The sequence below is a fragment of the Paenibacillus filicis genome (genome assembly GCF_038070315.1).
Classification (GTDB): Bacteria; Bacillota; Bacilli; order Paenibacillales; family NBRC-103111; genus Paenibacillus_G; species Paenibacillus_G filicis.
The window spans coordinates 226,941-282,501 of record NZ_JBBPCC010000006.1 but is presented as its reverse complement, the minus strand read 5'-3'; the positions used below and the strand labels follow the sequence as shown (position 1 = coordinate 282,501).

Here is a 55,561-nt window from a genome sequence, read left to right as displayed (position 1 = left end):
ATACCAGATGATATCGACTATCGCTTCAATCCAATACGTACGCCGAGTGATAAAGAGATTGCTGAACTATCGGACAAAAAGACGTCAGCAATAGTTAACCTCTATACAGCTGGGGTCATAAGTCAAAAAACGTCCTTAAAAGAACTCAAGGCCATGTCTGAGACAACCGGCATGTTTACAAGCATCACAGATGAAGACATCGAACAGGCGGACGAAAGCACTGACCCGGGCGATATGCTGCCAGAAGGAGATATAGACTATGGCAGATTTATGGGAGCCGAAAAGGCGGATCGAACAGCGCTACAAAAAGTCGATTATACAGGTGATGAAGCACCTGGACGGTTTGCTAGATGGTTTAGAAGATTCCGCCGAGGTTACTAGGGTCATCCGGCGCTTCGCTGAGAGCAAGATGTTTGCGTCATACGCTCGGGCGTCGGCTACCAAGATGGTCACTAGCCTCTTTACCGATGCAGGCCGTACGTGGCGGCAGGCGGCACGGAAGAACAGCCAAGGAAGGCGAATATACGAGGCGCTGCAGCGTGAACTTAACGGCCGTCTCGGGCTAGACGTGCGGATGCAGATCGAACGCAATGCGGCGCTGATCAAGTCTTTGCCGTTGGATGCGGCAAAACAAGTTAATGAGAAGATCCTGAGTGATACCTTAAAGGGCATCAGGGCCAGCAGCGTAGCAGAGCAGATACGTAAGATGTTTCCGGGTGTGGCGGCTACTAAAGCCTCTCTCATTGCGCGCACAGAGACTAGCAAGACGGCTACGGCGCTTACTGAGGCTCGTTGCCAGGCTCTTGGGCTTGATTGGTATGTATGGCGGACCTCAGAAGATCAGAGGGTTAGGGACTCGCACAACCTTATGTCGATCGTTCTCTGTAGGTGGAGTGACCCGCCGAACCCAGAAGCATTGGACGGTGAGTCGCGCACCTTCGGACATTATCACCCTGGCGGTATATTCAATTGTCGCTGCTATGCTGAGCCTGTAATCGATCTTGATTTGATCACATGGCCCGCTAAGGTGTACTACGGAGGGCGACTTCAGCGGATGAGTCGGAAGCAGTTTGAACAAATCGCGTGAGGTGGACGATGAAGAAGCAAATTGTCATCACATACGACATTATCACCGGAGATGTTGAGGTCGAAAACCAAGACGAACTAACTCACTTTGAAATTGCTGCAATGCTCGCATATGCCAATATGTTACTTACTCAAGACTGGATACAGCGAAAGGATGAGTAGAAATGGCAAAGTTAACCCAAACGTTCGGTGACGTAAGTATAGTTTATGAAGGTACAGTTGATGAAATTAAAGCATTGAGTGAGGAGAAAGAAGGCGAAAGAATTACAACATCCTTTAACCCCTCAAGCAATGGTATTGAAGTAAATAACAGGTTATTTAAGGAAATGAAGACGGAAGCTCAATACGGTATTTTTTTCAATATAACGACAACGAGCACAGGTGAAATTCAATGGTACAATTCTGAAGAAGAGCGAAACATCGATGTTAATAGATTGCTTACCGCCGGGTTTATTGCATTAAGAGATGCAACAATACCGGGGAAATATTCTAAGACAGTATCCCCTGTTGCATTTAGTTTGGTTAATGGTAGCTTTTGTTTTTGGAAGAGGAGGTAGCAGTGTGGGAGCAGATTGGGATGCATTTGAAGAACGAGTAAAGTCGGAATTGGTACGTTGGCGAACGGCGTTAGTGGCGCATCCTGGTTTTGATGGTCGTTGTATCGGCGCCTTCTATGCGGCAATCAGTGAAGATGAAGCAGTCTTGAGGCGAATTAATAGAGTAAACGAGGAACAGAAGTCCACATAATGGGCTTTTTTTATTCCCTGAAAGGAGGTGAACAGAACACAGATGAAGGCCTTTTACGGATCAAGGTTTAGCCCTAACATGACGGCAACTCCAGAGGGGTTTCTGATTGCCCATAACGTGCCTATCGCCCGTACAGGCTGGTACGAATACCTGGGCGAAGAGGTCGGCGTTCCGGATAAGGTCGGTCAGATCGTGAATGTCTACCGAAGCCCCGAGGTAGTGTTTAGCCCGGCGGCAATGGCTAGTTTCGAGGGTAAGGTAGTTACCGACGATCATCCTCCCGAACAGGTTACGCCGGAGAATGCCACACGGTATACCCGGGGGGCGGTGCAAAACGTTAGGCAAGGTACCGGGGAAGATGGCGACCTCCTTCTGGCTGATCTGGTCATATACGATCAGTCGTTGATAGACGATATCCAATCGGGCAAGCGTGAAGTATCATGCGGGTACGATTGTACCTATGAACCCTATGGGGACGGGTACCAACAAAAGCAAATCTGCGGAAACCATGTCGCTGTTGTAAAAAGCGGACGAGCTGGTGACCGCGTTGCGATAAAGGATTCAAAATCTAAACAGGATGGTGAGTTAGCAATGGGAAAAATTGTACTACCTAAGAAAAACAAATCTCGTATGACGGATTTTTTATCGGCAATCGGCCTCAAAGCAATCGCAACCGATGCTGAACCAGAACAAATCATGGACGCCGTTGAGGGTCTGATTGAGGAGCGCAGGGCAGATGACTCCGAAGAAGAACCGGCAGCAGAGGCTACAAAGGATCAAGATCCGGCAATCGCTCAGTTATCTGAGCAAGTAGCCAAACTCGCGGAAGTGGTAAACGGCCTACTTGCCCAGAAGGACAATGTACCGCCAAGCCCAGAAAAAGCGATTGATGACGAAATCGCACGACTGGAAGCTGCTGAGGACGACGAGGAAGAAAGCCACACAATCCCGGTCGAGCAGTTTGACGAGGAAGGCCCAGTGACGGACCCTGAGGACCGCCCACAACCAGCACTGGACAATGCATACAAGATTGATGCGCTGAAGGCTATGAAGCCAATCATTGCTGCTATCTCGGACCCGGTAGAGCGCAAGCGAGCTGCTGACGCTGCACTTGCCAGCATCAAAACAAAGCCGAAGAAAAACGCCTATGCAGCCATTGATAAGGCGGCCCGTAAGAAAGCTGCCGATGCAGCTAAAGCCAAGGACAGCGGAGAAGAGAAGGATTATTCCTACCTTGGACCACAGATCGCTGCACAACACAACCCACACTATAAGGCTAAAGCCTAAGGAGGTCGTTATACATGCCAGGAAGCGTAATTGGGAAAGAACTTAACTTGGGCTATGAGGGTAACGTAGCCCGTAGCGTAGATGCAATCATTACGAATCGATTCGTTAAACCGTCGGATGCAACGGCAATCCAATTCGGTGATGCGGTTGTGCTCAACTCGGACAATACGTACTCCCGGTTCGGGGCAGGCGGTACGTTTGCTGCTTTTGCAGGGGTTGCGGTCCGTGAGGTCAAGCAGGCACTGGACTACACCAGTAATCAAGGGGAGTATCGCCCGGGTCAACCTTGCGATGTTATCGAGCGCGGTACGGTCACTGTAGCCTGCAACGTTGGCACGCCAACAGCTGGCGGCGCTGTATACCTCCGTGTTGCTGTTAATGCGGCTATCCCTAATGGGGTCGTTGGAAAGTTTGAGGCAGCAGCAGACGGCACAAACACTGTGCAAATCACAAGCGCACAATGGAAAACTGGCAAGCTTGATGCGAACCGAGTGGCCGAATTGACGCTGCTTACTCGCAACAAAGCCTAAGGAGGGAAACAATCGATGACATACACAGCACAGGGTAATACGTTTACACCGCAAGGGCTCGGGGCGCCGCGTCCAATGAATGATGCAGCAATTGGATCAGGCATGGCATTTCTCGAAGGGGAGCTTGAAAAACGTGACCCCCGCCTGCTGGAGCCGCTGCAATCCGTCACATGGGCCCGGGATATCGTAGCTAAAACAGGCGGCGGTTGGGTTGACTACACATCCAACACGTTTGTTGACTATGCTACATCCGGAGGAGCAACAGGCGGTAGCGGCATTATCGGCGGGGCAACCAACGATATCCCTGTAATGCAGGCTAACCTTAACAAAGATATCTACAAGGTGTTCACATTTTCGAACATCCTGAAGGTGCCGTTTGTAGATCAGGCGAAACTGAAGAACATCGGTCGTAGCCTGGACGATATCCTCGACAAAGGTATTCGTGCGAATTATAACAAATCGATCGACAATGTCGCTTATAACGGCATCCCCGGCATCAATGTACCAGGACTAGTAAACAATCCTAATCTGGTAGCTACAGCGGCTCCTAATGGGGTTGGTGGTTCGCCTAATTGGAAGAACAAGACGCCAGACGAGATCCTTGATGACGTCAATGCAATCATCAATGCAACTTGGGCTGCTTCCGAATACGATCTCACAGGCATGGCAAACCATATCTTGATTCCACCTGTTCAATATACCTACCTGACAGGTCGTAAGGTTTCCGAGGCCGGTACAGATTCCATCCTGAAATTCCTGCTGGAGAACAATATCGGCAAGAACCAAGGCATCGACTTGTTCATCGCGCCTTCTCGCTGGTGCACCGGCGCAGGTACAGGTGGCACAGACCGTATGGTCGCGTATGTCAATTCTGATGATCGGGTTAACTTTGACCTTACTGTTCCACTGAGCCGCGTTATGACGCAACCATCGGTAACGGAGATGGCATATATGACCGCTTATGCAGCTCAAATCGGCCAAGTAAAGTTCCTGTACACGCAATGCGCGCGGTACATGGACGGAATCTAAGGAGGACAACTCATGCGAATCTTTGCGACGAAAACATATCAGTTTGACCATCCTACAGGTGCCGAAGATGGTGTTGTTGTTCAACATCAGTCCTTTGCCGATGTTCCGGAATGGGTAACGAAATCGCTGATCTTTAAGTTAGCACAAAAAGACGGCTCTGTAGAGGTTCTTGAATCCAAGCAGGATGAAGCAGCAGCGGAAAAGGGTGCTAAGGCAGCGGTTAAAGCTGAGGCTAAGAGGTTAGAGGCAGAAGCCAAAGCTAAAGAAGAGCAGGAAGCCAGGGAAAGAGAAGAGGCTGAGGCTAAGGCTAAGCAACAGGCGACTGCGGAGTAAAGGAGGAAGCACACGTGAGCTTCTCCAACCGGTATATCGGAATCATCGGGCAGGCATCCAATATCAGAGTAGGGACTAACCCTCCCTACTCGATTGATGAGTTTCTACAGGTATATCCGCAGTTTGGTAAGGACTCCAGCGGCAAAGAGGTCGTGCCGGAGTTTATGATCCATATGTACACTGACCTCGCGAATGCAAGTATTCAGGAGGCACGGTGGCACTCTTACTGGCGGGTTGCTATGGGGTGGTTTATCGCCCACTTTCTGACGCTCTACCTACAGGGCCTAGCAGACCCGGACGGCGGCGCTGCTGCTGTCATGGCTGCTGGACAGGCCAAGGGTCTGAACACCTCGGAGTCGGTCGGTGACGTGTCTGTGAGCATGGATTACTCACAGATCGGGCAGGATCTGGACGGATGGGCGGCTTGGAAGCTTACCATCTACGGTCAACAACTCGCGACAGTGGGCAAACTGATGGGCAAGGGCGGCATGTACATCTATTAGGGGGTGATTGGAATGATCAAATTCCATGAGATGGTAAGTTATGATCCTCTATTGAATAAATGGCATTTCGACGATATAGTTCCCTCGCATGTGGTACAAATTGTAGCCGCAGCGGCATATGGCATGAAAATCGATGAACAAACAATTTCATCTATCAAAAAAATAGTTTCTTCGCTTCTAACGGAGTAGGTGATCGGATTGTTTAACGCATTTGCAAAGGTTACTTCTGGTAAAGACCTATCCCCTGATATCAAAAAGGCACTGGATGACCTTGCGCGGACTCAGGTGTTTGTCGGTATTCCTGAGGGACCAGACGATGCAAGACCGGATCAGGATATCACCAATGCTGAGCTGCTCTATGTCCATACCCACGGTGTAAGGGAAAAGGAAATGCGCGACGAGATGAACCCGAAGGTCGAGAGCGGTGAGACAACATACAGCAAGGCCATGCAGATGTACCTGCAATCCCACGGATCTCCGCTGTGGCATTCGCCGCCTAGGCCGGTCATTGAGCCAGCCATTGAGAAGAACAGGGAAATAGTCGGCAAACAACTTCAGAAGGCGGCTACGGCTGCTCTGGAGGGCGGGGACGTTGAGGCAGAGCTGCACAAGGCTGGATTGATGGGACAAAACATTGCCCGTGCATGGTTTACGGACCCAGCGAATGGCTGGGACCCCAATACCCCGGCAACGCAGGCTATGAAAGGTAGCGACAAACCTTTGGTAAACACCGGAGAGTTGCGCAAGGCTATCACCTATGTCGTGGACAAGGGGGATGGGTCATGATCAACGTGGGCCGAATCGTAAACAGCCGTAACTTTGCTCAGCCTAAGGGATTCGTGGTCAACCGCATCACAGGTAAGTGGGTCCGTGGGCGCTTTGTAACAGACCCTGAGGATAAGATAATTATTCAAGGGACGGTAACAGTCGCAAACGCCGAAGACCTGCAGCAAGTACCGGAGGGCGACCGGGTAACGGGACTCATGTGCTTTTACTCTCAACAACCGATTTATATTACTCGTGATGAGGGTGAAATATCTGGCGCTGGGATTTCAGATGAAATCGAGTGGAAAGGCGAACGTTATCGGGTTTCAACCGTTGCCCCGTGGAGCGATTTCGGATATTACAAGGCATTCGGTGTAAGAATGGCAGGGGATTAGGATGGCACTATCCATTCAAGAGCTTGAGGACATTTTTTTTGATCAGACAGCACGAATTATCGGCTTAGACCCCAACGACGAACGCACGCAGAATAGAATTCGTGTTACTTGGCCAGCAAAGGGCGCTCCCGCGTGGAAACGTGAAGAGGATGTGGCCTTTTTTATAATCGATTATGACGATGATCTCTATACCCGGCAAATGGATGTGTCCTACGTAGGAGAGACAGATGGTATTGGCAGACGGACGGTCGGACATACCCAGGTACTACGGGTAAGTTGGATATGCTATGGGCCCAACAGTTTCAGCGATGCCGCCACGATCCGCGCGGGTCTGTTTGGTCCTACATCAAAAGAGGCGTTTGCTGGATCAAACCTTGCACTGATTACGGATGTACCAATGCCAAAACGGGTACCCGAACAATTTGGAGGGCAATGGTGGGACCGTACATCCTTTTGGGCTAGGTTTAACGAGCGCGTCCTACGTCAGGAAAATGTGTCTTACCTCGAAAGCGCAGATGTGAAAATAATTCCAGGGTAGGTGAAATGAATTGGCGACACAATCTCTAAACGATATTGTCAACGTGACCGTGACAGTATCCCCGATGTCCGCTGCTAATAGCGGGTTTAACCTCGGGCTGATTGTAGGTAAATCTACAATTATTACACCGGCTGTACGGGTTAAATTATACAATGGCACGGATGCTATGATTTCAGACGGATGGACAGGGCAAGAGCCTGAATATTTGGCAGCACAGATGTACTTCAGCCAGACGCCAAGGCCGCGCAGAGTTGCGATAGGTCGCTGGGATGGTACTGGTTCTGAGACCTCAGCACAGGCCCTGACGGCTTGCAGAGCAAAGAACAGTGATTGGTATGGGTCTTATGTTTGCGGAGCAGTCAAGGCTGATATTCTGGCAAACGTTGCTTATATCGAAACCGCAGTGCCATTGGCTGCTTACTTCTACGACACGAAAGATGCAGATGTAATAGCAGGAACAGCCGGTAATGTCATGCAGACTCTAAATGCAGCCAAGCGACACCGTGTTTTGGGGCAATACAGCACAACCAATTACGCTGCAGCAGCAACTATGGGCGTAGCAATGGGTTTAAATACAGGGCTGGCTAACTCAGCCTTTACACTGGCATACAAGACGCTTGTGGGTGTACTGCCAGAGGACCTGACAACCACACAGGTTAACACCATCCTCGGATACAAAGGGAACGTATACACCAGCTACGGAGCAACATACAACCTCTTGGTACAGGGAACCATGGCGGATGGGGTCAGTTTCGATGAGGTGCTAAACCTTGACGTATTGACCAATGAGATTCAGACGGCAGTAGTAAACGCCCTGACTCAGGGGCCTAAGATCCCGCAAACCGAAGATGGCGTGAGCCTCCTGGTAAGTGCAATCACAGACCCGTGCAACAACGCTCGTAACCGCGGTGTCATCGCTCCGGGAGTATGGAAAGCGGCTCCGATACTCAATCTGCAAACTGGCGATACTTTGTCTGCCGGTTATTTGGTGTTGGCGGACACAATCGCTAACCAGTCTCAGACGGATCGAGATGCCCGCAAGTCTCCGCCGATCTATGTAGCCATCAAATTGGCCGGGGCAATCGAGTATGTCGTTATCGGCGTAGTCGTGAATAGGTAGGAGGGATAACATTGGGATACTCAACATACAGCTTTTCGGATGTCTCGCAAACCATTTCTCATCCATCTCTCGGTCAATATGTGTTAAACGGCGAGGGAGTAGGGAGCATATCCGTGGCTATGGCGAATGATAATACCGTGCATGATGTATCTGCTGACGGGTCAGTGATGTCCTCGAAGATAAAAGTTAAAAATGGTACGCTGCAAATTTCTGTACAGCAAACGGCTGAACTTAATACTTGGCTTCTTAAAGCGTATAACTATGCTTATACTGCTCCGGTAAACGAATGGGCAAGGTTCCAAATAATCATTAGAGCTCCATTAATGAAACATTCAGTAACTGCAACGGGAGTAAGCTTTCAAAAGATTGCTGATCGCTCTTATCAGTCTCAAGGGCAACAGGTTACATGGACGCTTATGGCCGCTGATATCCAACAAGAAGCAATTTAGGAGGTTGACGGATGAAACCAGTGGAGAAATACAAGGATGTCCCGATCAATGGACGGAATTTTCGGATCAAGAAATTTGATGCCCGGACCGGCAGTTTCATGTTGCTGAAAGTCACTGGTTTGCTGGCCCCACTTTTCAAAAATCTGGACATTGCCAAGATCATCAATGCCACTGAAGAGAAAGAAGACGGCGAAGAAGCATTTAATGTCACCGACATTATTTCTAAGTTTAATATCTCCGGAATTATGGCTGAGCTAGGAAATCTCTCCGAAGAAGACTTTGACTACGTCCAAGAAAAAAGCCTTCGGGTGTGCAGTGAATTGCTCCCGGCCGGAGAAGCACCCGTCTTGAGAAAGAACGGGACATTCGGCGTAGAGGACCTTGCGGACGACACAATAACGGTCATGGCCTTAACTGCCCACGCCCTGATCTTTAATCTAAAAGGTTTTTTCTCCGGCAGCCCCTTGGCTTCGCTCCTCGGGGGTCTGCCGACTACATCCCGGCAGTCTTAGTCAATGTTGAAGCCTTTGTCTACGCTCCTGTAATGGCTGGTTTTTGGAGCCACAGGGACATCGTAGACGAGGTATTTACGTTAGATGACCTGTTGGATGCTCATGAAATGCTTGAAATCAGGTACGAAAATACGGAGCGCGCCCGCGAAGCCGCCGAGAGGAGGAGCCAATCATGATCGAGACTATAAAGTCCTACTTAGTATCACTCGGATTTTCAGTCGATAAGTCCAGCTATAAAGATGCGACTAAGGCAGTAGACCAAGTCGAAAAATCAGTATCAAAATTTGCTGGTGGTGCGGTCGTTGGCTTTGCGGCGGCTACTACGGCGGTAGTAGGTTTTGTAGCAGCGTCTAGTATTGCCATCGCTAAGTTTGTAGGGGGCATCGCTAAGGCCGATCTGGAGAACGAGAAGCTTGCCCGGCAGTTATGGATCAGTAAGGACGCTGCCATGGCTTATAACTCAAGCCTGAAGGCGATGGGAGCGTCTTTAGAGGATTTGTATTTAAGTCCTGAATTAATGCGTAATTTTCAACAACTGAATAGGGAGGCACAGAACCTTAAGCCTCCCGCTGAGTTCGCGGAGCAAATGAAACTCGTGCGGTCCGTGCAATTTGAGTTCGCTCGCATGAAGCTTGAAGCCAGCTATGCCATACAGTGGGTCGGATATTACTTTGTCAAGTACATGGAGGGGCCGATACGCAATATTAAGACAACCCTCCAGGAGATAAATGCCGTCATTGTGAAGCAAATGCCCTCGTGGACCAAGGTTATTGCCCAAGTGATGAGTTGGTTTGCTCGTATGGGGTTAACCACATTCAGGGTGATCAAGGATATCATCCGATTGTTCGGGGACCTAGGAGCTTCCATCCCGAAAAACCTCAAGGTCATTGGAGTTGCTGTGGCTGCGCTGGGACTGGCGTTAAAAACCGGACCCATCGGGCTCTTTATTACTGCATTGTCGGGACTATTACTCCTGCTGGATGACTTTTATACCTACCTGGACGGAGGACAATCCGCTCTAGGTCCTGTTTGGCAGAGAATAATGGATTTCTTCGATATGCTGGAGAACTCGGGAGTAATCGATGGGTTTAAACGTCGCTGGTCCGAAGCGATGTCCGGCATTTCGGAAGGTATCGAGATTGCATACAACGGTCTCAAGGAGTTTTACAAGGGCCTTGAGGATAGTGGAGCAATTGAATCATTCAAAAACTCTTTTTCAAACTCGTTTGAGATACTAAAAAAGCTTGATGCAGAGTTTGATAAATGGATCAAGGGTCTTGGGCAAAAAGTCAAAGATGAAAAAGTGTTCGAAGGGTTAATGACCAGTGTTGCGTCCCTAATCGGATCAGTATGGGAACTGACTGAAGCAGTAACCGGCTTGCTTAACAAACTTTTGGGCCTCAAGGAGACAGAAAAGTCGCTGAATTCGATTGGCGACATCCTGAGTACAACTATCGTTAAATCGTTAAGAGTAATTAGTGACCTTATTGGTGGTATATCCGGTTATATCACACTGATATCTAAAACGATTAACGGTGATCTATTGGATCACTTGGGACTCGAAGGGGAAAAGGCCGATGAAAGGCTGAAGTTGAACCCGGAGTCTGACAAAGGTTTCGTAGGTAAATCGTTTGATGCTATTAAAAATATGTTTTCCGGGTATTTTACTGGAAATACAGATTTTCAGGATGCATTCACTAGGTCGTTAGGCATCTTGGCAAGGAGTCAGCAAGTAAATTCAGGCAATGCTCCAGGATACACGATACCGCAGGCCAACAACCAAACAACGAAAAACAATGTCAGCCTCACTCAAACAAACCATATTCACGGATCCGATCCCGAACGCACATCTGATGCCGTTCAGGATAAAACAGAATCGTTCCTCATGAGAAACTTCGGAGGGGTGTTAAGGTAATGACTGATGAGGACAACGGTTTTAAAAACGGGTCAGTCATCCTTGACCTAGACTCGCCTGATATATCCCAACTTGTATACACCAAGACTAACATCGGGGGCTGGTTCTTCGATGCTTTTTTAAAAATGGAACATACAAGCCGCCTGACGATCACAGAGCACCCTGTACAGGCCGGGGCAGCGGTATCGGACCACGCCTTCCTACAGCCCCGAGAGTTGTCCATGGATGTGGCGATGAGCAATGTCCATGAAAGCTCGGTTCCTGGGCAGTTTAGCGGAGGGTACTCCAGATCAGTGCAGGCTTTTTATGTGCTGAAGGAACTTCAACAGTTAAGGGTTCCTATTCAGATCCATACAAGGCTTGGACTATACCGAAATATGATGGTCGAAGTTCTGAGCGCACCTGACGACTTTGAGACCTTAGACGGGTTACATTGTTCGGTCACATTCAAGGAATTGAACGTTGCGCAGGTGAGGACGGTTAAGATAAGCTCTCGCCCTACAGTTACAGATACATCTAAGCGCGGATCTCCCGAACCTATTACTCCTAATCAGTCTGCGTTAAGTCAGATGGGACTTGGTAAACTGCTGTTTGGGCAATAAGGAGGCACACCATGGCGACAAGGATTGTCCCTCTAATACCGGGATCAAACCAAAGTTTCAACTGCACCCTTCCAGTGGACGAAAAGAACATCACGTTAGGATTCACGTTTACGTGGAACGGAGTAGGTGAGTACTGGTTTGTGTCGGTTACAGATGTAAAGAACAAGGAATTAATGTTGGATGCTGTCCCGCTTGTTACAGGAGAGTACCCGGCTGCAGATATATTGGGGCAATACACATACATGGGTATCGGTAGTGCGGCTGTAGTGCCAATCAGCGGAGCTGCTGGTATCCCGAATCTGAATAACCTCGGAACAGACTTTGTGCTTGTCTGGACCGACACGCTGGGGTGATGAGATGGCGTCAGATTGGAAGGCACTAGCGACTACGGAAGCACAGGCTCAGAGTTGTGACCTTAACATCGTATTAGCGACCGTAGACGCAGAGACCAGCGGAACCAATATACTCGGGGACAGCGGTAACGCATTGGGGTATGGTCAGGTATGGCCTAAGTGGCATAAGGATGCTTTTCAGTATGCGGCGAATAAGTTCAGGCTTGACTTGCCGCCAACTCATGAGTTGCTGCAAAAACTCACACTTAGCAATGACGCGTTTTCAATGTGCGTGGCGGTATATGTCATCAAGCAGGTATGGAAATCTGCACGTAAGGACTTCCGGCAGTTCTCGCTCCAATATGTCGGACCGGCTATACCAGACAAAGACTATCAGCGGCGCTATAACATCTGGCTCAAGTATCAAGGCAAACAAAGCGGAGTGGTCAATGCGGCATCGGTAACCACTCCAGGACCGCCGACAGTGAACGCACCTGGGCAGTTAGATATAACGGTCCCGGCGACCAACTACGGCGTTGTAGCCAATTCTCAGGCGCTTGGTAACATCCTATTTGGACGACGCTACCGGGTGATTGTGAGTAGGTCAGATGGTACGGCCTTGGATGTGTCTCAGTTGAGATGCACATTTAAGATACAAAAGACTATCCAGCAGCAGCCAAACTTTTCTGAGATCGCCATTTACAACTTAGCACCTGACACCGAAAACTCAATCATCCAAGAAGGTAACCGTATCGTGATCGAGGCTGGATATGAGGGTAATCAATACGGCGTCATCTTTGATGGGGATGTCATACAGCCGATCAGGGATAAAGAGGATGGAGTGACATACCGGCTCACGCTATACTCTCTAGACGGCGACCGCTTTATGAACCAGGGTTTTGTCGGGTTTTCGGTCCTAAAAGGACAGTCGGCCCGGAGTCTGGTGGGAAACATCGTCGCACAGTCTAAAGTACCAGCGCAGGTAGGCAGCATCTCGGACGGATTCAGCGCCCAAGAGCTAAGCCGGGGAAAAGTGGTATTCGGACTTGCAAAAGATTATCTGAGGCAGCTTGCTCAATCGCAAGAGGCCTCTTTTTATATCGAGGATGGCAAAGTAAACCTTGTCAGGATGGCCGACTTGCCCGTGGGAGAGATATTGGATTTGGCCCCGGCGTCCGGTTTGATCGGTAATCCGGCACAAAACGACCAAGGCGTTACTTTCAAATGCCTTCTCAATCCTTCGGTAAAGATAAACACGCTTGTGCGGATCGATAACAGCCTCATACGAGCACAAACCTACCAGCAAGGACAGGTCATCCGAAATTTGGACAGCGAAGGCATTTACAGAGTAATTAAGGTGACCTACTCCGGCGATACGCGAGGTGACAACTGGGAATGCGAGTGCGAGGCCGTATCTCAGGCCGGGATACTCCCGGGGATGATCTCGGAAGCGTCTCAGAATCCTTATTAAGGAGGATCTATCATGGCTGTGACTATCTCTGAACGGCTAGCGGGTGGAGATAACAAAGAAGAATTTTACCGGCGCTTGCTTGAGGGAGCAAGCAGCAATATCCGAGTGGCTATACCTGGCATTGTCTTTGAATTCGACCCAAATACGCAGACAGCAAGCGTACAGGTAGCCATCCGCGAGAGGATTATTGACGCAGATCTTAAGCAAAAGTGGATTGAGGTGCCTTTGCTACTGGATGTGCCGATCATTATCCCCCGAGCAGGTGGCTTTGCATTAACCCTCCCGGTCAAAGCAGGGGACGAATGCTTGGTAATCTTTGCGGATATGTGCATGGATGCTTGGTTCTCTTCTGGAGGTGTTCAAAATCAGATCGAGCGGCGCCGACATGACCTATCCGATGGGTTTGCGATTCTCGGACCATGGAGCCAGCCCCGGAAACTGTCTAATTACTCGCAGACGGCGGCGCAGTTAAGGTCTGAAGATGGACAGACGGTAATTAGCCTGAGCCCGGGCAAGATCGATATTAACGCATCGGATGTCAGGGTCAACGGCAGGTCAATCGTGCCGTGAGGAGGGGTTTATGAGGTACCGCAAAATGCATAATGGCGATTACGTCTTTGGAGGCAGCGCTAGGGACTTTGTAGAGGGAGTAGAGGCTGTAAGCCAAGCTATCCGTACCAACCTGCTCCTATTAAAAGGGGAATGGTGGGAAGACACAGAGAAGGGGTTGCCGCTCTTTCAAAATATCCTCGGGCAAGCTGGCACGCCTCAGCACATACAGGCAACCGATCTACTCGTCCAAGAGGTGATCCGCAACACTCCGGGGGTCACAAAGATTAACGATTTTAAGAGCACATATGAGAACCGCAAATACTCGCTTACTTGCAGGGTTGACACGCAGTTCGGCGAGGCTCAAGCGGAGGTGAATTTTTAATGGCCTACTTTAGCCCTTACATCGATGCGTCAGGGCTTCACATTCCGGCGTATACGGATATCCGGGATCAACTTATTGCGGATGCCCGGTCTATATTTGGGCAGGACATATACCTTGAGAACGACAGCCAAGACTATCAATGGATCTCGGCAGTATCAAATATCATCTATGATGCTTTTTTGACCAATCAAGCGGTGTATAACAGCCGGGGGCCATCAACGGCAATCGGCAGTCCGCTCGATATCATCGTTAAAATCAATGGTATAAAGCGGCAACCTGCGGTGTACTCGACATGCCCAGTCTTATTGACTGGATCACCGGGGGCGACCGTTACTAATGGTGTGGTTGGGGACAGCGCCGGGTATATGTGGTCATTAACCAATCCAGTCATATTAGACGGTACGGGTAAGGCCACCGCGCTTGCGACTTGCCAGACTCCCGGTCCCATCACGGCGAACCCGGGTCAGATAACGAAAATCGTGACACCAACGTTTGGATGGATAGCAGTATCAAACGCAGATTATGCAACCCTCGGGGCATATGCGGAGACAGATGGCCAGCTTAGATCCAGGCAGTCCATAAGTACTTCGCAGCCTAGCAGGACTGTATTAGAGGGAATCAAAGGTGCAGTCGCAGCCGTACAGGGGACTGAGCGGTTCGAGGTTTACGAGAATGACACGAACGTCATTGACTCGAACGGTTTACCGCCGCATTCGATTACGGCTGTCGTAGAGGGTGGAACCAATCAAGACATCGCCCAAGCGATCTATCGTAAAAAGGGACCTGGCTGCTACACCAATGGAACAATATCAGTTGATATTACCGATCAATTCGGTATGCCAATGCCTATAAGGTTTTACCGCCCAACTTATGTCGATATCGACGTGGTGCTTAATGTAAAGATGCTTGCAGGCTACACGACCGAAACGACAGATGCGATCAAATCATCCACAGCCCAGTACATCGATTCACTGAACATAGGCGACGATTTGACGGTATCCAGTCTATGGGGAGCTGCTTTGTCGGCGAATAAGGTTCCGAATAAACCTTTATTTTCGATTACTTCGCTTAAGGCATCCAAGCATGGACAAACACCGGGAACAACAGATATTGTCATAGCATTTAACGAGGTAACAAGAGGAAATACAGCGAACGTAACACTAAATATTACTTGAGGGGTGGTAAGAGTTGAGTATCAGTAAGTATATCGACCTTATCACTTCTCAGCACAAGGTACAGCCCAAATTTATCGCGTGGCTTTCATCGCCGCTTAACATAGTCAATGACGGAATCAATCAATCCAAGAAGCTGCCGGATGATTTTGACATCGACAAGGCAATAGGAGTTCAACTCGACACCCTGGGTGAGATCATCGGGCGAAGTCGATACTTGCCCTTTCAACCGACCGCCGGGATATCCCCGGTGCTTGATGACGAAAACTATCGGATTGCCTTAAAAGCCAAGATCGCCCAAAATCAATGGGACGGGACCATACCTCAGATATATGAGATATGGGAAAGTCTCTTTGACGATGTACGGTTAATGATCGTTGATAACCAAAATATGACGATGGCAGCGCTGATTGAGGGAACGTTGAGCACAACGGCGAGGGAATTGGTAGCAAGTGGATTGATCATCCCTAAGCCTGCTGGGGTGGGTCTACAGATCATCGAGGTTACAGATGTTGACTCTCAGACGTTTGTCGGTGGGTTGGTCACTGGAACTGAAATTATTACCATATATACAAATACACCAGCCTAGGAGGTGTTACGGTGGCAGTCTATGGAATGATGGCTATCACAACAAAGGGTCTTGCTTTATATGCCAAGGCCCAAACAGGGGTCGAAATTAAGTTTACTCGGATGCAGATTGGCTCGGGGCAGTTGCCCGGCGGGCAAACACCAGCATCTAGGACATCCTTGGTTACTCCAATTTCATATTTCCCTATCAACTCAATCAAGAGCACAGGAAATACAGCATTTGTGAGAGGGATGTTTGATAACGGGAATATCACGACCCCAACCTATACATGCGAGGTTGGGTTATTTGCGCTTGATCCACAAGACGGGGAAATCCTCTACTCTTACGCCAACGCGGGGACGCAAGGGGATACGATTCCGCCTATATCGTCCGGGCCCCTATCCAAGCAGTTTCAGCTTAATGCAGCAATCGGAAACGCATCTAACGTTACAGCTACGGTAGTACCTATCCCTGCGCTACATGGGCCGACTCACGTGGAAAACGGGACGGACCCGATACCAAACGCCACAAGCACCGTTGGCGGTCTGATGTCTGCCGCTGATAAAAAGGATTTAACTACCATCAAGTCCCAACTTAAGGACGGTCTGACAATCACCTCTACGCTCAAGCACGGTCCCCAGGTCATTACAACGGATCAAGCGGGACCAGCGCGGGTAACTGTGCAGGGGCGTACGCTGCAAAACATCTTAGTCGGCGGTGACTGCGAGTCCCTTACCGGATGGACAACGGCCGGAACTGTACTGGATACGACGATAAGACGGTACGGCGACGCTAGCTTTAAGATGTTCGGCAGCACCGGTAACCGGGCCGCTTATAAGGAGATTGATCTGGACGCAGCCAAGACGTACGTTGCAGCGGTCGATGTCTATGTCACACGGGCAGTAACGCTGCCGAATATCGCTATCTACGACAAGGGCGGGTTCGCAAACGCCGTGTTTAAAAACGTGAATACCACGATGCTCAATCAGTGGCAGACGGTATACGTCAAGTTTACGGGTCGTTCGGGAGTCCGGCTGTTGCTCGGTAAATTCAGCGGCACCGACGATTTCGACGCATACTTTGACGGTGCGAGCCTGTACGAAGTAGACGCAGCCACATACGCAGCGATCGGTACGACGATAACGGATTCTAATATCCGCGACTACCTACCGCATATCAACGGCATGCAGTCCGTGCAATGTCCGGCTGTACTCAAGACGGGGAAAAACCCGCTCCCGCCGTTTGCAGAGTGGACAAATCTCCATCCAAATGCGACGATTAGCGGCCCATACGTGGTGAATCATGCAGCTAACGGTACAGGTCAGGTGGTTATTGGATACAGCGTACCTGTAGTGAGTGGGCAGACATACACGTTCTCGGCCACATTGCCTGCCCTGGGAGGAATATATGTCAGAAAAGAGTCCGCTACAGGCGCTTTTGTCGGTGGTTCAACATCATCGCCATACTCCTTTACGGCAGATGCCAGTTATAACGGATTTGCATTCGTCTATTTTTCGACTGGTACAGCAACCGGCAATATCACGTTCTCGAATCCGATACTCGTCCTCGGAACTACCGCCGACCTGCCGCAATCATTCGAGGCGCGCAACGACGATTACGTCATAGGCGTGTCGGACAGCGACGGCAAGCCGCTTAAACTCGCAGGAGATCCGATCAGCGGCGTGTATGACTCACTGTACTGGCGGGATGCGTGGTACAAGTACAAGCGGTGGGAGACGGACAAGGTCCTCAGAGGATCGAACATCACTCCGGGTCTGCAAAACAAGGTCGGCTATAAGATCGTGACTACTCCACTTTCGGCGTTTCCTTCCGCAATGCCCGATAGCGCAGCCTACAAAGCAGCTAGATTCGACGGGAGGGCGCTTACGCCTATTCAATATGGCAACATAACTGGACCTGACTGCATCGGATCCGGGTCCAGCGGGCTGGGAATTAGCATCTCCAATACAGACAGCGGTTTTTCGGATGCTACCGTTCCTACGGCCAATGAGTTGGTCGCACTGTTCAACGGGTGGCAAGCGAAAACTCTCGATGCCAATGGCAAGCCTACGGCATGGCGCTCGCTGCTTACCCAATCCGACGCTCCGACGCAGACGCTCGCTTACGTCAGCACCAACGAGGTACCGGGCTGGCCGGGTTACTTGACGATGATCTATCAGCGGGCACAGGGCGTGGAGGAGGCCGTTACCGTAGAGGGCAGTATATCAATGCACACGGGCGGCAACCTGGTCGAGTTGACGGAGGGCGTGATCGTCCGCGAGAAGGTAACGCCAGCTTTGTCCGGATCTACGTACTTTGTCAACAATCTAGCGGGAGCTAAATTGTCCAGGCGAGCGAATGCTATCTTGAGCGTATACAAAGGCGGCGACCCAAATCGTAAATGGACCATAGCTAAGCGATCGGCCGTTGACGCCGGGCTACCTACGTATGGCTACGGATATGCTCAAATCCCTGCCGCCGAGCTTGCGTCCACCAACGACGTATACGTCACCTACCTAGCACTCGATAAACAAAACATGACGGCAGCCGCTACGGACGGGCGTATCGAGTATCCCGGCAATCCCGGCAGCGCAATCGGGGCGTTGTCGCAGAGCCTAGACGATAACTGGACGCGGGACAGCGTGCAGGACTGGCAGCTTATCCTTGCGGCGGCGTACAGCGAAAACAACGCCCGGGATATCGCATCGCACCGTACAGCGCCGGATATGGATCATCCGGACAAGTCCGTCAGGCAGCGGCACCTCGCGGACGGGGCGGTTACGGACGCAGCCATAGGTAGCCGGACGGCCAACGATACGACCGCGCCAACGATGACGGGGCCGCTGGGTACGTTGCTGAGTAGCCTGTTTTCTTTGATCAAGGGGATCACCGGCAAGGCATCCGCAACTTCGGCGCCGAGGACGACGCTGGAAAACGCGGTAAAGCGCGACGGGGATACGATGACGGGTTCGCTTACTGTGCCGAACGTCCTCGTAACGACAGATGGCGATGCAATCCTCGGTGTCGAAGATACAGGCGCTCCTAGCACGAGTTTTCGACGCAAGCTGATCTATGCGTCTCGTAACGTACTCGGTGGTGATGGGTGGTTATTCCGCCAACAGAAGCCCAGTGACGGAGGGATTCTGGACTATCGGCTATCTGGTCCGGGCGGCGACATCATGACAACGGGCAATTCTATTCAATTTCGTCTTAACGCGGGAGTCCTAGAATCGTGGAACGGAAGTGGGTGGCAACCAGTGGGCGCAATAAAAAGCATACAAAAAGGCGTATCGAGGATTAACTCGGGGTCATCGTATGTTGACGTAACGATCACTCAAGTTGATATTAACAAGTCTGGCCCTAGAGTTGACGGATCAGTATTACTGGCTTATCAGCGTCCAAGTGGCGGCGATGTCACGCAGTTATCGTCAGTGACTGCGACATTTCTTGACAACAAGACAGTTAGGATCACTTATATGATAAATGGCTCAGCAGCTAATGTACCTAACGCTGTAGACGTGCAATGGTCAGTAACCGAATACTTGTGAGGTGATAAGCATGTTTAAATATGCACAGATAGACAACCTAGGCCGGGCGATTAGCGTATCCTACCTATCCAGCGAGGTAGACGCGCCGAGTTTGATACTGCTGGGTGACGTAGAGGACGTACAACTTGGCGACATCTACGCAGACGGTGTCTGGACCCGCCCGGCACCATCGACGCCGGAGCAACCGGAGCAACCGGGTACCCCAACGCTCGCTGACGTAATGGCCGAGTTACAAGCGACCCGCGCGGATAATCTCGCAATTATGGCGGCGCTGGCGGATCTCTTCGAGTCCCGGCTGGGAGGTGACGTCTAATGGCGCTGCTTTATTATAGGCTTGTCAAAGCCGGAGTGCGGACGCTGGATAGCGTACCTACACGTGATGGTATCAGGGATCAGGTACAAGCCATGATTGATGCAGAGGGGGGCGGTGGCAATGTCTGATTATTTGGACTCAAGATTTGCAAAATCAGGTGCAGCCATCAAGTCTAATGGGCAAGTAGTAAATACGGCAAACTTGCAGGAGGGCATATTACATGCCCTCGGAGGCGGCGATCCTGTAGGTAGTGAGACGCTGGTTGTAGCGGCCAACAAACCTTCCAAGCTTGCCAGCATTCCGGCGGGTGCTACGCAAGCTGTCATTAGTGTGGAGGGCGGAGATATAAGGTATTGGCGTAAGGATGATCCGCCTCCATCAGCAACAAGCGGACATCCAGTCAAGGCCGGTGCAGAGTTTACGCTGGATTCAGCGGCGCAGCTTGCCGGATTTAGAGCATACCCGGTTAGCGGGTCGCCAGTGCTGCAGGTGAGTTATCTAGGCGCTGTCCCCAAGCCGCCTGAAGACACACAGCCCCCCACGACACCTACAGGGTTAACGTCTACGTCTGTCACGGCATCACAGGTCCAGCTATCCTGGAGCGCATCAACCGATAACGTAGGTGTCGTGGCTTACGATATCTACCGGGGCGGGACTAAGATCGGCTCCTCAAGTACCACGACTTACACGGATAATACCGTCTCACCGGGGACGAGCTACAGCTATACCGTCAAGGCAAGAGACGCCGCGGGCAATGTCTCAGCAGCAAGCAGCCCTGTATCCGTAAGCACTCCGGCAGCGCCGGATACACAGGCACCGTCGATCCCAACTGGACTGACGGCTACGGCTGCCGGTACAGATACGATCAACCTTGCTTGGACCGCATCGACGGACAATGTCGGCGTGGCCGGCTACGACATCTACCGCGACGGCAACAAGGTAGGATCGTTCGCTACGACCACTTATAGTGACACGGGGTTGACGGCATCCACGACATACAGTTACACAGTCAAAGCAAAGGATGCGGCGGGGAACATTTCGGCGGCGAGTGCTGCAGCTAGTGCGACAACACAGGCAGCAGGATTTGGGGCTATTTCCGACCCTGAAGGTCGCTCGCTTGTAGCAGACAGGGGTTATACTCTCAATTCCCTTTCAGACCCCGGAAGCCCTACGATATGGGGCATCGCTGACACGTTTAGGACGAAGCACACAGCCTGGAAAAATTTCAACGGCTTGCAACTCATTTACCCCGGCGTAAATGGTGAACTGGCTACGCCCAACCCGGTTACGTACAAGATCGCGATTGAGTTCGAAGACCCAACAACGAAGGTCTTGACCCGCGTTCCCATTGCTTGGGATGAACAAGGAACACGGAGTAAGACGGTGCAGCCTAGCGAGGTCGCATACACATACCCGCTCGCACGGGAAATCACCAAAGGAACAAACTTCTGGATTAGGACTTTTGTTTCCGTTCCCGCTGGAGGGAAGTACCCGAAGGGCGGACCGGCGTTGTTCAGAACATTGGAAGAAGGAAAGGTTATTGGTCAAGATTTGTGTGATTTCGACCAAACTACTAATCCAATCCTTGCGGTAAGCTCAGACGTGGCTGGAGCTGTTTTCCCCCTTGCCATCATCGGCAAGGAGAAGACTGGAGAGCGTACTGCTTCTGTTTTGCTTTACGGCGATTCCATTCAGGCTGGTTCCGCCGACAATCCTGGCCCCAACGGTGAAATTCCGTCACAACGCGGGTTTGGTGTCCGTGCTTGCTTTGATGCAGGGTTGCCGTGGTCGAACGTTGCAATTGGCGGGGAACGGGTTCAAGATTTCCGTAACTCCAATACTGTTCGTCTGCACATAGCGCCGTTTTGCACTCACGCAATCGGCAACTATGGCACGAATGACAACGGGTCGAGCCTTTCCAGCATGAAGACATACTTGTCTCAGGCGTTTCAGGCGGTCAAAGCTAAGAACCCCAAGATCATGCTGTATCAGACCAAGATTCTAGGCCGAAACACTGGAAATATCAACACTATTTATAGTGCATGGTACACGCCGGGTAACGTCAGGGATCAAGTCAACGATTGGATTTCCACCGCCCCGTACGCTGACGGCCTTATCGACGGGTACTTTGACGGTGCCTACGGGACTGAGACGCAGAATCCAAGGACTGGCGGATTCCGTAGCACCGCATACACTGCGGATTGGACGCACCCTCTGCCATTCGGTCACGATATGATCAGACGTGCAGTAGACACGGACCGCATGGCTCAGTTCAAGTCCTTTGCGAAGGTTGAGGACCGCATTCCGTCCACTCCTACGAGTTTGAAAGCATTCCTCAGCGATAAGGACGCTATGCTCGTGTGGGACAAGGTCACGGACTTTTTTGTCTCCTACTACAACGTGTACCGGAACGGCGTAAAGGTTAACTCTGCGCCGATTGATTACAAAAACCCGGTGTTCTACGAATCGGGGCTGACGGCGGGAACAAGCTATACTTACAGCGTTAAGGCCGTATCCATTTTCGATGTGGAGGGTGCAGGCGTATCTGCTACCAAGCAGGCCGTTAACTCAAGCCCGATTGTGTCCGATTCCTTTAACCGAGCTGACAGCACCAATACCGGCGACGTTGAGGTCGGTATCGAAGGTTCGAAGACATGGCAGCGCACCAACGCTGACAGATACGACATCAACGGCAATATGCTTCGCCGCACGGGTACGTCCGGTATCGGACAGTACATCACCGTACAGACAGGCGTCAAGGATCAGATCGTAGACGTAAAACAGACCGCTGTAGGGGCCAACCAAGGAGCCACGTTGGTATTCAGGTTCGCTGGTAACACTAACCTTATTTCCGTCAGCTTCGCTCAGCGGGCGGGCGTTTCGATCCGCGTCAATAATGTGCTGACAAGCAACATCAAAGAGAGCCTGCCTCTGTCCCCGGCCATTGCAGCCGGACAGACAAGCGCGTACCGCGTGGCTATCATCGGCAACGGTGTGTTCATCTTCCTTGATGGTGTCAACGTACTGGCCGCTTACGACGAGAGGCTAAGCTTCGCAACGAGCGGCACAATGGCGGGTATGGGGACCAGCGTTGTCGGCGACCTTTACGACGACTACTCCGTCAGGGGGTAACAAGCAATATAGGATTCACGCCCCGAGCAATCGGGGCTATTTTATATGCTCGGGGGTCGAGCGGGAAGGAACCACATTATGCCAACAGACGAGACAAAACAACTCTCCGAGCAGCTCGTGGCGCTTAGGCTGGATCTTGTAAGGATGGAGACAAAGATAGACGGCATTAAGGATCTGACAAAGAAGGTCGAGGAAATTGACGACCGGGCCAAGGAATCGCTCCAGAGCACCAGATCAGCACACAAACGGCTGGACAGAGTCGAAAAGGTCGTGAACTGGGCAGCAACTACAATCATTGGCAGCGTGATATTAGCCGCTATGGCTATGCTGCTGAAAGGGAAAGGGTGATATAAATGGATACTCAATTCTTCACTTGGGAGGCGCTGGCTACGATTGGCGGAGCCTCTTTGCTTACGTTTTTCATCGTGCAGTATACGAAGGGAGTGCTTGACCGCTGGCTGAATGTGCCTACGGATCACCTTGCCGTCGCCGTAGCCTTTGGTGTGCTGCTGATCGCTCAGCTTGCACTAGGGGCCAACGGTCATGATTGGCGGCTTTACCCGCTTACGTTCGCTAACGCCTTTCTGGTGGCCGCAGCGGCGGCACAGATGCAGCACAAATCAATCCGCCCGCCAGGTGCGAGGCAGGATGAGGAGGAGAGGCAATGACAGCAGCAGAGTTTATCGCCAAAATTGCCCCTTTAGCTCAGGTCGAGCAGTTGCGTACCAGTGTGCTGGCGTCGATTACGATTGCTCAGGGAGCCCTTGAGAGTGCTTGGGGAAGGAGCGCTCCGGGAAACAACCTGTTTGGCATCAAAGGTGCAGGAACAACGCAGGACACCAAGGAGTACATCAACGGCCAGTGGGTGACAATAAAGGCCGGATTCCGGGCTTATCCTGATTGGACGGGATCGATCGTGGATCACAGCGATTTCCTTGTCCAAAATGGACGTTATGCTCGGGCAGGGTTCTTCCAGGCTTGCGCCGCGCTGGATTACAAGGGAGCAGCCAGGGCGTTGCAGCAGGCAGGGTATGCAACGGATCCTAACTACGCGAACAAATTGATCTCGCTGATCGAAAGTAACGGCCTGCAAAAATATGATTTGGTCCAAGTGGAAACGGAGGAAGACGACATGAACAAAGTACTGGAGTATGACCAATGGGCATGGGACGAACTGGACAAGTATCTTGGGGATGCGTATAACGAGGGGATTATCTCGGATTGGAAATGGGTGCAAGCCGCTCGGGACAAGGCACTGACATACAAGGACCTGCTGTTACTCAAGGTATTGATTGATGAGCGTAGACGAGTAAAGGCATAGAGTAGGAAAAGTTTCCTTACCCCGCTGGCTTTTGCTGCGGGGTAAGGAAATGTGTAATTTAAATATAATGTGGAAATATTTTGTTGAAAAACCCCCACTCAAGTGGTACTATTTACCTAATTTGATCTAGGGGTGTTATTTATGGAGGTAAGACTACCGTCGCAATTTGATAGCGAGAGCATGTATTCGTTTATTTCCAATACGTTAAACGAGGAAAATGAGCCACATTCAAATGAAATATCCTTTGATTTCAGACCTTTGGAATTTATCACTCCCGTTGGTGTCACAGTTTTAAGTAACTTAATCGGGAAATTAATGAAACACGGCACAAAGGTGAGTTTCGTGTATAGAGCTCCAAATAGACTTATTAAATTCTGTCCGATTGCATTTTTAGATGATTCTATGTTCTTCAAACATTACCTTGGAAATAGCTTAGACGGATATGCAAGACTAAGACCAACTACCCTTCCATTATCAAATGTAACATATGCCAAAAGCCATGATTATCTAACAAGTACAATGGTGTGGTTAGCAAGTAAACTTAGTTTAACAAAGAAATCATTGGGAGATGTTGAGACATGCATGAAAGAAGTTTTTAACAATATTAAAGATCATTCCTCCGAGAAAATCGGCAGCGTGTTCGTCCAACAGTACCCCAGAAATAATACGGTTATGTTCGCCATTTCGGATTTCGGAGTAGGGATACCGTTTCATATACAGCGAATTCATCCTTCATTATCAGATGGAGAAGCAATAAGATTAGCTGTTCAGGAAGGGTTCACAACTAAGACAAGCCCCAGAAATAGAGGAGCAGGTCTTGACTTTTTATTACATAATGTAGTTAAAAATAACAAAGGATTTGTTTACATTCATTCAAACCGTGGTATACTAAATTGTACCGGAGACGGCAATGGTGGGATCAAATTCGAAGTTAAAAATACGGCTGGATTTTACCCAGGAACTTTATTAGAGATTAACTTCAGAACTGATACCATCGAAAATGAAGAGGAGGAATTTTTGTGGGAATGATTAGGGTGCTTGATCATGTTGATCGTTGCTACTCCAACTCTGACGGCGATGATGTTCGTTCGTTAATCTTCGAACAGTTCGAAACTGGAACTAAGACGACCATTTCTTTTGACGGAGTAGATAGCGTTTCATCCTCATTTATCAACTCAGCTTTTATCGATCTACTAGATCAATATTCGTTTGATTATATCCGTCAGAACTTATCATTTATTGATTCTACAAAATCAATAAATGAATTAATAAAAAAACGTTTTTCATTTGAAGTTAACGAAAGAAATAAATTGCTTAATGTGTGAAAAAAAGCCCTCATTCCTCTTGGAGTGGGGCTTTTCTATTTCCTCGGAACACTACCCGTCTAACTCTAAACTCATAATAATCTCCTGAAGTGAACCAAAGGAAAAATTACCTTACCCCGCCAGCACACGCTAGCGGGCTTTTCGCATCTATATAAACGTTAGAGGAGGAGTGATTGGTATTGTACCCATCATCCTCCTAATTATGCATGCAGCGGTAGATGATACAATGTTAATAGGTGATGACTATGATTATTTCTCCGATGCTGCTGGAATCGATCCAAGAGCCGTTTAGTGACGATGCTTACGTATTTGAACCCAAGATAGATGGACACCGCCTTATCATTCGCAAACAAGGTGCGGAGGTACGGCTATGGACACGGCACGGTAATGAATGCACACGTCAGTATCCCGAGCTACAGGATGTTCCCATAGAGGGCGATGTAGTGCTTGATGGAGAAGTATGCTGCACGAATGAGAGCGGCGCAATTGATTTCGAGTCCGTCATGGATCGCTTTCAACTCAAAAAGCGCGACAAGATCGAACGGCACGCCCGGCGTCGTCCGGTCAACTATATCGTTTGGGATATCCTGTTTCACGGTGGGCGCGACTTACGCGGACTGCCGCTAGTCGAACGTCGCACGGTCTTGGAGTCGGTCTTTATACCGGGAACAAACATGAGTATTGTTCCGCAGATAGATGGACGCGGGGACGATCTATGGAGGGCTGTGACAGCAAGGAGTATGGAGGGGATGGTTGCCAAGCGGAAAACGAGCAAATATGTAGGGCGGCGGTCTGCCGACTGGCTGAAACTAGTCAACTACCAGTACGCGGACGTGTACCTGACCGGCTACCGCAAGGATGAGTTCGGATGGCTGGCTCAAGTGGAGGAGGGTGGCAAGCTTCGGCCTGCGGGGATAATCGAACTAGGGGTTACGGCGACCCACCGTAAGGCGTTCTTTAGCCATGTCAGTGCACTCAAGACGGGCGAGGACAGCAGGTTCGTTTATCTGGAGCCGCGGCTTAAAGCAACCGTGAAATTCCGTAACTGGACGCGAAATGGCATGCTACGTACCCCTTCATTAGTGCAAATAAAAAGCAGCTCGTAATGAGCTGCTTTTAACTTATTTGTAATAAACTTTCCCACAGATTTCACATTTCCCTGCATAACCGATGACTTTAGTGTTAACAGCGCATTTTTTCAATGTGACAACGTGTTCATTAAGTTTTACGGAAGGCTTATACAAGTCATTAAAATCTACGGGTTCAGGATGAGGACAAAGTAATTCGTAGTAATCGGATTTAACATGAAAAAACCTGTCTTCTTCGTAGAAGCCAAATATCTCGAATAATTGAACCTCTGTAAACACTAGCTATTCCTCCCGTCCATGTACTACTTCATGATCTCTAAGACAGTATTCACTTTTCCAGCAACGTCTGAGTTCTGTTCCGTCTTGATGTATTCACGGAATGCTTCCTGTAAAAGAACGCCTTTCTCTTGCTTAGTTACAAACGCCCATGCATCTAGCAAGGCTATAAAGTCATCATCAAATTTAAAACTGGTTGTCGTCTTTGATTTTGTCATTGTGTCCGGTTACTCCTACTATTATTTACCATCATCATATGCGAGAATCACTATCCTTGGCAACCCTTGCATACAATCCAGCCAGCAGGGGCCACCCCTCGCCAGTACGCAGTGTTAGCGCCTGCAGCAGCGTTACAACCTCGTAGGCATCGCCGTTAAGTACCTCTATTTGATCCTTATCCGTCAACTCCGACAATAACCCCGTGGCATCCTGGAGGCTCACCACACCGCCATCTATGACAAGCGTACCCGTCCGGTAGCCTCCAAGCTTATCCGCAGCCTCTCGCATCCATCCGGTCATTTACGCGCCCTGAGCAGCGCCACAATCGACATCAGCAGCGCGGCAATGATTACTATCCATGTTATGTTGTTCACGTGGAGCCCTCCTTCTTTCCGTTTTCATACGCAGCGCCAATGAGGGATGATACGGCCTTTACCGTACTGTTATCCATACCAGACAGCCATGCAAGAATGCTGAGTTCTGCCCGTTCCAAGGTACGCCCGAGAGCCTTCTCCGTTTTCTCGACAATTGGTCTATATTGCCGCACCTCCCACTCTTCCATGATTCTTCCTTCCGGCCATAGATTATCCGCCAAGTCGAGTTCCGCCCACTCTGCGCGTCCGCGATTGTTAACGCCGATGTATTTCAAGTTCATCCCCGTTCATCCTCCTAAGAGGGGCCGAAGCCCCTACGCTACCCACGTCTTTTAAGTTTGCTGCGAACACCGTACATATACACTTGCACGCGCTTTACATCGTCGTAGATTTTCCATTCAATTTTTGTGATGCTTTCCGGAACAAACAAATCATCATTGCCAAACCCGTCTAATATCAGCGGCTTGCCGACTTCAGGAAAGGGGCAACCAATTTCCACGCCTACGCATACTTCCTCACGACTCATACCGTATCCCTCCCGGAAGGCCCCGAAGGGCCTGTGTTATTTACTCGCATACTTGACCGCTACTTCTTTGATCGCGGCCTTCGCTTTAATGATTGACGTGTATTCATTACCGTCAATATGGCTATCCCACGGAGTCTGTACGTAGAAGCGGCCATACCCACTAATGTTCTTATAGCTGACTGTGCACCCGAGGTAATTGACCACATTTGTCTTCAACGCGGCATTGTAGCGTTCCTTCTCGGCTTCCCACCTCATCTGACGTTCCGTCATCAGTTACTCCTCCTTCGAGATGTGCGCGCACATCTCCAAGATTTCCGTTGCGACGAGGTTGCGGCTCAGCGCTTCCAAGAAAAGCCTCTCAGCTTGTTTCTGAGTCGTCGCAAGACCGCGTTTGATTATGTCGTCGATATAATCCTGCTTAACCTCACTGAGCGTCATCCCCATTACCTCCCCGCGTAAGCCCGCCGGCACATTGTATATCCTGAACCATTTATGTTAAGATTGGGAGGAAGGCCGGGTCGAGTCCGACCTTCCTGGGAACCTTATTTGCGTTTGCGGCGCTTACGTGGGGTTCCTTTTTTGTTGTCCTTTTTCGGCTTCATCAGCATTACTGCGGTTATGAGTTGGATGATAGCCGTAAGGAGCGTTACCCAATCTTTCATGCTTGCCTCCTTTCGAAAGTCAATTGTTCGACTTCCTAAACATAATATATCACTTATAAAACATATTGTCAAACAAAATATTTGATTTATCGAATATTACATGTTATTATTCAGATATAAAGTTTCAAAAGGGTGATATTTATGTTCAGCTACAAACCGCTTTGGAGAATTCTTGTAGAGAAAGAAATGACGAGAACGGAGATGAGGGAAGCGCTGGGGCTTTCTTCTTCGACTCTGGCAAAAATGGGGAAGGGCGAGTATGTTTCTTTGGAAGTGATCGATAAGCTTTGTACTTATTTTGAGGTCCAGCCAAACTATATCATCGAGCACCAAAAAGAAAAGGAGGGATAGTATGTCACATTACGAGAACAAAGAGAGCATCAAAACAATGGATGATTTAAAATCCATCTTCCCGGATGGCGAAGCAGATGAAATGAACTGGTGTGTTTTTTCTAACGGCGGAATCCACGGCGGTTATGAAAAACTTGATGACCTTGCTGGTGATCTAGACGAAGATTACGAATATCCGCCAAGAATTAATGTACTCGTGATCCGTCCTCGACTGGTAAGCATGTTATACGGCTACATTGAAGTTAACAAAGAAGATATACCGTTTCTCAGGAAACTAGTAAACAGTACACTTCAGGCTATCGCAAAGAGTCAAAGCGGGAATTTGTAGTAACAGGAAGCATGACAGAGTAGTATGCAAAAGAGCAGTAGGGATAGACGCCCTTACTGCTCTTTTTTAATCTCCCCACTCAAGTAGCCGCCAGCCTTTCCATTGGCTGACCGGGTTTTTACGCTTGCCCTGAGCAGAGTATTTGATCTTAACAATGCCATCCCACGCTTGATTTAGTGTGCCGTCAAACATATCGATATGCTCACGTATCCAATTTTTGAGGTTACGGCAACGGTATATCTCGCCGTCCGGAGATTGTATAACCCACTCTTTGGCGTGCATGTGCGTCTCAAAGCGCCCAGTCAACGGCGATAGCGCCGCCATCTCATGCGCTTTGGTGAGTGACTCCGCGTACACGCTAGAGTATTTACGCCGCCTGTTTTCCGCCGAGCACTCCGATCCACACGTGACTGTACCGTTACTTGGAGAGTCAGCGAACGTCTTGCCGCATATGATGCAAGTTTTTACGTTGCTCTTAAGTACGGACCAGCAGCGCATAGAGCACGTGTATTTATTGCGGCCAAGCGGCTTCTCGCAGATCGGGCATTTACCGCTCATTTTACGTCCTTCACCGTTCCTTCGAACCAGTACGACCGGCCTGCGCCGTCAACTCCGTCATATGGCGGTAGGGTACCGCGGTCGATGCGTCCCCTAATAGCTTGCGGCGAGCTGCCGATTCGTCGCGCTAGATCAGCGTTATAGACCTTAATCCTAACGTCATCCGGTCCGTATGATCGTCCGTCCGGATCGACGAGAACCGGCTGTCCGTAAGAACTGGCGGGATGGTCGGTTGTTAGCCGCCACCCAGCCCACACGCCTGCGCCTACCCAATTGTTATTCATTATTTTTCCTCCGTCTGAAGTATGTTTGGCAGTTGAGGCAGTACTTTGGTTTAGCCTTATGTACTGCCAAGGGTTCGACCCAAGGTTTACCGCATTGAGGGCAAAGCCCTTTAGATAACAAATTTAAGCGACGTTGTGATGCCGAGGCGCGACTTTTTTCTCTCCGCTGTTCCTTTGTCTGTGGGGGCTTTCTATTATTATTATTAGTGGTTCGACGCCTGGGTCGGTTCGCTTCGGGAGTTAAACCAACAGACTTCACAGCCTCGTCATACGTAAGTCCATACCGTTTTATGGTTGATAAACTAGGTGGTCCCTTGTATTCACTCTGCAAGGGAACGTGGCCGAGTGTCTCAAGGTTTATTTTTAGCCTTTCTAGATGAGACTCCAAATCTGTTTTCCTTGGTGCTGGTTGATACTCGATCCCAGCTTCCCGGCAGACGGCGCCCCACGATCCATACTCGTCAATCAATGAGCGATACGAGGGACTCAACTTAGCGTCTACGTACTTTTGAACTGTTAGATTCGATTCTGGGTACATCAGCGCCGCTTGTCTCACAGACATAAGTCCGTTTATTTTCGTTCTCTTTTTCGCTTGCGTTTTCAAGATTCCAGCCTTTTTACGGGCAACTTGCATTGATCCAAATCGCTTATAGATTAAAGGGAGGCTCGGACCGGTATTAGTTTTGTGATATGCTATGTATTGCTCAATATTAAGAGTACCTCCAAAGTACGCAGCAGCCTGCTTTAAGTATCCGATTAGTTCGTCTTCAGAATAGGGCGTTCTTCCTCTATTCTTCAAACAACGAGGACACAAGCGGGAAGATATTGTACCCTCGTATTTATTCCCACAACGTTCGCAAAATTTATTCATTTCCAAATTCTTCATCTAGCGCTCCGTTTACCGCACTAGCCATGTCCTCGAGATCGCAGTCGCTAGCACCGTGGACGACTGCTTGGACTCGGTCCTTACCGTGCTCCTCCTCCAATTCCGCGATACGATCTTCCAACGCCTGATGATCCGTAGTTACCTTCGCCCACCAATCGTAAGTGTCTTGATCGGCCGCGAACATATCCGAGTCTTCATCGTACGTAAATTGTCCGTCGATGAACGCGCCATGGTTACCGATGAAGTCACTGACGAAATCAACGTTACTACGTGGATCGACGATGCTGAGCGTTTCTTTTGCGCCGGTTTCTTTGATCGTTACTTTAATCATATCGAATCTCTCCTGTACCCGACGCCTTGGTGCGCCTGCGGTTTATTGTGTCCGCTCTTGTTGTTGATCTAAATATACCATGAACGTTTATAAATGTAAATGGGAACAAAATAAGAACATGAGTAATATTTTCCCATTGTATAAAACGCCACTGTTCGCATATAATACAAACAAACGTTCTCATTCGGAGGCGAACATATGGAACGCGTTATTATGCTCGCGGACTGTCAATCGTTTTACGCGTCGGTCGAGAAGGCGGCGCACCCAGAATACGCGGATAAGCCCGTTGCTGTGGCCGGCGACCCTGCGCGTAGGTCCGGTATTATTCTCGCCGCCTGTCCCATCGCGAAGTCATTCGGAGTCACAACGGCAGAAACGTTAGGCACCGCGCTAGCTAAGTGTCCGGACCTCATCGTCATCCGTCCGCGTATGCAGACGTATATCGAGGTGTCCATGCTGATCACGGAGATTTATGAGTCATTTACGGACCTCGTAGAACCGTTCTCCATCGACGAACAATTTTTGGACGTAACCGGATCAATAGGGTATTTTGGCTCCCCTCTAGAGATTGCTCAGCAAATCCAGGCTAAGATTATGTTGGCAACGGGCGTCTGGTCTAGGGTCGGGATTGGGGATACCAAAATCCTCGCAAAAACAGCCTGTGATAACTTTGCCAAAAAGGTGGATGGAGGGATATTTGTATTACCCAAAGCCGAGGTGTCCAAACATCTATGGCCTTTATCGATCGATAAGATGTACGGTGTAGCACTGCGGATGACAAGACACTTTAACATGATGGGTATCAACAAAATCGGGGACGTAGCTCAAATGCCGCTAGCAGACTTCAAGCGACGTATGAGCAAGCGGATGGGTCGTAATAGCGACATTCAGGCGGAGTTGTACTGGCAAACTGCGAACGGGATAGATGACTCCCAGGTTACGCCATCAACGCACGATGCCCAAAAGGCAGTCGGCCATGGATTGACCCTTCCCAAAGATTACAGCAAACTCAGCGACATAGACGTTATCATCCTAGAGCTCTCGGAGGAGGTCTGCCGCCGCTGCAGGGCAAAAGGATACCAGGGCCGAGTGGTGTCCGTGGGCTGCGGCGGAGCTGATTTTGACCGTCCTACGGGCTTCTCAAGACAAACCACGCTGCAAGACAGCACGAACATAACCAAAGAGGTCTATGAGGCAGCTCGGGGCTTGTTTCGCGCTCACTGGGACGGCCTCCCTGTCCGTAGAGTTGGCGTCACCCTCACAGGGCTATCCTCAGACGATACGTATCAACTCTCGCTGTTTACGGATAAGGTGAGGCTGCGTAACCTGGAACGGGCTACAGACAGCATTAAAAATCGATTCGGCAACTCATCTATCCTTAGGGCATCATCCCTCCTTACAGCCGGTCAGGCATTGGAGAGGTCTCAAAAGATTGGTGGTCATTACATGTGAGTATTAGTAAAAAGCTGACCGGGAACGGTCGATGGGAGGCAAGCAGGATGATGTTACCCCAGCACAAAGAGGCACTGATCGAGCGGCGGAATCTGGAACAAAAAGAGTTGAAAAGGGCAAGGGTACCGACGCGGGAAGAGCTTGAGATGATTCGCGACGCCATGCTGCTGCCCGTTGTGCTGACGATAGTAGAGCAAAACGGCAGGGATCTGCTGCTAAATCAATCCCCGCTCAAAAAGCTCTATATAGCTGCTGCTCAAGTCCTTCTGGATCGGATACATGCGGATCTTGTCCGTATCAATAAAGAGTTGCGGGATCGCAAGATAAAGGTTTATCGGGATGATCGGGAGGACAGCGACTTGCACTACCGGTACATTATTGAGGGGTACGAGGATAAGTTATTGATCACCCGGGACGTAGCAAAAGCAACGATCAGCAAAAAGATTGGGGATCGCATCTACGGCTTGATTGGGGACCTAAAAAAGGAATAGGGGGATCTACGTGGAGAGAGAGCAACTGAGCAAGCGGCAAGAGGATATACTTTCAGTAATTGCACACTACGCCGCCCTGAACGGCTATCCTCCAACATTTAGAGAGGTGGCAGACCTAGTGGGCCTCCAGTCGTCCAGCACGATTCACGGGCATCTGGAGAGGTTGAAAAAGAAGGGGCTGCTGGATTGGGAGGAGTCTAAACCAAGAACGCTTAGAATTTTATAGTACAAAAGAGCCCTCATCCGTCGAAGGATAGAGGGCTCTGCAGTTATTTTGTTTTAAACCACACGCCGCCAGTGCCATCGCTCTTGCGCGCAAAAGTGATAAGCGGTTCGGAGTCGTTTTTGTCAACCAAGAAAGCAACATATCCAGTGTGCTGCGCGTTGACATATAACTCCGATTTGATAGTAGGCTCCGGGGCCACAACGCTGAAGAACTTATAATCTTTGCCTTGGGAAGAGACTAATGTAAAGTCAGATTTACTAATTGATACCTTTGCATCAGGGTTTTTATTACCGGATATCTTAATGGATAATTTAGCAAGAAGATATTCTTTTCCTTCAGGAGCTTCCTCGTTAAACTTATTCTCCTTTTCGATAAGTCTCCAGGCTTTATCGCCCCGAATTGCTTCATCTACACTTAGTTGCCCATTGTAATTTTCTATTATCGAACTATTAGTAAAGTCAATGGTTGTTCCAATAGAGGCTGGTTTGCTCCTACTGGTGGGCAGGGGATTAGATGTAGCAGTTGGCTTATTATCAGTTTTAGGAACGTCTGTACTCTTGGCTTGAGGCTGCACCTTATTTTCCATATCAGAAGCTATTGTATTGATCCTGGCGGAAGTCGTTTCAAGCTTATTCGCAGTTCCATTCAGTGTATTGCTAATAAACGGCCATAAAAACACTACAATTATTAATCCAGCGCCGACATACGACCAAGACCTTAAGGTCCTTTTCTTTATTTCTTCGCTAGTTAAGTGAGTCATTTTAATTTTGTCATCCTCTACGTTCAACTAACCCACACTCCCATTATAAAAATAGCCCAGGAGTCGTAAAACTCGTGGGCCTTTTGTCGGTGCTTCCGAACTATAGCCAATAATATCAGATTACCTAATGGTTGTAAATAATGGAAAATGGAAAAAACAATCATTTAAAGTGTTGCAAAAGCATTTTAAATGCTGTAAAATGAAATTATGGAGGTGATTGAAATGGGTGGTAGGCCGCCAAAGGCAGATAAAAAAATCCGTGAAGCTATATACTTCGAACCTGCGTTACTTGAGTGGCTTAAGGTTATGGCAGAGGAACAGAGGTGTACAGTAAGTGTGATCGTAAACAGGCTAACCGAGAAAGCCAAAGAACAACAAAACCTTAATCACTAAAATAAAATAGGGTAAAAGGGGTAAAAACATGTCTACAGTCGGCTTTCTCATTCTAGGTTTCCTCGACATCTCGGTAATGCTCTACCTGGTACTTAAGATTTTCCGTTGGCCTTATAAATATCACTACCAAGCGTGTATTGTCATAGCATCCGTATGCTCGATAGAATCATACGTCACTAGGTTTGTATTACACATATCAGAAATAGATTTATTGATTCAAATTATAACGATAATGCTATTAATGAGAGCCCTAATGCAGGTAAGCCTTTACTACTCCTTAATAATCTCTACCATAGGCGCTCTTTCCTACTCAATTGTAGTGTTCGCAGTATTCACGATCCTTGACCTACTGAACGTTGTAGCTTCGAGTGACGCCTCTAACAACGCCGGACTCAGCATATCAATGGTCCAGGCTATAGGGCAACTAACCGGCCTATTGATCGCATATTTCTTACATAAGATTAATGCTGGATTTTCATTTATATCCGTTCCTCCTCACGATGCGAAACGGAGGTTTAGCAAACAGGAAAAGTATCAAATTACAATTAACACTATAGGCATTCTAATCATTGCATCGACCACTAATTTGGTCATCTCATATGGAGGATTTGGTGTTACCATCATTATGGCAATAGAGGCGGTCGCATTAGTGTGCTTGCTTTTGATAGCTTATAAGAGGGACGTGAGAGTTTGAAGGACCCAATTGATTATTTATCTGATGGCATAGCAGGAGCAATAAAGCGGGCTAACCCAGAAGAGACGGTTGATAAAGAGGTGATGAGCTATGCACTTTCATTAGGCATCAACATGGTTTTAACAATAGGATTATTCCTATTGGTTGGATATCTGACAAACAATTTTATATTGTCTGTAGGAATTCTAATTGTGTTTGCAGTAATGAGGACTTTAGCAAAAGGAATCCACATTAAATCATTAACTTTGTGCGTTATTGTGACCGTCACGATGCTAATTATGGTATTATTAATACAGTGGCCTAGCGTAATTTCTATACCAGCAATTATTGCGGTTGTATTATTGGTATTGATCAAATCGCCGGTAAACTGGATTCGGAAATCAACCGCAATAGTAGTTGCCGCAATTTGTTTTACGATAGGAGACATTCACCTGGTTGTAGCTTGCTTATGCCAGGCGATTACTTTAGTTCCACTAAGGAGGTGACACCATGATCAAAGCTATTGCAAAGTACTCTTCCGCTGCGCTAGGGTTGGCTGCGCTTGTGCTCTTCGTTACAGACAAGTTCCCTTTGGGAGATAAGCATGCCCCGGAAGCATTGAGAAAGAAATGATGTTGATATGAATAATTTCGACTTACCTATACCTTGTTGGGACGTTGATGAAAATACTCAGACAATCATGGTTACGTCTGTAATATACTTAGAAGTAACAAGAATAAAAAGTACAGCAAAGATCAAGATGTATACTGCCAACCAAGAGTACATTTCTAAAATTCAAGGGTCGCTTGAGTCTTTGGAAATCATGCTTGAGCAATTCGGATTTGTAAGGGCAGATACAGGGATCTTAGTAAATATCAATCATTTTTCGCACTTCGAAAATGATGGATACCAGCGAAAAAAGTTCTGCTTTAACAACTCCGATAAGTTCGTTTTTTGCTCAAGACCAAGTTACTCTAGATTACGTTTACTTTTAACTGATAAAGGGGCCTAAGACATTTACTGTTCTAGGCCCCTATATCATGTATTTATATTTTTGTCAATGACAATTGGTAGGTACTTTAATTGCACCCCACAAATGCCAAAATCTGTGTTAAAATCATGTACATAGAATTAAAACGATGTGCGTAAAGTGTACGCCTAAGAGAGGGGGATTCGAGAATGGAGGACCTTGTAAGCCGGATAGGACAAGTATTGGAAGAGCAAGGTCTGGATATGGCCTCAAGAGAGGCTGCGGTGAAAAAAATAGCAGAACTCATTTATTTAGAGAAAAAAGAGTTAGTCGCATTATGTATAGATGCTGATAATCCAGATGAATTGATCAACATAAAAATATCAGAATGTTACTACATAGATACTCAAAAAAGAAGAATAATCTATCAGCATACCAATGGTAAGAAGTATCCCAATGTCCATTTGCTTGAAGACTTTGAATCAAGTAGTTTACTATATAGAGAAGGGATTATTCGTACTGATCATTCAAACTTTCTTAATATAAACAGAGTTACCAGCTTCAGCAAAGCAAGAGGCCAAGCTTTTTTTGATGCTGATAAAAGGATTGCCGCAAAAGTAGCAAGCATACATTCGCCACAAGTAAAAGAGAACTTGAGGATTCGAGGGATTGAGTGAAAATAAAGTTCTTGACTAATAAAATTTTCGCCATATTGGCGAATTTCGAGCGAGGGGAGGAGCGAAAACTCACTCACCGCCGCTTGCGTTTACTGATAAAAGTAACTTCGTAAAAATCTTCAGCATGGCAATTAAGTATCCTGGACGCTAGTACCGTATGTTCGTAGGTCATATTCCGCTCGTTATTGATCCAGCGATAAACGGTTGATGGGGCTACCTCCATACGTCGAGCAAACTCAGCAGGTGTCATATCACCTAATAGCGAGTGCAAGCGGCAACTCCCCCTTTCCAGGGGCATGTCTCACCTCGCAAACTGACATATACAATATTATACATCAATTTAAGGAGGTGAGGAAATGAAGTTGGATACAAATAGCCGTAGCTCATGTAGAGAGCCAACGGCTATAGGTGCAAAGACTCACTGCAATGAGTCTAAGCATTTCGGTACATTGTAATAATAAATCAAATTCATCTGAAATGAAACACATAAATAATCGCAATGACTTGCATTCAATCGCAAATGTCTTTGCCTGGAAGAGGGAACGATATGCACGAAGTACGATATAATAGTGAAATAAGCAAAAAATATCTTTCCGTGAGAGTGAAGCTTTTATTTGAAGCGCGAAAATTGCCCATTCCAGAGAAGGTTAGGATAATTACTCCGAACGAGAATTTTGTACTGACAATAAAGTGATAAATGCAACAGGGGCGCCCACAAGAGCGCCCCTGATTTGCCCACATATAAAGGTTAAACAACATCAAAACACGAATGTGCGTTCCGTGATAATTCATTGAAAACCCTGTTTATCTCACGAAACAAGGCAAAACATTAGCATGAGATATTCATCGTACGCAAGTTCACGCCTGGGAGCGTGAGCAGTATTTGACCCTGTATTAATCATTAAGACTGAAAGCGTGTATCCGGGAGACCGGATACACGCTTTTTTTGTTGGCCAGCAGGCTGGAAATATTACTTTGCTCCTATACTTAACTTTACGTCAGTAGATGATTCGATACTTGTCCTCGCTTAAATGTTACCCCGATCCTACGTCTTTTCAGACAGCGCATCCCATACGCTCATTAGCATTGTTATGGCAGCATCAATGGCCTCAATTGGAACACCGTCCCTGGCTTGTGAAGAAATCCCTCGAAGAAAGGTGTCAAACAAGGTCACCAGCATGGGAATATCCGTAGAAGCGGGTAGCTCACCATGTGCAATGGCCCGTTCGATACAAGCCTGCTGCCAGCCGCGGACCTTTTCTCGTTCCTTGGAGAGCAACTCCATGATGTGCTTGAGTTCAGGAGAACAGGTCGAAGCGGACAACACAATCAGACAGCCTAGAGGGTGGGAGCTTTCGGTCTGCATCCGTGCCGATCGCCGTAAACCATCCTCAATGGCTGCTTTGGCTGTCATGCTTGTATCCCTGAAGCTTTCCGAAACTTGTCCGTAAGTGGAGATATACTGATCCACCACTTCGCGGAACAGCGCCTCCTTGGATTCGAACGCCGCGTAAAAACTCGCTGCTGATATATCTCCCATCGCAGCGCGCAACTGAGCAAGTGAAGTGGATTCAAAGCCGTGTTCCCAGAACAGAAGCATTGCGGCGACAACCGCCTGGTCTCGATTAAATGCTCGGGGACGTCCCGTTCGTGGCATAAGATAACCTCCTTCTATTTAATATATACTAATCGATCCAGAAGTCCTTGACAAGGGATTGCGTTGAGTTTAATATGTGGAATGAGTGATCCATAATTATTTTTAGGAGGAACATACTTTGTCTCACATCTCATCATCCACAGATCTGGCTCAATCGGCTAATATGCCTGCTAAGCTTCCTTGGCTTGCATTGCTGGCACTTGCGATGACAGGGTTTATTTGTATTCTTACAGAGACAATCCCAGCGGGGCTCCTGCCGTTAATCGGGGAAGGGTTAAATATTACGAAAGCGATGGCCGGGCAACTCGTAACCCTGTATGCGTTAGGCTCGCTTGTGGCGGCGATTCCGTTCGCCATGTTTACCGGAAGCGTGCGGCGGCGCCCGCTCTTGATAGCCATTATTACAGTTTTTTTAGTCTTCAACTCGATCACCGCCTTATCGACCAGCTACGCTCTGACACTAACGGCACGCTTTATTGCCGGTGTGGCTGCTGGCGCAGCTTGGGGGATGGTTGCCGGTTACGCCAGGCGCATGGTTCCGGAAGCTCTGAGAGGGCGTGCCCTTGCTGTTGCTATGGTAGGAACACCCATTGCGTTGACCTTTGGGGTGCCGGCCGGAACTTTGCTGGGTGATCTAATCGGTTGGCGCCCCGTATTCGGGCTGATGTCTCTTCTGACTCTTGTGTTAATCGTGTGGGTGCTATGGAAGGTGCCGGACTATCCCGGTCAGCCTGCAGAGGAGAGAATGACAGTCCGGCAGGTATTTGTTTTACCGGGCATACGTCCGATTCTGATGGTGGTCCTTACCTGGATGCTGGCACACAATATTTTGTACACGTATATTGCCCCGTTTCTTGAGCGAGCCGGGCTCGCAGAACGTGTCGATCTGGTCTTGCTGGTCTTTGGATTAGCGGCTCTTGTATCCATCTGGGTTATTGGCCTGCTCATCGACCACAAGCTGCGCCTGCTGGTATTGGTCAGTCTAATTGGCTTTGCGCTGGTATCTGTAGCCCTGTTGGCGGGTGGCACATCGGCGTCGGTCGTTTATGCGGCTGTTGCGTTATGGGGACTTACCTTCGGGGGGGCCGCAACACTATTGCAAACCGCACTTGCTGATGCAAGCGGCGAAGAAGGTGTGGATATTGTAATGCCCATTAATACGACGGTGTGGAATCTGGCCATTGCTGGCGGAGGCATTGCAGGTGGCATCTTGTTAGACATGGTGGGGGCGCAGGCTTTCCCAGGGGTGCTGTTGATTTTGCTGCTTGTGGCACTTATTATAGCGTTCAGTGCGAAGAAACATGGCTTTCCCCGAAAACAAAAAACATCGCAAGGCTCTTGAATTCGTCGCAAAGGTTGAGGATAAGCTCCTAGATGCAGCTGCGAGCAGGGAAGGTCGATAGGTGGCCGGTTCCTCACCTTAACGAACGGTCATGTGTCATATGCATGCAGAAACCCCCTGCCACACTTCCCGTCCGTAAGGATCGAGAATGTGGCAGGGGGTTTCAAAATCTTATTGAAGATTAGTGAACGTTGCGGAATACGCCGATGACCTTGCCGAGGATGGATACATTCGTCAGCCGAAGCGGTTCCATTGTTGGATTTTCCGGCTGCAGGCGGATATGATCTCTTTCCTTGTAGAACGTCTTGACTGTAGCTTCGTCCTCTTCGGTCATCGCTACGACAATCTCGCCGTTATTGGCCGTCTGCTGCTGACGAACGATGACATAGTCGCCGTTGCGGATCCCGGCTTCGATCATGCTCTCGCCGATGACGCTGAGCATGAAGACGTTATTCTCGCCTACAAAATGGCTGGGGAGCGGGAAGTAGTCCTCGATATTCTCTGTTGCTGTAATCGGGACGCCTGCGGTTACGCGGCCGATCAGAGGCACGTGGGACACGGATACGGCAAAGGCACCGTCGCCAGAGGTTCCATCCAGAATCTCGATGGCGCGCGGCTTGGTCGGATCGCGGCGGATCAAGCCCTTCTTCTCTAGTCTTTCGAGATGTCCGTGAACGGTGGAGCTGGAAGCGAGGCCTACAGCTTCGCCGATCTCGCGTACGGAAGGTGGGTAACCCTTATCCTTGACTTCGGTTTTAATAAAATTAAGAATCGCTTGTTGGCGGGAGGAAATCTTACTCATCGTATCACTCCAATTAAAGGGAATCATTAAGTGGAAGTATAGCATAGAATAGCCGTTCGTACAAACATAAGTTCGAAAAAATGCGATTGACACAAACGTTTGTTCGTGATAATTTGAGAACAGAACAAATGTTTGGGGGCGCGAACGATATGATTCAATCAATTCCATTTCATGAAGTTGCGTATTCTTCTTCCAAGAGGCAGCCTATGCCTGCTGCCAACAATCGCCGAAGCAGGCTCGTTGTGCTAAGTGCTGTATTGGCGGGGCTTCTCCTTGCCGCTGGTTTCATTACCATGCTGTTCGGCAACGCGGATGCTTACGCGGCTGATCCCCAGCCTGCAAGCCATGCTTTTATAGTGGTGAACAGTGGTGATACTTTATGGGGAATCGCTTCTGAATTCAAGTCTCCCAAAGCGGATATTAAGGAATATATATATGAGATCAAGAAGTTGAACGGCATGAAAAACTCTTCCCTGATGGCGGGACAGAAACTGTTGATCCCGTAATCTTCTTGCTGCTATAACCTCTTCTTCGACAGGTTCTCTTGACAATGCATGGCCGGAATGTCAAAGTATAATTTGAGCTATTAGGATCATGACTTGACAGGGAGGACCGGCATGCAGGAATCAGATCACGATGTAACAGTGAAGAGAATTAATGAGTTGGCCCGGAAGGCGAAGACTGAGGGATTGTCGGATGCAGAGATTGAGGAGCGGAATGAATTGCGTGCCAAATACATCAATTCGTTCAAGGCTTCTTTACGAACTCAGCTCGATAACATCAAATTCGTCGACGAGGATGAGGAGAAGAAGTAACGGGAGGGATGGGCATGCAATATCGTGTGTTGGGAAGAAGCGGCCTGATCGTCTCCGAGCTATGCTTGGGTACCATGACGTTTGGCTCATCCACAGACGAGAACGATTCTATCGAGATGATCAACCGCTTCCTGGAACGGGGCGGCAATTTTATCGATACGGCTAACGTGTATGTCTCAGGTAAATCCGAAGAGATTGTCGGCAAAGCGATCCGTGAACGGCGTTCGGATGTTGTGCTGGCTACGAAGGTAAGAATGGCCACGGGATCTGGAGTTAATGAACGCGGTTTATCGCGCAAGCATATTATGGATGGAGTTCACAATAGCTTGAAGCGGCTGCAAACCGATTACATTGATTTATATCAGGTCCATGTGTGGGATCATCTGACTCCGATTGAAGAAACGCTGCGAACGCTTGATGATTTGGTCGCGAGCGGCAAGGTACGCTATATCGGTTGCTCGAATTTCTTGGGCTACCAGCTAATGAAGTCTCTGGGCATCAGTGACCACAACCGCTACGCGCGGTTTATTTCTGTTCAACCGCAGTATAGTCTTGTGAGCCGCGAGATGGATCGGGAAGTTCTGCCGCTTTGCCTAGAGGAACAGGTAGGCGTGATCCCTTGGGCACCGCTTGGCGGTGGATTCCTTACAGGGCGCTATAAGCGGGGCGTGGAGCCGAGTGAAGGCAGGCTCTCCTCCAAGGCAGGGGAAAGCCGGTGGGAGCTTCGCAATTCGGAGAAAAATTTCCGGATCTTGGACGAGCTGTTGGAGGTTTCCAGAGAAGTGGACAAGTCACCGGCTCAGGTCGCATTGAATTGGCTCATTCATAAGCCGGGCATTACGTCCCCTATATTCGGAGCACGTACGCTGGAACAATACGAAGATAATATGGGTGCTGCCGGCTGGAGGCTTTCGGAGGCTCAGTGGGAGCGGCTGGATCAGGCAAGTGCCTTGCCTTCAGAGTATCCATATCGCTTTATCGAGAAGTTCCGCCGCGAATTATAAGACATACATAAGGGGATTGAACCATGTCATCATCTCGCAAATGGGAACGTATGGTGCGCAAAAATTCGAAAGTTACAAGTCGGCGCAACCAAAGCGGCAGCACCAGTACAGCGGTGAAATCGACGGACGGGTCGGTCACCTATAAGGGAAGAAGCTGGCTGTTTCCCATGCTGCTGACTGCGATCGGCGTATTTTGTCTAGTCGTTTTCAGTAAAATCCCAGGCCAAGAATCCATGTATTGGGTGACGGGATTCAGTTATATCGGCTTGGCTTTGCTGATGTATTGGGCTAGAAGGCCGATACTTAAAGTTAGCAAGACATCGTTGACCTCCCGCAGGTTCGGCGGGGACCGGGTCGCAGAAGCTTCCAACATCCAGAACATTAGCTTTGGCAAGGATACGGTCGTTATCACGCTCAAGACGAAGCGAAATCGGTGGGCCTACTCCAAAAGCTTCCATCAGATGCCGATTGATGCCATGAAGGAGAAGCTGACGGAGTTTGCTTCGAAAAACAGCGTAGAGCTTAAACAAGATACATAAGCTTGCGAGCTTAGAGATTATACCATGCTATCGTGGGGGAAAGAGGAGTACGACGATGACAATCAAGGCGGTTTTATTTGATCTGGATGATACCCTGCTATGGGATGACCGTAGTGTGAAGGAAGCGTTCGAGGCGACATGTCAGGAGGCAGCACGGCATTATGATATAGACCCTGCTCGTCTGGAAGAGGAAGTGCGCCGGGAAGCTAGAGCTTTGTATGAAACGTTCGATACGTTCCCATTCACCAAAATGATCGGAATCAACCCGTTTGAGGGCCTCTGGGCTAACTTCACTCACGGGCATCAAGAGGAGTTTCGCAAGCTGCAGGCACTGGCTCCAGACTACCGCAAGAAGTCCTGGACACGCGGATTGAAGGCGCTGGGTGTTGAAGATGCAGCGCTCGGAGAAAAGCTTGCTGAGCTGTTCCCTGCGGAACGCAGACAGCGCCCGATTGTATACGAAGAGACCTTCGAGGTGCTGGATCAGTTGAAGAGCAAGTACAAGCTGCTGTTGTTGACCAATGGTTCTCCGGACTTACAGAAGGAGAAGCTGGCCGGAGTACCTGAGCTGCTCCCATACTTTGATCATATCGTCATCTCCGGCGAATTCGGGGAAGGAAAGCCGGCCGCTTCGATCTTCCATCATGCGATGGAGCTGCTGCAAATTTCCCCGGAAGAAGGCGTCATGATCGGAGATAAGCTGACAACCGATATCATGGGGTCCAATACCGTCGGTATGCGTAATATGTGGATCAACCGTCATGAGCTGGAGCTGACGGGAGAGAATCTGCCCGTTCACCAAATTCGTTCGCTTCGCGATATTGAACCGATTCTGGCTTCGCTGTAATCGGCCTTTATGAACAGCATTTCGCTCTATCGGCGGGATGCTGTTTTTATATGGACAGGGTAGTTGACCATTCCCTTGCCCTCGGTTGACGGCTCATGGACCGTGTCCTTCCATAAGAAATGCGAATATCATATTGGGAGTAGTATGGGGCAACGGGGAAGAGCTTGCCGAATAATCAAAAAAGCCCGGCGTTCGTCCGCCGGACTTTCATGCTGTGTGAGCGTGTCTTATGCTTTTTGGAAGGAAGCATCTTCGAAAGGATGGGCAATCCAGCCTTCCGTTTCGATGAACAACCGGACGGCTACGATCTGGCGGTTGTCCATTAAGGTGAAGAAATGCGGCTTGTGCTCAGGCACGGAGATGACATCGCCTGCTTCGAGCTCGACATCGAAATATCCGACATCATCGGTTCCTTTGATAATAAAGATACCGCGTCCCGCCGTGATCGCACGAACTTCATCTTCCGTGTGCGTATGGACCTGCTCGAATTTTTTCAGCAGCTCATCCAGATTAGGCGTTGCGTCGGAGAGGGCGATAAGGTCCCAGGTCTGGTAGCCACGGCGCCCAGCCAAGTCACGGATCTCCTCTTCAAACGTAGAGAGAATTTGAGCTTTCTCCTCGTCGGACAGGACGAACTTCTCTTGCAGCTCAGGTGCCAGTTTGCCTGGATTCCAATGCTCGTAAAGTACCTCTTGATTCTCTAAAAAAGCGCGCACGTTCTCCTCGCCTTGAATGCGTTCGTCCGTATTGCGAATGCGGATTTCTGCCATCGAACATCCCTCTTTCACATGAAAAGTTACTTCTATAACGTATTATAGTAGAATCAGACACATCTGTCGATCTTCAATGGTAAGAAATCCGATAGGATTTATATTGAGTTGTACGGTTTTTGTCGAAGTTTCTTTTCATCATGTCATGTTTCTGTTACACTAAAGGATAAAATGTCCACGAATGCAAAAGGCTTGTTCGCATTTCGGGAGAATACGTTTTTTTGTCGCCACGAAATGGAGAAGACAGGCAGTCATGATGTGGCGAGAACGACTTTCGAAGGGGACGAAGGCTGCTGTTAACTAACGGACTGGCATCAGGGTGAAGGCTTCGCATAGAAGCTTTTCTGATTGACGGACAGTACTTGCAGTTAGCTGTCCGGCAGGAGAGAAAGGGGAAGGCTAAAGAGATGACAAAAATGAGCTTACAAGAGCAGCTTACACGTAAAATTATGATTCTGGACGGCGCTATGGGAACCATGATCCAGCAGGAGAACCTGACCGAAGCCGACTTCGGAGGCGAGGAACTGGATGGTTGTAATGAAATCCTGGTGCTTACCCGTCCTGATGTGATACAAGACATTCATGAGAAATACTTTGCTGCCGGTGCGGATATGGTCGAAACGAACACCTTTGGTGCGACCAGCGTCGTACTGGCCGAATACGATATTCCGGAGAAAGCCAGAGAAATCAATCTGGTAGCGGCCAAGCTGGCTATAGAAGCTGCTGAGAAATATAGCACCCCTGAATGGCCTCGGTATGTGGTAGGGGCGATGGGTCCTACGACCAAAACCTTGTCTGTGACAGGCGGCGTTACCTTCGAAGAGCTCGTCGAGAGCTATTACGAGCAGGCGATGGCGCTTATCGAGGCGGGCGTGGATGCGCTGCTGCTGGAAACGTCCCAGGATACGCTGAACGTTAAAGCGGGGAGCATCGGGATCCGTAACGCTTATGCAGATAGTGGTAAAAGGCTGCCATTGATGATTTCCGGTACGATCGAGCCTATGGGCACGACGCTGGCTGGTCAAAATATCGAATCGTTCTATATCTCGCTCGAGCATCTTGAGCCGATCTCCATCGGCCTGAACTGTGCCACAGGGCCAGAGTTCATGCGTGACCATATCCGTACCTTGTCGGAAATTGCGGGTACGGCGATCAGCTGTTATCCGAATGCCGGGCTTCCCGATGAGAACGGACAATACCATGAATCCCCGGAGTCTCTGGCCATGAAAATCGCCGGATTCGCCGAGCAGGGTTGGCTGAATATTGCAGGCGGCTGCTGCGGCACAACGCCTGATCATATCCGCGCGATGGCGGAGACGCTGCAGTCCTACAAGCCGCGCCAGCAGAATGGCACGCATCCTGCAGCTGTATCCGGTATCGAGACGGTGTATCTGGAGGAGGACAACCGGCCGATCATGGTCGGCGAGCGGACCAATATTTCGGGATCGCGTAAATTCAAGCGCCTGATCAAGGAAGGCAAGTTCGAGGAAGGCTCCGAGATCGCCAGAGCCCAGGTCAAGAACGGAGCGCATGTCATCGATATCAACTTGCAGGATACGGATATCGACGAGGCGTATGCGATGGAAAATTTCCTCAGCTTTGTCTCCAAGAAGGTCAAGGCTCCGCTGATGATCGACTCCACGTATGATCATATTATTGAGCTGGGTCTGAAGTTTTCCCAAGGGAAGGCGATCATCAACTCGATCAACCTGGAGGATGGGGAGAGCAAGTTCGAGAGCATTGTGCCGCTGATTCATAGGTACGGAGCAGCCGTCGTTATGATTCTGATCGACGAACGGGGGCAGGCTGTCAGCCGCCAGGCCAAGATCGAGGTCGCAGACCGCGCGTACGATCTGCTGACCCGCAAGTATGGGCTCAAGCCGCATGATATCATTTTCGATCCGAATATGTTCCCGGTCGGCTCGGGCGACCCGCAATACATCGGTTCGGCGGTAGAAACGATCGAAGGGATCAAGCTGATCAAGGCTAAATATCCGGAGTGTAAGACCATTCTCGGATTGAGTAATATATCCTTCGGTCTGCCGGATGCCGGACGTGAGGTATTGAACGCTGTGTATCTGTATCACTGCACCAAGGCCGGTCTCGACTACGCGATCGTGAATACCGAGAAGCTGGAGCGCTACGCTTCCATTCCGGAAGAAGAGCGCAGATTGGCGGAAGAGCTGATCTACAACACAACGGACGAGACGCTGGCCGAATTCGTGGCTCACTTCCGTGTGAAGAAAGTGGAGAAGAAGGAGAAAATCTCCAACTTATCCCTGGAGGAACGGTTGGCTTCCTATGTGGTGGAGGGAACCAAGGAGGGATTGATCCCCGATCTGGAGATAGCGCTTCAGACTTATGCTCCGCTCGCTGTGATTAACGGGCCGCTGATGCGGGGGATGGAAGAAGTAGGCCGACTCTTTAATAACAATGAACTGATTGTAGCCGAGGTGCTGCAGAGCGCCGAGGTCATGAAGGCTTCCGTTGCTTACCTGGAGCAATTCATGGAGAAGTCGGAGAGTGCGGTTAAGGGCAAGATTATCCTGGCGACTGTCAAGGGCGATGTGCATGATATCGGTAAAAACCTGGTGGAGATCATCCTTTCCAACAACGGCTATAAGATTATCAATCTAGGTATTAAGGTACCGCCTGAGCAACTGATCGAAGCTTACCGCAGAGAGAAGCCGGATGCGATCGGCTTGTCTGGCCTGCTGGTCAAGTCCGCTCAGCAAATGGTCATCACGGCGCAGGACTTGAAGTCCGCTGGTATCGACGTGCCGATCATGGTCGGGGGAGCGGCGTTGACACGCAAATTCACCAAGACGCGGATCGCTCCTGAGTACGATGGTATCGTGTTGTATGCCAAGGATGCGATGGACGGGCTGGATCTCGCGAACAAGCTAAGCGACCCGGAGCATCGTCAGACGCTTATCCGTGAGCTTCGCGAGAGCATGGAATCGGATGTTAAGGAAGCTGGACGCAAAGAAGAGGCCATGCCGGTTTTGACGCGTGTGAAAACGTCCAATGTTGATCGGACGGTGCCTGTACAAGTGCCGCCCGATCTGGAGCGTCACGTGCTTCGAGACTTCCCGATCAGCCATCTGATCCCCTATGTCAATATGCAGATGCTCTTGGGTCACCACCTGGGACTCAAGGGCAAGGTCGAGCAGCTGCTCGCCGACAAGGACCCGAAGGCACTCCAGCTTAAGGAGACCGTTGATGGTATTCTGGCAGAGGCGCAATCACAAGGTATTATCAGAGCTCATGGGATGTACCAGTTTTTCCCTGCACAATCCAGCGGCAATGAGGTGCTGATCTATGATCCGAAGGATCAGACCAAGGTGCTGCAAACCTTTACCTTCCCACGTCAGGAGAAGGAGCCATTCCTGTGCCTGGCTGATTACCTGAAATCAGTCGAAAGCGGAGAAATGGACTACGTCGGCTTCCTGGTCGTTACCGCAGGTCACGGTGTCAGTGATCTGGCTGCACTCTGGCGGGACAAGGGCGACTATCTTCGTTCTCATGCGATGCAGGCTTCGGCGCTGGAGATGGCCGAGGGCCTCGCCGAACGCGTTCATCAGCTGATGCGCGACAAGTGGGGCTTCCCAGACCCGGCAGAGATGACGATGCAGGAGCGGTTCGGAGCCAAGTATCGCGGGCAACGCTTCTCGTTCGGCTATCCTGCTTGCCCGAATTTGGACGATCAGCAGCAATTGTTCGCGCTGCTTAATCCGGCGGATATAGGGGTGGAGCTGACCGAAGGAAGCATGATGGAGCCAGAGGCCTCTGTATCGGCGATTGTATTCGCCCACCCGCAGGCACGTTATTTCAACGCTTGACGAGTTCCTGGTTATACTACAAAGAGTGGGGCGGGATGCCCCGCTCTTTCGCTTTACAATGGCGCGGTTGTCCAGCGCAACGAACGGAGTGAATTGGAAATGGAGATTTACTTTCTCGGGACCGGGGCCGGTATGCCGTCCAAGGAACGTAATGTGACCTCGATCATGCTGAATTTGCTGGCGGAGAGGAACGTCTATTGGATGTTCGATTGCGGAGAAGGAACCCAGCACCAGATCTTGCGGGCACCGGTGAAGGTGAGCAAGCTGGAGAAGCTGTTCGTGACTCACCTGCACGGCGATCACATCTACGGACTGCCTGGTCTGATGTCCAGCCGTTCGTATCAAGGTGGGGATACGCCGTTTACGATCTACGGTCCGCGCGGCATCCGTGAATTTATCGAGACTTCCCTGCGGATTAGCGAATCGCATCTCGGCTATGAGACGAATATTGTGGAATTTGACGAAAGCGAGGAGCCAGCCCTCTTGTTCGAGGACGAGCAGATACGCGTGGAGTACGCTCCGCTGGTACACCGTATTGCCAGCTACGGCTTCCGTGTGGTGGAGAAGCCGCAGCCAGGCCGATTGCTGGTGGACAAGCTGAAGGCTTATGGCATCGTGGCCGGTCCGTTGTACGGCCGAATCAAGCAAGGGCAGCCCGTCATGCTGCCAGACGGACGGGAAGTGCAGGCTGCCGAGTTTCTGGGGGCACCCATCCCCGGACGGATCGTGACGATCCTGGGGGACACGCAGCCTTGTGAGAACTCCATAACACTGGCCCTTGACGCGGATTTGCTGGTGCATGAAGCGACCTTCGGTGAGGCACGCAAGGAAATGGCAGTCCGGTACGATCACTCGACCTCGATGGATGCGGCCCGCATAGCAAGCGAAGCGAAGGTCAAGACGCTGGTTATTACCCATATCAGCTCGCGTTATCAGGAAGAAGCGGCGGACGAGCTGCTGCAGGAGGCGCGGACGATTCATCCCCAGACTTATATGGCCGCGGATCACTTCCGTCTGGAGATTCCGATGCGGGCGGCGGACGGCGCGGCGGCTAGTCCGGAATAGGACATCCTTTAGCCTACATGAACGAACAAGTAGAAGCTGTGCCCATCGGGTGCAGCTTCTTTTTCTTTTCTTTGAATCCGGGCAGTCTGTCGTGAGAAATCATCGGTGTGAGTGGGGTTATGAGCCTAGATGGATGTGGATTTGTAGTTCTCCTTTAGCAGCTGCTTGGCTATATAGAAAATCTGCCCCATGTGTTCGGAATAGTGTGCCGCGCACTGATGCAGCATATCGAGATTCGTCCTCTCCTTATTTCGAATCACTTGTTTGTGTTCTAATTCTTCATCGGTCATCTGTTTAATCGTATCCACGACCCACTGCAATCTGTGTTGGATGATGCTCTCTAACTCTGATTTCTTCAGGTACGCTTGTTGCAGTTCTTGCTCACGATTTCGATAGACTTCTTGATGAAGCATCCCCTTCATGATTCTTTCTTGAATGTTTCCGTCGATATGCCTGACCAAAGTCGATATGCTAAGACTCGTTTCATCAGGTCTCCAATTGACCTGATCATCATCGAGTTGTTGCAGAGCTTTCAGGCATCTCCGTTGGATTTCTTCGAACTTGTTGGATAACCATTCTCGGTTAAAATCATATTTCATAGTAATCCCCTCCTCGTGCATAAGGCTGAACTACTTGTTGATTCGACGTTGCGATTTCAAATTCCTTGATAAATTTGTGAATACTTGGTTGAAGGCACGCGGAAGAAGGGCTTTCAACTTGTACAAGCTTTTCTTATCAAAAGCTTAACAACACGTGAACGCAGCAGTAATAATCGTCTGCTACGCTAAGTAGGTATCGATCACTTTGCTGGGGAAAGGCGTGTTGACGATGAGCCTAACGGCAAGCCGGATAAACCGGGAGACCTCGAGGTTGGCAGTCATGCTTGCAAGCACGGAGAATGAAGTGGAGCAAGCGCTCCGCCTGCGGTACCGGGTTTTCGTAGAGGAAGAGCAGAATATGCGGCTGCGTGCGGATAACGGTCTGGAGCAGGATGCTTATGATGATTATTGCGATCATCTGATTGTCAAGGACCTGACGTATGATCAGGTGATCGGAACGTATCGGCTGCTGCCGGGTGACCGTACTCTGGCTTCTGGAGGGTTCTACTCGGAGACGGAATTCGATCTGTCAGGCTTCACACCAGATAAGAACCGTACACTCGAGCTTGGCCGAAGCTGCATCGATCCTGCCTATCGGGATGGCAAGGCGATTCAATTATTGTGGGAAGGCATCGCCTCGTATCTGGCGGAGCGGGAGCTGTTCTACCTGATCGGTTGCGCGAGCGTGCATCTTCAGACGCTTGATGAAGTGAACCGGATCTACTCCTATTTGCGCCGTAAGCAAGTGATCACAGACCGCTTCTCCGTGCGGCCGCTGGAAACTCACCGGATCGGCGGTCTGAGGATGGTTGACGAAGGGCATGACGATAAAGAACTGTTTCGCAGCCTTCCTCCACTGATGAAAGGCTATCAATGGCTTGGAGCCGAGATTGGCGGAGATCCGGCCTATGATGGGGTGTTCGATACCGTCGATTTTTTCATCGTTCTGGAGAAGGACAGATTGGCCAAACGCTATAAAAAACGGTTCATGGCCGGTTGATGACGGATTAGAGGCGATAGAGAAAGGAGTTAGGCCATGTACAAGTGGATAGGGCGATGGACGGGGCAAGCAGGCAGACTGAAGCGGCTAGCCTCTTGGATGGGACTGCTGCCGCAAAGCGTTATTGTGGCCATCGGCTGGTTTTTGGCTACTCTCTTGCTGCTATTCTCCATCACAGGACTAGGCAAGCGTGTACTGCGCAACATCCAGATGCTGCTGCCGAGGCGGTCGGAGTTAGAGCATCTGCGTATTCGTTACGATTATTTCTACCAGCTGGTCATGACGCATTATGAACTGCTCGTCGAATCCGAGCGTCTTTACAATCCCAAAGCCTTCCCCGGCCGATTTACAGTCGAAGGGGAGGAGCATCTGGAGCAAGCGCTTGGACTCGGCCGCGGGGCCATCGTTTATACCGCGCATTGCGGCAACTTTTTCTATTATTACTGGTACTTGTGCCAAAAGTATGATTGCTTGACCGTAGCAACGGCTTCGAGCGAGGAGCTGCGTCCGCTGTTCGAAAAATTCGCGGCGATGGGTTGTCCAGGGCTGGACTATGACCACACCCCGCCGCTGGAATTAATGCGCAGGCTGCGGACGCATCTGCGGAATGGCGGTGTCGTCTTTCTGCTCGGCGACTTTTACCGCCCGGCATTTCCGCTATCCAGCTTCTTCGGCCAGCCGTCTCGTTCCCCGGACGGAACGACGATGCTGTCCATTGAGCTGCAGACGCCGGTCATCCCGTTCTGCGGGTGGCGCAAGCATGGCTTTGCCCATCATTTGAGCTTCGAACCTGCCCTACATCTGGCCTCTTCCTATACCCGCTCTACACGCTCAGAGGCAACCGTATGGCTGAACCGCAAGCTGGAGAGGATGATCCGGGAGCGCCCCGAGCAATGGTTTTACTGGTTCAATGCTGAGGAACGCTGGGAGGTCCGTGAGCCTCATGCTCCCTTGGCTTCTAGTCAAGAGGATGCTGCTGAGTTTCAGACACGACAGGAGGCAGGCTGACATGGATACGGGAAGCCATCTGCTATTCGGCGCGACCTTAGCCGGTTTATCTATGCTTCATCCGGATGTAGCGGCGGGATCTCCCGCTTTGTTTCATGCGATTCTGACGGCAGCCCTAGTGGGGTCACATGCACCCGATCTCGATACGGTGACGAGGCTGCGGGGGTATTCAACATACTTAAATCTTCACCGCGGAGTCACGCATTCACTGCCTGCTCTGTTGATCTGGCCATTCGTTGTGGGTCTGCCGATTGCCTGGATGTTCGGCGTATGGGAGCAGATGGGGTGGGTCTTGGCTACCGCGGGCGCCGCTGTCTGCCTGCATGTTCTATTGGATTGGCTGAACGCCTATGGCGTGCAATGCTTCAGGCCGTTCTCCCGGAAATGGCAGCATCTTGATGTATTATCTTTGTTTGAACCGTTTCTCTTCCTGATTCATGCGGCTGGTTTGGTAGGGTGGCTGCTGTACGGAGGCAATCCGGGGCAGGTGATGCTGCTCGTCTACGGCATCTCGTCGGTCTATGTGGCGATCCGTATCTGGCAGCATGCGCGGGTTTTGGGGCTTGTACGGCGGGAGCTGGATCTTACGGAAGGATGCCAGGCCATTCCCGGATGGAACTGGCTCCGCTGGCAATTCGTCGCAGAGACGGGGGAATGCTTCTATACGGGGTATGTGACGGGCAGTCGTCTGCATATTCAGAACGTATATAGCAAGAAGCCATCCGATCCGCTCGTGGAAGCCAGCAAAGCAGCAGACGGAGTTCGGGCGTTTCTTCAATTTGCCCAGCAAATTCATGTCTCTTGCGCAGAAGAACACGAAGGCTATGTAGTAAGATGGAGGGATGTACGGTTCTGGCATGGCAACCGTCTGCCGTTCGGGGTCGACGTACTATTGAACAGAGAGCTGCAAGTCACAGGGTATTCATTAGGATGGAAGAAAAAAGCGTGGCATCCTCCTTTTGTATGAATTAGTGATGTTGAATAATGTCGAATGGTAATATAGAACTAGTAATTTTGGTCTAATTTTTCGTTGACGATTGCATGGGCTTATGCTTAAATGTAGGTAAAGCATACCTACATAAATGATGATCAGAAATGCGAGGATTGGCTGCCTTATTTGGGCGCTTTGGCAGCCATGAGCAACTAGCGCAACCGACCTGAGCGCATGTCGCATGGGTCGTTTTTTTATTTATACATAACTAGGAGGGATAGGTATGGCTCCTCGCAAGCGGATTGGCGACCTGTTGGTGGAAGCCGGACTTTTGACCCAGGATCAGTTGACTAAGGCGCTCCAGGAGCAGCGGGAAACGAAGATGAGGCTCGGCGAGTTTCTGATCAACCGCAGCTATATTACGGAGCAGCAGCTCATCGAGGTGCTCGAGTTCCAGCTCGGCATTCCGCATATTCAGTTATTCCGCCAGAAAATCGATCCAAAGGTGATCAATCTGATCCCGCAGCGGGTTGCCGAGCAGCATCAGGTGCTGCCAGTACGGGTGGACGGCAATAAGCTGATCCTGGCGATGGCCGATCCGCTCGATTATTTTGCGATCGATGAGCTGCGGATGAGTACCGGCTTGCGGATTGAGCCAACGATTGCGGCCCGTGAAGAGCTGCAGCGGGCGATCCGCAGGTATTACGGTCTTCAGGAATCGGTGGAGCAGATCAGCCAGATTCTGCAGACGCGAGAAGCGGAAGAGATCACGACCCAGATTGAGGATGAGAATTCGCCGGTCGTCAAGACGGTCAATCAGATCATTATTCAGGCTGTACAGGTCGGCGCAAGCGACATCCATATTGACCCGCAGGAGGACTCGCTTCGCATCCGTTACCGCGTAGACGGCGTGATGCGGACAGAGCGAACGCTTCCTCCGCATATGCAGCGCGTGATTGTGGCCCGGATTAAAATAATGGCCAATCTGAACGTAGCCGAGCGCAGGCTTCCGCAGGACGGTCGTGTGGAGATCGAGAACGAATTCCGTAAGGTGGATATCCGGATATCCACGCTGCCGACGATCCACGGCGAGAAGGTCGTGATGCGGGTGCTCGATCTGGGGAACGCGCTCACCGATATTGAGAAGCTAGGTTTGTCGGAGAGCAACTACCGGCAATTTATGAAAGGCATCCAGAACGCTCACGGTGTTGTGCTCATTACCGGACCTACGGGCAGCGGAAAAACAACCACACTATACTCTGCATTGTCACGGCTAAATTCCGACGATATCAACGTCATTACGATTGAAGATCCGGTCGAGTACCAGATACAAGGCATCAATCAAATTCAGGTCAATACGACGGCCGGACTCACGTTTGCCCGTGGTCTGCGTGCGATCTTGCGTCAAGATCCGAACATTGTGATGATCGGGGAAATCCGGGATACGGAAACTGCCGAGATAGCGGTCCGTACGGCGATGACGGGGCATCTGGTTCTCAGTACCTTACATACGAACAATGCGGCCAACGCGATCACGAGGCTGATCGACATGGGAATCGAGCCGTTCCTGATCGCATCATCGGTGAAGACCATTGTCGCCCAGCGGCTCGTGAGACGCGTTTGCCCGTCATGCAGTACCAAGCATGAACCGACGGTCGAGGAACGGAGATATCTGGAGGAGCACGGTTACCTCGCTGAGGGCTTGCGCAAAGGGGAAGGATGCGTGGAATGCGGCCGTACCGGATACAAGGGGCGATTGGCCATCCATGAAGTACTAACGATCGATGAGACTCTGAAATCGATGATTCTCGGGAAGCGGCCGGATAGTGACTACCAGTCTTACGCCGAGACGAAAACCCTCATTCCGCTGATTCGGGACGGGCTGGAT

The 55,561-nt window shown here is 49.8% G+C and carries 71 protein-coding genes (2 of these 71 only partly in view); 56 read left to right on the top strand and 15 right to left on the bottom strand.

From position 1 onward, the window contains the following. The 35 genes from WMW72_RS12250 to WMW72_RS12085 all read left to right on the top strand — a co-directional run. On the top strand, positions 1-381 hold the 3' portion of the coding sequence (locus WMW72_RS12250; RefSeq protein ID WP_341415753.1) for a phage portal protein. The gene continues 1,116 nt to the left of window position 1, outside the view; the window shows 381 of its 1,497 coding nt (coding positions 1,117-1,497); the start codon falls outside the window, past its left edge; its stop codon occupies positions 379-381. Next, positions 326-1,087 (top strand): phage minor head protein, encoded by a 762-nt coding sequence (locus tag WMW72_RS12245; protein WP_341415784.1) that lies wholly within the window; start codon positions 326-328, stop codon positions 1,085-1,087. Before WMW72_RS12250 ends, WMW72_RS12245 begins: the two co-directional genes overlap by 56 nt. A gap of 8 nt (positions 1,088-1,095) precedes the next feature. Further along, a complete protein-coding gene (locus tag WMW72_RS12240; RefSeq protein WP_341415752.1) occupies positions 1,096-1,248 on the top strand; it encodes a hypothetical protein in 153 nt (50 codons plus the stop codon). Positions 1,249-1,250: 2 nt separating this feature from the next. Next, positions 1,251-1,643, top strand: coding sequence for a hypothetical protein (locus WMW72_RS12235; RefSeq protein WP_341415751.1), 393 nt, complete (start codon positions 1,251-1,253; stop codon positions 1,641-1,643). A 4-nt stretch (positions 1,644-1,647) separates the two neighbouring features. After that, entirely contained in the window at positions 1,648-1,833 is a 186-nt protein-coding gene (locus WMW72_RS12230) for a hypothetical protein (protein WP_341415750.1), read from the top strand. A gap of 78 nt (positions 1,834-1,911) precedes the next feature. Then, a complete protein-coding gene (locus WMW72_RS12225; protein ID WP_341415749.1) occupies positions 1,912-3,120 on the top strand; it encodes a DUF2213 domain-containing protein in 1,209 nt (402 codons plus the stop codon). A 14-nt stretch (positions 3,121-3,134) separates the two neighbouring features. Continuing rightward, positions 3,135-3,650, top strand: coding sequence for a structural cement protein Gp24 (locus WMW72_RS12220; RefSeq protein ID WP_341415748.1), 516 nt, complete (start codon positions 3,135-3,137; stop codon positions 3,648-3,650). A 15-nt stretch (positions 3,651-3,665) separates the two neighbouring features. Then, positions 3,666-4,679, top strand: a complete 1,014-nt coding sequence (locus WMW72_RS12215; protein WP_341415747.1) for a DUF2184 domain-containing protein — start codon at positions 3,666-3,668, stop codon at positions 4,677-4,679. A 12-nt stretch (positions 4,680-4,691) separates the two neighbouring features. Next, complete coding sequence (locus WMW72_RS12210) at positions 4,692-5,012, top strand: hypothetical protein (protein WP_341415746.1); 321 nt, start codon at positions 4,692-4,694, stop codon at positions 5,010-5,012. A 14-nt stretch (positions 5,013-5,026) separates the two neighbouring features. After that, positions 5,027-5,515 (top strand): DUF4054 domain-containing protein, encoded by a 489-nt coding sequence (locus WMW72_RS12205; RefSeq protein ID WP_341415745.1) that lies wholly within the window; start codon positions 5,027-5,029, stop codon positions 5,513-5,515. A gap of 12 nt (positions 5,516-5,527) precedes the next feature. Continuing rightward, positions 5,528-5,704 (top strand): hypothetical protein, encoded by a 177-nt coding sequence (locus WMW72_RS12200; protein WP_341415744.1) that lies wholly within the window; start codon positions 5,528-5,530, stop codon positions 5,702-5,704. A gap of 96 nt (positions 5,705-5,800) precedes the next feature. Then, positions 5,801-6,301 carry a hypothetical protein gene (locus WMW72_RS12195; protein ID WP_341415743.1) on the top strand — a complete coding sequence of 167 codons (501 nt, stop codon included), beginning with the start codon at positions 5,801-5,803 and terminating at the stop codon, positions 6,299-6,301. Further along, entirely contained in the window at positions 6,298-6,675 is a 378-nt protein-coding gene (locus WMW72_RS12190; RefSeq protein ID WP_341415742.1) for a hypothetical protein, read from the top strand. Before WMW72_RS12195 ends, WMW72_RS12190 begins: the two co-directional genes overlap by 4 nt. 1 nt (position 6,676) lies before the next feature. Further along, positions 6,677-7,213, top strand: coding sequence for a phage neck terminator protein (locus WMW72_RS12185; protein WP_341415741.1), 537 nt, complete (start codon positions 6,677-6,679; stop codon positions 7,211-7,213). A 10-nt stretch (positions 7,214-7,223) separates the two neighbouring features. Next, positions 7,224-8,333 carry a DUF3383 family protein gene (locus tag WMW72_RS12180; protein ID WP_341415740.1) on the top strand — a complete coding sequence of 370 codons (1,110 nt, stop codon included), beginning with the start codon at positions 7,224-7,226 and terminating at the stop codon, positions 8,331-8,333. A gap of 11 nt (positions 8,334-8,344) precedes the next feature. Then, positions 8,345-8,782: a tail tube family protein gene (locus WMW72_RS12175; RefSeq protein ID WP_341415739.1), complete on the top strand. Its 438-nt coding sequence runs from the start codon at positions 8,345-8,347 to the stop codon at positions 8,780-8,782. Positions 8,783-8,793: 11 nt separating this feature from the next. Then, positions 8,794-9,294 (top strand): phage tail assembly chaperone, encoded by a 501-nt coding sequence (locus WMW72_RS12170; protein ID WP_341415738.1) that lies wholly within the window; start codon positions 8,794-8,796, stop codon positions 9,292-9,294. Positions 9,295-9,466: 172 nt separating this feature from the next. Then, positions 9,467-11,209 (top strand): phage tail tape measure protein, encoded by a 1,743-nt coding sequence (locus WMW72_RS12165; protein WP_341415737.1) that lies wholly within the window; start codon positions 9,467-9,469, stop codon positions 11,207-11,209. After that, positions 11,209-11,811, top strand: coding sequence for a phage baseplate protein (locus WMW72_RS12160; protein WP_341415736.1), 603 nt, complete (start codon positions 11,209-11,211; stop codon positions 11,809-11,811). The genes WMW72_RS12165 and WMW72_RS12160 overlap by 1 nt, the downstream gene beginning before the upstream one ends. Before the next feature lie 11 nt (positions 11,812-11,822). After that, positions 11,823-12,164 (top strand): phage baseplate plug family protein, encoded by a 342-nt coding sequence (locus WMW72_RS12155; protein WP_341415735.1) that lies wholly within the window; start codon positions 11,823-11,825, stop codon positions 12,162-12,164. A gap of 226 nt (positions 12,165-12,390) precedes the next feature. After that, entirely contained in the window at positions 12,391-13,614 is a 1,224-nt protein-coding gene (locus WMW72_RS12150) for a phage protein (protein ID WP_341415734.1), read from the top strand. A gap of 12 nt (positions 13,615-13,626) precedes the next feature. Beyond that, positions 13,627-14,184 (top strand): Gp138 family membrane-puncturing spike protein, encoded by a 558-nt coding sequence (locus WMW72_RS12145; protein WP_341415733.1) that lies wholly within the window; start codon positions 13,627-13,629, stop codon positions 14,182-14,184. Between the two features lie 10 nt (positions 14,185-14,194). Then, positions 14,195-14,548, top strand: a complete 354-nt coding sequence (locus WMW72_RS12140; RefSeq protein ID WP_341415732.1) for a contractile injection system sheath initiator — start codon at positions 14,195-14,197, stop codon at positions 14,546-14,548. Further along, the gene (locus WMW72_RS12135; protein ID WP_341415731.1) at positions 14,548-15,723 is read left to right on the top strand and encodes a baseplate J/gp47 family protein; all 1,176 of its coding nucleotides are present in this window, start codon (positions 14,548-14,550) and stop codon (positions 15,721-15,723) included. Before WMW72_RS12140 ends, WMW72_RS12135 begins: the two co-directional genes overlap by 1 nt. Positions 15,724-15,736: 13 nt before the next feature. Then, positions 15,737-16,309 carry a baseplate wedge 1 family protein gene (locus tag WMW72_RS12130; RefSeq protein WP_341415730.1) on the top strand — a complete coding sequence of 191 codons (573 nt, stop codon included), beginning with the start codon at positions 15,737-15,739 and terminating at the stop codon, positions 16,307-16,309. A 221-nt stretch (positions 16,310-16,530) separates the two neighbouring features. Then, the gene (locus WMW72_RS12125) at positions 16,531-19,836 is read left to right on the top strand and encodes a hypothetical protein (RefSeq protein ID WP_341415729.1); all 3,306 of its coding nucleotides are present in this window, start codon (positions 16,531-16,533) and stop codon (positions 19,834-19,836) included. A 10-nt stretch (positions 19,837-19,846) separates the two neighbouring features. Then, positions 19,847-20,149 carry a hypothetical protein gene (locus tag WMW72_RS12120; RefSeq protein ID WP_341415728.1) on the top strand — a complete coding sequence of 101 codons (303 nt, stop codon included), beginning with the start codon at positions 19,847-19,849 and terminating at the stop codon, positions 20,147-20,149. Next, complete coding sequence (locus WMW72_RS35575) at positions 20,149-20,277, top strand: CD1375 family protein (protein ID WP_423227541.1); 129 nt, start codon at positions 20,149-20,151, stop codon at positions 20,275-20,277. Before WMW72_RS12120 ends, WMW72_RS35575 begins: the two co-directional genes overlap by 1 nt. Then, positions 20,270-23,281 carry a fibronectin type III domain-containing protein gene (locus tag WMW72_RS12115; protein WP_341415727.1) on the top strand — a complete coding sequence of 1,004 codons (3,012 nt, stop codon included), beginning with the start codon at positions 20,270-20,272 and terminating at the stop codon, positions 23,279-23,281. The genes WMW72_RS35575 and WMW72_RS12115 overlap by 8 nt, the downstream gene beginning before the upstream one ends. A 78-nt stretch (positions 23,282-23,359) precedes the next feature. Then, positions 23,360-23,629 carry a hemolysin XhlA family protein gene (locus WMW72_RS12110; RefSeq protein WP_341415726.1) on the top strand — a complete coding sequence of 90 codons (270 nt, stop codon included), beginning with the start codon at positions 23,360-23,362 and terminating at the stop codon, positions 23,627-23,629. Between the two features lie 5 nt (positions 23,630-23,634). Further along, the gene (locus tag WMW72_RS12105; protein ID WP_341415725.1) at positions 23,635-23,949 is read left to right on the top strand and encodes a hypothetical protein; all 315 of its coding nucleotides are present in this window, start codon (positions 23,635-23,637) and stop codon (positions 23,947-23,949) included. Further along, positions 23,946-24,602, top strand: coding sequence for a glycoside hydrolase family 73 protein (locus tag WMW72_RS12100; protein WP_341415724.1), 657 nt, complete (start codon positions 23,946-23,948; stop codon positions 24,600-24,602). The genes WMW72_RS12105 and WMW72_RS12100 overlap by 4 nt, the downstream gene beginning before the upstream one ends. A gap of 141 nt (positions 24,603-24,743) precedes the next feature. Next, entirely contained in the window at positions 24,744-25,631 is an 888-nt protein-coding gene (locus WMW72_RS12095) for an ATP-binding protein (protein WP_341415723.1), read from the top strand. Next, positions 25,628-25,927, top strand: coding sequence for an STAS-like domain-containing protein (locus tag WMW72_RS12090; RefSeq protein WP_341415783.1), 300 nt, complete (start codon positions 25,628-25,630; stop codon positions 25,925-25,927). The genes WMW72_RS12095 and WMW72_RS12090 overlap by 4 nt, the downstream gene beginning before the upstream one ends. 239 nt (positions 25,928-26,166) lie before the next feature. Continuing rightward, the gene (locus tag WMW72_RS12085) at positions 26,167-27,033 is read left to right on the top strand and encodes an ATP-dependent DNA ligase (RefSeq protein ID WP_341415782.1); all 867 of its coding nucleotides are present in this window, start codon (positions 26,167-26,169) and stop codon (positions 27,031-27,033) included. Positions 27,034-27,317: 284 nt separating this feature from the next. Here the strand turns inward: WMW72_RS12085 and WMW72_RS12080 are convergent, their stop codons facing one another. The 6 genes from WMW72_RS12080 to WMW72_RS12055 all read right to left on the bottom strand — a co-directional run bounded on the left by WMW72_RS12080 (position 27,318) and on the right by WMW72_RS12055 (position 28,848). Next, entirely contained in the window at positions 27,318-27,509 is a 192-nt protein-coding gene (locus WMW72_RS12080) for a ribbon-helix-helix domain-containing protein (RefSeq protein WP_341415722.1), read from the bottom strand. Between the two features lie 34 nt (positions 27,510-27,543). Continuing rightward, on the bottom strand, positions 27,544-27,810 hold the full coding sequence (locus WMW72_RS12075; RefSeq protein ID WP_341415721.1) for a hypothetical protein: 267 nt from the start codon (positions 27,808-27,810) through the stop codon (positions 27,544-27,546). Positions 27,811-27,880: 70 nt separating this feature from the next. After that, on the bottom strand, positions 27,881-28,165 hold the full coding sequence (locus tag WMW72_RS12070; RefSeq protein WP_341415720.1) for a hypothetical protein: 285 nt from the start codon (positions 28,163-28,165) through the stop codon (positions 27,881-27,883). A 38-nt stretch (positions 28,166-28,203) separates the two neighbouring features. Then, positions 28,204-28,410: a hypothetical protein gene (locus WMW72_RS12065; RefSeq protein WP_341415719.1), complete on the bottom strand. Its 207-nt coding sequence runs from the start codon at positions 28,408-28,410 to the stop codon at positions 28,204-28,206. A gap of 36 nt (positions 28,411-28,446) precedes the next feature. Then, positions 28,447-28,680, bottom strand: a complete 234-nt coding sequence (locus tag WMW72_RS12060; RefSeq protein ID WP_341415718.1) for a hypothetical protein — start codon at positions 28,678-28,680, stop codon at positions 28,447-28,449. Between the two features lie 3 nt (positions 28,681-28,683). Then, the gene (locus tag WMW72_RS12055) at positions 28,684-28,848 is read right to left on the bottom strand and encodes a hypothetical protein (protein WP_341415717.1); all 165 of its coding nucleotides are present in this window, start codon (positions 28,846-28,848) and stop codon (positions 28,684-28,686) included. A 365-nt stretch (positions 28,849-29,213) separates the two neighbouring features. Here WMW72_RS12055 and WMW72_RS12050 point away from each other — a divergent pair, with 365 nt between their 5' ends. Further along, positions 29,214-29,423: a helix-turn-helix domain-containing protein gene (locus WMW72_RS12050; protein ID WP_341415716.1), complete on the top strand. Its 210-nt coding sequence runs from the start codon at positions 29,214-29,216 to the stop codon at positions 29,421-29,423. A 1-nt stretch (position 29,424) separates the two neighbouring features. Then, on the top strand, positions 29,425-29,751 hold the full coding sequence (locus tag WMW72_RS12045) for a hypothetical protein (protein ID WP_341415715.1): 327 nt from the start codon (positions 29,425-29,427) through the stop codon (positions 29,749-29,751). Positions 29,752-29,817: 66 nt separating this feature from the next. Here WMW72_RS12045 and WMW72_RS12040 read toward each other — a convergent pair whose 3' ends face one another. The 3 genes from WMW72_RS12040 to WMW72_RS12030 form a co-directional block, all read right to left on the bottom strand. Further along, positions 29,818-30,108, bottom strand: a complete 291-nt coding sequence (locus WMW72_RS12040) for a hypothetical protein (protein WP_341415714.1) — start codon at positions 30,106-30,108, stop codon at positions 29,818-29,820. Positions 30,109-30,305: 197 nt separating this feature from the next. Further along, the gene (locus WMW72_RS12035; RefSeq protein WP_341415712.1) at positions 30,306-30,593 is read right to left on the bottom strand and encodes an AsnC family protein; all 288 of its coding nucleotides are present in this window, start codon (positions 30,591-30,593) and stop codon (positions 30,306-30,308) included. Between the two features lie 863 nt (positions 30,594-31,456). After that, positions 31,457-31,810: a hypothetical protein gene (locus tag WMW72_RS12030; RefSeq protein WP_341415711.1), complete on the bottom strand. Its 354-nt coding sequence runs from the start codon at positions 31,808-31,810 to the stop codon at positions 31,457-31,459. Between the two features lie 198 nt (positions 31,811-32,008). On the opposite strand from WMW72_RS12030, the gene WMW72_RS12025 reads away from it, so the two are divergent. From WMW72_RS12025 to WMW72_RS12015, 3 genes are read left to right on the top strand one after another with little or no spacing between them, the layout of a single operon-like run. Then, positions 32,009-33,262 (top strand): DNA polymerase IV, encoded by a 1,254-nt coding sequence (locus WMW72_RS12025; protein WP_341415710.1) that lies wholly within the window; start codon positions 32,009-32,011, stop codon positions 33,260-33,262. A 47-nt stretch (positions 33,263-33,309) separates the two neighbouring features. Then, positions 33,310-33,753: a YhjD family protein gene (locus WMW72_RS12020; RefSeq protein ID WP_341415709.1), complete on the top strand. Its 444-nt coding sequence runs from the start codon at positions 33,310-33,312 to the stop codon at positions 33,751-33,753. A 10-nt stretch (positions 33,754-33,763) separates the two neighbouring features. Then, complete coding sequence (locus WMW72_RS12015; protein ID WP_341415708.1) at positions 33,764-33,979, top strand: LexA family protein; 216 nt, start codon at positions 33,764-33,766, stop codon at positions 33,977-33,979. Between the two features lie 43 nt (positions 33,980-34,022). On the opposite strand, the gene WMW72_RS12010 is transcribed toward WMW72_RS12015, so the two are convergent. Further along, on the bottom strand, positions 34,023-34,766 hold the full coding sequence (locus WMW72_RS12010; RefSeq protein WP_341415707.1) for a DUF4352 domain-containing protein: 744 nt from the start codon (positions 34,764-34,766) through the stop codon (positions 34,023-34,025). A 1,056-nt stretch (positions 34,767-35,822) separates the two neighbouring features. Between WMW72_RS12010 and WMW72_RS12005 the strand changes: the two genes are divergently transcribed. The 4 genes from WMW72_RS12005 (at position 35,823) to WMW72_RS11995 (ending at position 37,452) form a co-directional block, all read left to right on the top strand. Further along, positions 35,823-36,311, top strand: a complete 489-nt coding sequence (locus tag WMW72_RS12005) for an accessory gene regulator B family protein (RefSeq protein WP_341415706.1) — start codon at positions 35,823-35,825, stop codon at positions 36,309-36,311. Positions 36,312-36,315: 4 nt separating this feature from the next. Further along, positions 36,316-36,438, top strand: coding sequence for a hypothetical protein (locus WMW72_RS12000; protein WP_341415704.1), 123 nt, complete (start codon positions 36,316-36,318; stop codon positions 36,436-36,438). 7 nt (positions 36,439-36,445) lie between these two features. Beyond that, positions 36,446-36,817, top strand: coding sequence for a LytTR family DNA-binding domain-containing protein (locus tag WMW72_RS35570; RefSeq protein ID WP_423227540.1), 372 nt, complete (start codon positions 36,446-36,448; stop codon positions 36,815-36,817). 167 nt (positions 36,818-36,984) lie between these two features. Further along, complete coding sequence (locus tag WMW72_RS11995) at positions 36,985-37,452, top strand: hypothetical protein (RefSeq protein ID WP_341415703.1); 468 nt, start codon at positions 36,985-36,987, stop codon at positions 37,450-37,452. A 73-nt stretch (positions 37,453-37,525) separates the two neighbouring features. Here WMW72_RS11995 and WMW72_RS35565 read toward each other — a convergent pair whose 3' ends face one another. Continuing rightward, positions 37,526-37,702, bottom strand: a complete 177-nt coding sequence (locus tag WMW72_RS35565; RefSeq protein WP_423227539.1) for a helix-turn-helix domain-containing protein — start codon at positions 37,700-37,702, stop codon at positions 37,526-37,528. Between the two features lie 795 nt (positions 37,703-38,497). Further along, positions 38,498-39,109 carry a TetR/AcrR family transcriptional regulator gene (locus WMW72_RS11990; RefSeq protein ID WP_341415702.1) on the bottom strand — a complete coding sequence of 204 codons (612 nt, stop codon included), beginning with the start codon at positions 39,107-39,109 and terminating at the stop codon, positions 38,498-38,500. Positions 39,110-39,227: 118 nt separating this feature from the next. On the opposite strand from WMW72_RS11990, the gene WMW72_RS11985 reads away from it, so the two are divergent. Further along, entirely contained in the window at positions 39,228-40,451 is a 1,224-nt protein-coding gene (locus WMW72_RS11985) for an MFS transporter (protein ID WP_341415700.1), read from the top strand. A 181-nt stretch (positions 40,452-40,632) separates the two neighbouring features. Here WMW72_RS11985 and lexA read toward each other — a convergent pair whose 3' ends face one another. Then, on the bottom strand, positions 40,633-41,253 hold the full coding sequence (gene lexA, locus WMW72_RS11980) for a transcriptional repressor LexA (RefSeq protein ID WP_341415699.1): 621 nt from the start codon (positions 41,251-41,253) through the stop codon (positions 40,633-40,635). A 149-nt stretch (positions 41,254-41,402) separates the two neighbouring features. Here lexA and WMW72_RS11975 point away from each other — a divergent pair, with 149 nt between their 5' ends. The 5 genes from WMW72_RS11975 to WMW72_RS11955 all read left to right on the top strand — a co-directional run bounded on the left by WMW72_RS11975 (position 41,403) and on the right by WMW72_RS11955 (position 44,458). Then, entirely contained in the window at positions 41,403-41,759 is a 357-nt protein-coding gene (locus WMW72_RS11975) for a LysM peptidoglycan-binding domain-containing protein (protein ID WP_341415698.1), read from the top strand. 111 nt (positions 41,760-41,870) lie between these two features. Beyond that, positions 41,871-42,068, top strand: a complete 198-nt coding sequence (locus WMW72_RS11970; RefSeq protein WP_341415697.1) for a DUF896 domain-containing protein — start codon at positions 41,871-41,873, stop codon at positions 42,066-42,068. 14 nt (positions 42,069-42,082) lie between these two features. After that, positions 42,083-43,072, top strand: coding sequence for an aldo/keto reductase (locus WMW72_RS11965; protein WP_341415696.1), 990 nt, complete (start codon positions 42,083-42,085; stop codon positions 43,070-43,072). 23 nt (positions 43,073-43,095) lie between these two features. After that, positions 43,096-43,611, top strand: a complete 516-nt coding sequence (locus WMW72_RS11960; protein ID WP_341415695.1) for a hypothetical protein — start codon at positions 43,096-43,098, stop codon at positions 43,609-43,611. 55 nt (positions 43,612-43,666) lie between these two features. After that, the gene (locus WMW72_RS11955) at positions 43,667-44,458 is read left to right on the top strand and encodes an HAD family hydrolase (protein ID WP_341415694.1); all 792 of its coding nucleotides are present in this window, start codon (positions 43,667-43,669) and stop codon (positions 44,456-44,458) included. Between the two features lie 227 nt (positions 44,459-44,685). Here the strand turns inward: WMW72_RS11955 and WMW72_RS11950 are convergent, their stop codons facing one another. Then, positions 44,686-45,228: a 1,2-dihydroxy-3-keto-5-methylthiopentene dioxygenase gene (locus tag WMW72_RS11950; RefSeq protein WP_341415693.1), complete on the bottom strand. Its 543-nt coding sequence runs from the start codon at positions 45,226-45,228 to the stop codon at positions 44,686-44,688. Positions 45,229-45,635: 407 nt separating this feature from the next. On the opposite strand from WMW72_RS11950, the gene metH reads away from it, so the two are divergent. Together metH and rnz are read left to right on the top strand one after the other, a co-directional pair. After that, positions 45,636-49,070, top strand: a complete 3,435-nt coding sequence (metH, locus tag WMW72_RS11945; protein ID WP_341415692.1) for a methionine synthase — start codon at positions 45,636-45,638, stop codon at positions 49,068-49,070. Between the two features lie 99 nt (positions 49,071-49,169). Further along, entirely contained in the window at positions 49,170-50,135 is a 966-nt protein-coding gene (rnz, locus tag WMW72_RS11940) for a ribonuclease Z (protein WP_341415691.1), read from the top strand. Between the two features lie 125 nt (positions 50,136-50,260). Here rnz and WMW72_RS11935 read toward each other — a convergent pair whose 3' ends face one another. Then, positions 50,261-50,734 (bottom strand): DUF1572 family protein, encoded by a 474-nt coding sequence (locus tag WMW72_RS11935; protein ID WP_341415690.1) that lies wholly within the window; start codon positions 50,732-50,734, stop codon positions 50,261-50,263. Between the two features lie 280 nt (positions 50,735-51,014). Between WMW72_RS11935 and WMW72_RS11930 the strand changes: the two genes are divergently transcribed. The 4 genes from WMW72_RS11930 to WMW72_RS11915 all read left to right on the top strand — a co-directional run. Further along, a complete protein-coding gene (locus WMW72_RS11930) occupies positions 51,015-51,734 on the top strand; it encodes a GNAT family N-acetyltransferase (RefSeq protein WP_341415781.1) in 720 nt (239 codons plus the stop codon). Between the two features lie 36 nt (positions 51,735-51,770). Beyond that, the gene (locus WMW72_RS11925) at positions 51,771-52,742 is read left to right on the top strand and encodes a lysophospholipid acyltransferase family protein (protein ID WP_341415689.1); all 972 of its coding nucleotides are present in this window, start codon (positions 51,771-51,773) and stop codon (positions 52,740-52,742) included. A 1-nt stretch (position 52,743) separates the two neighbouring features. Continuing rightward, positions 52,744-53,709 (top strand): metal-dependent hydrolase, encoded by a 966-nt coding sequence (locus tag WMW72_RS11920; protein ID WP_341415688.1) that lies wholly within the window; start codon positions 52,744-52,746, stop codon positions 53,707-53,709. A gap of 247 nt (positions 53,710-53,956) precedes the next feature. Further along, on the top strand, positions 53,957-55,561 hold the 5' portion of the coding sequence (locus WMW72_RS11915; RefSeq protein ID WP_341415687.1) for a GspE/PulE family protein. Its footprint extends 60 nt past the window's final position; 1,605 of the gene's 1,665 nt are visible here — the first part of the coding sequence; it begins with the start codon at positions 53,957-53,959; its stop codon lies beyond the right edge, outside the window.

Coding starts and splice junctions, on each gene's coding strand:
- WMW72_RS12055 (WP_341415717.1), bottom strand. CDS start 28,848: ATGACGCTCAGTGAGGTTAAGCAGGATTATATCGACGACATAATCAAA.
- WMW72_RS11960 (WP_341415695.1), top strand. CDS start 43,096: ATGTCATCATCTCGCAAATGGGAACGTATGGTGCGCAAAAATTCGAAA.
- WMW72_RS12035 (WP_341415712.1), bottom strand. CDS start 30,593: ATGAATAACAATTGGGTAGGCGCAGGCGTGTGGGCTGGGTGGCGGCTA.
- WMW72_RS11920 (WP_341415688.1), top strand. CDS start 52,744: ATGGATACGGGAAGCCATCTGCTATTCGGCGCGACCTTAGCCGGTTTA.
- metH (WP_341415692.1), top strand. CDS start 45,636: ATGACAAAAATGAGCTTACAAGAGCAGCTTACACGTAAAATTATGATT.
- WMW72_RS12050 (WP_341415716.1), top strand. CDS start 29,214: ATGTTCAGCTACAAACCGCTTTGGAGAATTCTTGTAGAGAAAGAAATG.
- WMW72_RS12060 (WP_341415718.1), bottom strand. CDS start 28,680: ATGACGGAACGTCAGATGAGGTGGGAAGCCGAGAAGGAACGCTACAAT.
- WMW72_RS12105 (WP_341415725.1), top strand. CDS start 23,635: ATGGATACTCAATTCTTCACTTGGGAGGCGCTGGCTACGATTGGCGGA.
- WMW72_RS12110 (WP_341415726.1), top strand. CDS start 23,360: ATGCCAACAGACGAGACAAAACAACTCTCCGAGCAGCTCGTGGCGCTT.
- WMW72_RS12090 (WP_341415783.1), top strand. CDS start 25,628: ATGATTAGGGTGCTTGATCATGTTGATCGTTGCTACTCCAACTCTGAC.
- WMW72_RS12240 (WP_341415752.1), top strand. CDS start 1,096: ATGAAGAAGCAAATTGTCATCACATACGACATTATCACCGGAGATGTT.
- WMW72_RS12160 (WP_341415736.1), top strand. CDS start 11,209: ATGACTGATGAGGACAACGGTTTTAAAAACGGGTCAGTCATCCTTGAC.
- WMW72_RS12095 (WP_341415723.1), top strand. CDS start 24,744: ATGGAGGTAAGACTACCGTCGCAATTTGATAGCGAGAGCATGTATTCG.
- WMW72_RS12245 (WP_341415784.1), top strand. CDS start 326: ATGAAGCACCTGGACGGTTTGCTAGATGGTTTAGAAGATTCCGCCGAG.
- WMW72_RS11930 (WP_341415781.1), top strand. CDS start 51,015: ATGCTTGCAAGCACGGAGAATGAAGTGGAGCAAGCGCTCCGCCTGCGG.
- WMW72_RS12170 (WP_341415738.1), top strand. CDS start 8,794: ATGAAACCAGTGGAGAAATACAAGGATGTCCCGATCAATGGACGGAAT.
- WMW72_RS12235 (WP_341415751.1), top strand. CDS start 1,251: ATGGCAAAGTTAACCCAAACGTTCGGTGACGTAAGTATAGTTTATGAA.
- WMW72_RS12030 (WP_341415711.1), bottom strand. CDS start 31,810: ATGATTAAAGTAACGATCAAAGAAACCGGCGCAAAAGAAACGCTCAGC.
- WMW72_RS12165 (WP_341415737.1), top strand. CDS start 9,467: ATGATCGAGACTATAAAGTCCTACTTAGTATCACTCGGATTTTCAGTC.
- rnz (WP_341415691.1), top strand. CDS start 49,170: ATGGAGATTTACTTTCTCGGGACCGGGGCCGGTATGCCGTCCAAGGAA.
- WMW72_RS12065 (WP_341415719.1), bottom strand. CDS start 28,410: ATGAGTCGTGAGGAAGTATGCGTAGGCGTGGAAATTGGTTGCCCCTTT.
- WMW72_RS12120 (WP_341415728.1), top strand. CDS start 19,847: ATGTTTAAATATGCACAGATAGACAACCTAGGCCGGGCGATTAGCGTA.
- WMW72_RS35575 (WP_423227541.1), top strand. CDS start 20,149: ATGGCGCTGCTTTATTATAGGCTTGTCAAAGCCGGAGTGCGGACGCTG.
- WMW72_RS12000 (WP_341415704.1), top strand. CDS start 36,316: ATGATCAAAGCTATTGCAAAGTACTCTTCCGCTGCGCTAGGGTTGGCT.
- WMW72_RS12185 (WP_341415741.1), top strand. CDS start 6,677: ATGGCACTATCCATTCAAGAGCTTGAGGACATTTTTTTTGATCAGACA.
- WMW72_RS11955 (WP_341415694.1), top strand. CDS start 43,667: ATGACAATCAAGGCGGTTTTATTTGATCTGGATGATACCCTGCTATGG.
- WMW72_RS12215 (WP_341415747.1), top strand. CDS start 3,666: ATGACATACACAGCACAGGGTAATACGTTTACACCGCAAGGGCTCGGG.
- WMW72_RS35565 (WP_423227539.1), bottom strand. CDS start 37,702: ATGACACCTGCTGAGTTTGCTCGACGTATGGAGGTAGCCCCATCAACC.
- WMW72_RS12085 (WP_341415782.1), top strand. CDS start 26,167: ATGACTATGATTATTTCTCCGATGCTGCTGGAATCGATCCAAGAGCCG.
- WMW72_RS12080 (WP_341415722.1), bottom strand. CDS start 27,509: ATGACAAAATCAAAGACGACAACCAGTTTTAAATTTGATGATGACTTT.
- WMW72_RS12140 (WP_341415732.1), top strand. CDS start 14,195: ATGAGGTACCGCAAAATGCATAATGGCGATTACGTCTTTGGAGGCAGC.
- WMW72_RS12025 (WP_341415710.1), top strand. CDS start 32,009: ATGGAACGCGTTATTATGCTCGCGGACTGTCAATCGTTTTACGCGTCG.
- WMW72_RS12155 (WP_341415735.1), top strand. CDS start 11,823: ATGGCGACAAGGATTGTCCCTCTAATACCGGGATCAAACCAAAGTTTC.
- WMW72_RS11970 (WP_341415697.1), top strand. CDS start 41,871: ATGCAGGAATCAGATCACGATGTAACAGTGAAGAGAATTAATGAGTTG.
- WMW72_RS12100 (WP_341415724.1), top strand. CDS start 23,946: ATGACAGCAGCAGAGTTTATCGCCAAAATTGCCCCTTTAGCTCAGGTC.
- WMW72_RS12200 (WP_341415744.1), top strand. CDS start 5,528: ATGATCAAATTCCATGAGATGGTAAGTTATGATCCTCTATTGAATAAA.
- lexA (WP_341415699.1), bottom strand. CDS start 41,253: ATGAGTAAGATTTCCTCCCGCCAACAAGCGATTCTTAATTTTATTAAA.
- WMW72_RS11925 (WP_341415689.1), top strand. CDS start 51,771: ATGTACAAGTGGATAGGGCGATGGACGGGGCAAGCAGGCAGACTGAAG.
- WMW72_RS11965 (WP_341415696.1), top strand. CDS start 42,083: ATGCAATATCGTGTGTTGGGAAGAAGCGGCCTGATCGTCTCCGAGCTA.
- WMW72_RS12210 (WP_341415746.1), top strand. CDS start 4,692: ATGCGAATCTTTGCGACGAAAACATATCAGTTTGACCATCCTACAGGT.
- WMW72_RS12020 (WP_341415709.1), top strand. CDS start 33,310: ATGATGTTACCCCAGCACAAAGAGGCACTGATCGAGCGGCGGAATCTG.
- WMW72_RS11975 (WP_341415698.1), top strand. CDS start 41,403: ATGATTCAATCAATTCCATTTCATGAAGTTGCGTATTCTTCTTCCAAG.
- WMW72_RS11950 (WP_341415693.1), bottom strand. CDS start 45,228: ATGGCAGAAATCCGCATTCGCAATACGGACGAACGCATTCAAGGCGAG.
- WMW72_RS11935 (WP_341415690.1), bottom strand. CDS start 50,734: ATGAAATATGATTTTAACCGAGAATGGTTATCCAACAAGTTCGAAGAA.
- WMW72_RS12045 (WP_341415715.1), top strand. CDS start 29,425: ATGTCACATTACGAGAACAAAGAGAGCATCAAAACAATGGATGATTTA.
- WMW72_RS12075 (WP_341415721.1), bottom strand. CDS start 27,810: ATGACCGGATGGATGCGAGAGGCTGCGGATAAGCTTGGAGGCTACCGG.
- WMW72_RS12145 (WP_341415733.1), top strand. CDS start 13,627: ATGGCTGTGACTATCTCTGAACGGCTAGCGGGTGGAGATAACAAAGAA.
- WMW72_RS12070 (WP_341415720.1), bottom strand. CDS start 28,165: ATGAACTTGAAATACATCGGCGTTAACAATCGCGGACGCGCAGAGTGG.
- WMW72_RS12135 (WP_341415731.1), top strand. CDS start 14,548: ATGGCCTACTTTAGCCCTTACATCGATGCGTCAGGGCTTCACATTCCG.
- WMW72_RS35570 (WP_423227540.1), top strand. CDS start 36,446: ATGAATAATTTCGACTTACCTATACCTTGTTGGGACGTTGATGAAAAT.
- WMW72_RS12115 (WP_341415727.1), top strand. CDS start 20,270: ATGTCTGATTATTTGGACTCAAGATTTGCAAAATCAGGTGCAGCCATC.
- WMW72_RS11990 (WP_341415702.1), bottom strand. CDS start 39,109: ATGCCACGAACGGGACGTCCCCGAGCATTTAATCGAGACCAGGCGGTT.
- WMW72_RS12225 (WP_341415749.1), top strand. CDS start 1,912: ATGACGGCAACTCCAGAGGGGTTTCTGATTGCCCATAACGTGCCTATC.
- WMW72_RS12220 (WP_341415748.1), top strand. CDS start 3,135: ATGCCAGGAAGCGTAATTGGGAAAGAACTTAACTTGGGCTATGAGGGT.
- WMW72_RS11995 (WP_341415703.1), top strand. CDS start 36,985: ATGGAGGACCTTGTAAGCCGGATAGGACAAGTATTGGAAGAGCAAGGT.
- WMW72_RS12190 (WP_341415742.1), top strand. CDS start 6,298: ATGATCAACGTGGGCCGAATCGTAAACAGCCGTAACTTTGCTCAGCCT.